The following is a 55,961-nucleotide window of genomic DNA, read 5'->3' as shown; positions in this document are numbered from 1 at the left end:
CTTCCAGATGCTGCTGTACGGCACGAACGACGGGACCACGGACCCGCTGTACGACAAGGGCAGCAAGAAGTGGATCACGGCGGGGCAGGGGTTCGAGGACTCCCTCGCCTTCGTCGAGACCGTGTACAAGGAGAAGCTCGGCCCGGAGGTGTCCGACGCGCTCGACCCCAACTTCGGGACCAAGGTGCGCGGTGAGCTGCTTCCGCAGGGCAAGCTCGGCATCGCGCTCGACGGCTCCTGGCTGCCGCAGGACTGGCTGGAGGGCAGCGGGCACGAGTGGCCCGAGTGGTCGAAGGAGCTGGGGCTCGCGGCCATGCCGACGCAGCACGGCCAGGCGCCCGGCAAGGTGAGCATGTCCGGCGGCTGGACCTGGTCGATCCCGGCCAAGGCGGGCAACCCGGACCTGGCCTTCGAGTTCATCAAGACGATGCAGACCAAGGCCAACGCCCAGAAGTGGTACGTCGCCAACTCCGGCATCGCGGTCCGCGAGGACGTGGCGAACGACCCGGCCTACGTCGACGCCCAGCCCGGCATCGAGTTCTTCACCGACCTCGTCGAGAGCACCCACTACCGGCCCGCCTACCCGGCGTACCCGAAGGTGTCCGTCGCCATCCAGGAGGCGATGGAGGGCGTGACGACCGGTGACAAGTCGGTCGAGGAGGCGGCCCGCGACTACGACGAGGCGCTCAAGGAGGCCACCGACAACCAGGTGGTCGCCAAGTGACCGCTGCCACGCCGCCGCACCCGGGCCCGGAGCTCCGCGAGACGCCGCCGGGCCCGCCCGCCCCGGGGCCGGAACACCGTGCGGGGTCGGCATCGGCTCGCCGTTCGCTGCTGCGCGCCCTGCCCGTCTCCCCCGCCCTCGTCCTGCTGCTGCTCTTCCTCGCCGGCCCGATCGCGTACTGCGTGGTCATCGCCTTCACCGACCTCCAGCTCACCGGGCAGGCCGAGTCGTCCTTCGTCGGCTTCGAGAACTTCCGGCGCGCGTTCCAGGACGAGGCGTTCCTGAACGCCGTGTGGCTGACGCTGGTGTTCACGGTGCTGTCGTCGCTGATCGGGCAGAACACCCTGGGCCTGGCGCTGGCCTCGCTGATGCAGCGGGCCTCGAAGCCGGTCCGTACGCTCACCGGCGGCATCGTTGTCACGGCGTGGGTGCTGCCGGAGGTGGTGGCGGGCTTCCTGCTCTACGCCTTCTTCCGCCGCGAGGGCACCCTCAACGCGATCCTGGACTGGCTCCATCTGCCGTCCCAGAACTGGCTGTTCACGCTGCCGATCCTCGCGGTGTCCTTCGCCAACGTGTGGCGGGGCACGGCGTTCTCGATGCTGGTGTACTCGGCGGCGCTCAACGAGATCCCCAAGGAGGTCACCGAGGCCGCCGAGGTGGACGGGGCGAGCGGCTGGCGCCGGATGTGGCACATCACGCTGCCGATGATCCGGCGTTCCATCGGCACCAACCTCATGCTCAACACCCTGCAGACCCTGTCGGTCTTCGGGCTGATCTGGGTGATGACGCGGGGCGGCCCGAGCGGCAAGAGCCAGACGCTGCCGCTGTTCATGTACGAGCAGGCCTTCCAGAACAGTCTGATCGGGTACGGCACGGCGGTGGCGCTGCTGCTGTTGCTGATCGGCTCGCTGTTCTCGGTCGTGTACCTGCGCCTGCTGCGGACGGAGGTCTGAGATGGCGTCCACCCTCGCGCCCCGGGCGGCCCGGAAGACCCGGACGCCCGCCGCGCCCCGCCGTACCCCCGCCTCCCGCCGCACCCGGCGCCGACTGGCCGCCGACACCGGGCTGCTGGTGGCCGCCGCCGCGTTCGTGCTGCCGCTGGCCTGGGTGGTGCTGTCCGCCCTGGACCCGCGCGCGAGCCTCAGGGTGAAGGTCCCCGACGGGGTGACGCTGGACAACTTCGACGCGATCCTCACCCCGGAGATCACCTTCACCCCGCTGCTCAACAGCCTGGTCCTGTGCGGCGGCGCGACGGCGCTGACGGTGGTGTGCGCGGCGCTCGCGGCGTATCCGCTCTCCCGTTTCCGGTCGCGGCTGAACCGGCCGTTCCTGCTGACGATCCTGTTCGCGACCAGCCTGCCGATCACGGCGATCATGGTGCCGGTCTACGCCCTGTTCGTGCGGGTGAACATGATCGACACCATGCAGGGGACGATCTTCTTCTTCGCCGCCTCCCAGCTCCCGTTCGCCATCTGGCTGATGAAGAACTTCATGGACGGCGTGCCCAAGGAGCTGGAGGAGGCGGCGTGGACGGACGGGGCGTCGTCCTTCCAGTCGCTGCTGCGGATCGTGCTGCCGCTGATGGGGCCGGGTGTGGCGGTGGTGACCGTGTTCTCGTTCGTGATGATGTGGGGGAACTTCTTCGTCCCGTTCATGCTGCTGCTCTCCCCGGACCAGATGCCGGCCTCGGTGAGCATCAACGACTTCTTCGGCAACCGGGGCATGGTGGCGTACGGGCAGCTGGCGGCGTTCTCGATCGTCTACTCGACGCCTGTCATCCTGCTGTACGTGCTGATCTCGCGGCGGCTGGGCGGCGGGTTCGCGCTGGGCGGGGCGGTCAAGGGGTGAGCGGTGCTCCGTCCGGGTGAGCCCGTAGGTTCCTACGATCCGTATCGCTGGCTGAACAGCCCGTAGTCAAGGACCGCCCGGCCCCCTACGGTGTGGCGCGTGCGCCGACCCTCACCTCACCCGAACCAGTCGGGTCCCCCGTTCAACGCCCTCGCCGCCCGCCGGCTCCGGGCCGCCCTCGGTATGGGGCCCGAACACGTCGCCCACGGCATGCGGGTGTCGTACGGACTGCCGTACGTCTCCCCCGACCACGTCATCGCCTGGGAGCGCGGAGCCGCCTCCCCCTCCGCTTCCGAACTCACCGCGCTCGCGGGCGTGCTGTGGTGCTCGCCCGGTGACCTGATCGGCCGGCCGCAGACCCTGCGCGAGCACCGCGTCGCCCGCGGTCTGGCGCCCGAGGACGTGGCCCGTGCCGCCGGTGTCGCGCTCACCGCCTATCTGCGGATGGAGGAGACGGACGGCTGGCGCGGCACCGACCGCCAGTCGGCCGCGCTCGCCCACGTGCTCGACCTCGCGCTGCCGGACCTCGTGGCCGTCACGGGGCGCGAGGAGAAGCTCGCCGAGCTGCTGACCAGCGCCGTCACCACCCGATGGCAGGGGTACGTGCGCCCGGTCGCCAAGGTGGCGCCACTGGACCGGCGGGTTCTGGAGAACGTCCTCCAGGTGCTGCACCAGGACTACCAGGGGCACATGACCGCCACCCTCAGCTGGGGCGGTGGCGGTCCCGACTCCAACGCGGCGGGGCGTGACTTCCTCGACCGGATCGTGGAGCACTTCTGGGCGGCCGTCGAGAAGCACCCGTGAGCCGTGGTGGCACGGTCCGGCGGGGCGTCCGGTGCCTAGAAGACCGACTCGGCCTCGTCCATCCGGTCCTTCGGCACCGTCTTCAGCTCGGTGACCGCCTCCGCCAGCGGGACCATGACGACGTCCGTGCCGCGCAGCGCCGTCATGCGGCCGAACTCGCCCCGGTGGGCGGCCTCCACCGCGTGCCAGCCGAAGCGGGTGGCGAGCACCCGGTCGTACGCGGTGGGCACGCCGCCGCGCTGGACGTGGCCGAGGATGACCGGCTTGGCCTCCTTGCCGAGCCTGCGCTCCAGCTCGTACGCGAGGGCGGTGCCGATGCCCTGGAAGCGCTCGTGGCCGAACTTGTCGATGGCGCCCTTGCCGTAGTCCATGGAGCCCTCGACGGGGTGGGCGCCCTCGGCGACGCAGACCACGGCGAACTTCTTGCCGCGGGAGAACCGCTCCTCGACCATCTTGACCAGGTCGGCGGGGTCGAAGGGGCGCTCGGGCAGGCAGATGCCGTGGGCGCCGGCGGCCATGCCGGACTCCAGGGCGATCCAGCCGGCGTGGCGGCCCATGACCTCGACGACCATCACCCGCTGGTGGGACTCGGCGGTGGTCTTGAGGCGGTCCATCGCCTCGGTCGCGACGCCGACGGCGGTGTCGAAGCCGAAGGTGCGGTCCGTGGAGGAGATGTCGTTGTCGATGGTCTTCGGCACGCCGACCACGGGGAGACCGGCGTCGGAGAGCATCCGGGCGGCCGTCAGGGTGCCCTCGCCGCCGATCGGGATCAGCGCGTCGATGCCGAAGCTCTGGATCATGTCCCGGCGTTCTCGCAGGCCTCGCGGAGCCGGTCGCGCTCGAGGCGGGAGGAGCCGAGGATGGTGCCGCCGCGGGCCAGGATGCCGCTGACCGCGTTGAGGTCGAGGGTGCGGTAGCGGCCGTCGAGCAGACCGGCGTACCCGTCCTCGAAGCCGATGACCTCGTCGCCGTAGTTGTCGACCGCTCGGTGCACGACCGACCGGATCACTGCGTTCAGGCCGGGGCAGTCGCCGCCTGCGGTGAGTACGCCGATACGCATCGTGCTGTGTCTCCTGCTCGCTGTTGACACCGGTGAGCCGATCCAATTGTTCCACGGTCCGGGCACGGGTGGGCACTGACGATTGTTGACGGGCGCCTTATCCATACCCGGAGGTATTGTCAAGAGGGTTCCGCTCACCCCGGTGGGCGATTTTTGTGCACGGGACAGCCGCCACCATGTGCACGGGACAGCCGCCACCAGACGAAACGGAGAGCACGCGTGACGCGCAGCGTGTACGTGACCGGTATCGACCGCGGCGACGGCCGCCAGGTCGTCGAACTGGGGGTCATGGAGCTCCTGACCCGGCAGGTCGACCGGGTCGGCGTCTTCCGTCCCCTGGTCCACGACGGACCCGACCGGCTCTTCGAGCTGCTGCGGGCCCGTTACCGGCTCTCGCAGGACCCCGCGACCGTCTACGGCCTGGACTACCAGGAGGCGTCCGCCCTCCAGGCCGAGCAGGGCACGGACGAGCTGGTGTCCGCGCTGGTCGACCGGTTCCACCTGGCCGCCCGGGACTACGACGTCATGCTCGTCCTCGGCACCGACTTCGCCGACACCCAGTTCCCGGACGAACTGTCCCTGAACGCGCGGCTCGCCAACGAGTTCGGCGCGTCGGTCGTCCCGGTCGTGGGCGGACGGGGTCAGGCCGCCGAGTCCGTGCTCGCCGAGACCGTCAACGCCTTCCGCGCCTACGACGGGCTGGGCTGCGACGTCCTGGCCATGGTGACCAACCGGGTCACCCGCGAGGACCGGGACGAGATCGCCGAGCGGCTCACGGACCGGCTGCCGGTGCCGTGCTGGGTGGTGCCGGACGAGCCCGCGCTGTCCGCGCCGACCGTCTCGCAGATCGCGCACACCCTCGGCGCCCGGGTGGTCCTCGGCGACGACTCGGGGCTCGCCCGGGACGCGCTGGACTTCGTCTTCGGCGGGGCCATGCTGCCCAACCTGCTGAGCGCCCTCACCCCGGGCTGCCTGGTGATCACGCCCGGCGACCGCGCCGACCTGGTGATCGGCACCCTCGCCGCGCACAGCGCCGGCACCCCGCCGATAGCCGGCGTGCTGCTGACCCTGAACGAGGTGCCCGGGGACGGCATCCTCACCCTCGCCGACCGCCTCGCGCCCGGCACCCCGGTGCTCTCGGTGACCGGCAACAGCTTCCCCACCGCCGAGCAGCTGTTCTCCCTGGAGGGCAAGCTCAACGCGGCCACCCCGCGCAAGGCGGAGACCGCCCTCGGCCTCTTCGAGCGCTACGTCGACACCGCCGACCTCAGCAAGCGGGTCTCCGCGCCGAGCAGCGACCGGGTCACGCCGATGATGTTCGAGCACACGCTGCTGGAGCAGGCCCGCTCCGACCTGCGCCGGGTCGTGCTGCCGGAGGGGACCGAGGAGCGGGTGCTGCACGCGGCGGAGGTGCTGCTGCGCCGGGGCGTGTGCGAGCTGACCCTGCTGGGGCCGGTCGAGCAGATCCGCAAGAAGGCCGCCGACCTGGGCATCGACCTGGAGGGCGCCGAGCTGATCGACCCGGCGGTGTCCGAGCTGCGGGACTCCTTCGCCGAGAAGTACGCGGCCCTGCGCGCCCACAAGGGCGTCACGGTGGAGCTGGCGTACGACGTGGTCTCCGACGTGAACTACTTCGGCACGCTGATGGTGCAGGAAGGGTTCGCCGACGGGATGGTGTCGGGGTCGGTGCACTCGACGGCGGCGACGATCCGCCCGGCCTTCGAGATCATCAAGACCAAGCCGGACGCCTCGATCGTGTCGTCCGTGTTCTTCATGTGCCTGGCCGACAAGGTGCTCGTCTACGGCGACTGCGCGGTCAACCCGGATCCGAACGCCGAGCAGCTGGCCGACATCGCCACGCAGTCGGCGTCCACGGCGGCGCGGTTCGGGGTGGATCCGCGGATCGCGATGCTGTCGTACTCGACGGGCACGTCCGGGTCCGGCGCCGACGTCGACAAGGTGCGCGAGGCGACGGAGCTGGTCCGCGCGAACCGTCCCGACCTGCGCGTCGAGGGGCCGATCCAGTACGACGCGGCCGTGGAGCCGTCGGTCGCCGCGACCAAGCTGCCCGGGTCCGAGGTCGCCGGGCAGGCCAGCGTGCTGATCTTCCCGGACCTGAACACCGGCAACAACACCTACAAGGCCGTGCAGCGCTCGGCCGGCGCGATCGCCGTCGGCCCGGTCCTCCAGGGGCTGCGCAAGCCGGTCAACGACCTGTCCCGGGGCGCGCTCGTCCAGGACATCGTCAACACCGTCGCCATCACGGCGATCCAGGCCCAGAACCCGAGCGAGAAGGCGTCCGAACAGTGACCTTGCCCACCCGTGTCCTCGTCCTCAACTCCGGCTCCTCGTCGGTGAAGTACCAGCTCCTGGACATGCGGGACCGCAGCCGGCTGGCGGTGGGGCTGGTCGAGCGCATCGGTGAGCAGACCTCCCGGCTGAAGCACACGTGCGTGACCGGCGGCGACACCCGCGAGCAGAACGGGCCGATCGCCGATCACGAGGCCGCCCTCAAGGCCGTCGCGGAGGAGTTGGCCCGGGACGGTCTGGGCCTGGACTCCCCGGAACTGGCCGCGATCGGGCACCGGGTGGTGCACGGCGGCATGTTCTTCACCGAGCCCACCCTGATCGACGAGGGCGTGCTCACCGAGATCGAGCGGCTGATCCCCGTCGCCCCGCTGCACAACCCGGCCAACCTCACCGGCATCCGCACCGCCCGGGGGCTGCGCCCCGACCTGCCCCAGGTGGCCGTCTTCGACACGGCGTTCCACACGACGATGCCCGAGCCGGCGGCGCGCTACGCGATCGACCCGAAGATCGCCGACCGTCACCGCATCCGCCGCTACGGCTTCCACGGCACCTCGCACGCCTACGTCTCCCGGGAGACCGCGCGGCTGCTGGGCAAGGACCCGTCCGAGGTGAACGTCATCGTGCTGCACCTCGGCAACGGCGCCTCGGCCTCGGCGGTCGAGGGCAGCCGGTGCGTGGACACCTCCATGGGGCTGACGCCTTTGGAAGGACTCGTGATGGGTACGCGGTCCGGAGACCTGGACCCGGCGGTCATCTTCCATTTGGAGCGGGTTGGCGGAATGTCCACCGACGAGATCGACACTCTCCTCAACAAGAGGAGCGGCCTGTTCGGTCTGTGCGGCGACAATGACATGCGGGAGATCCGGCGCCGCGTCGACGAGGGTGACGAAGAGGCGCGGCTCGCCTTCGACATCTACATTCACCGCCTGAAGAAGTACATCGGCGCCTATTACGCGGTCCTCGGCCGGGTGGACGCGGTCGCCTTCACGGCCGGGGTCGGCGAGAATGCGGCACCGGTGCGGGAAGCGGCCGTGGCGGGCCTGGAGGGGCTGGGCCTGGCGGTCGACGCCGGGCTGAACGGCGCTCGCGGCGACGGTCCCCGGCTGATCTCCCCCGAGGACGCGCGGGTGAAGGTGGCCGTGGTGCCGACCGACGAGGAATTGGAGATCGCGACACAAACGTACGCACTGGTCGAAAAGAACAGCCGATAAATTCACTTGTGAGCATGCCCGCGCCCATATGTAGCTTCCGCCAGGCGGAATATTCCGGAGCGAAACAAACCGATAGGATCGCCCCATGCGCCGTTCGAAAATCGTCTGTACTCTCGGCCCCGCGGTCGACTCCCACGAGCAGCTCGTAGCGCTGATCGAAGCCGGCATGAACGTGGCCCGCTTCAACTTCAGCCACGGCACGCACGCCGAGCACCAGGGCCGTTACGACCGGGTCCGGGCCGCCGCCAAGGAGACCGGCCGGGCCATCGGTGTCCTCGCCGACCTGCAGGGCCCGAAGATCCGCCTGGAGACCTTCGCGGAGGGTCCCGTCGAGCTGGTGCGCGGTGACGAGTTCACCATCACCACCGAGGACGTGCCGGGCGACCGGACGATCTGCGGCACGACGTACAAGGGCCTGCCCGGCGACGTCACCAAGGGCGACCAGGTACTCATCAACGACGGCAACGTCGAGCTGAAGGTCACCGAGGTCGAGGGCCCCCGGGTGAGGACGATCGTCATCGAGGGCGGCGTCATCTCCGACCACAAGGGCATCAACCTGCCCGGTGCCGCGGTCAACGTCCCCGCGCTGAGCGAGAAGGACGTCGAGGACCTGCGGTTCGCGCTGCGGATGGGCTGCGACCTGGTCGCCCTGTCCTTCGTGCGGGACGCCAAGGACGTCGCCGACGTGCACCGCGTGATGGACGAGGAGGGCCGCCGGGTCCCCGTCATCGCCAAGGTGGAGAAGCCGCAGGCGGTCGAGAACATGGAGGACGTCGTCGCGGCCTTCGACGCCGTCATGGTCGCCCGTGGCGACCTGGCCGTCGAGTACCCGCTCGAGAAGGTCCCCATGGTGCAGAAGCGCCTGATCGAGCTGTGCCGGCGCAACGCCAAGCCGGTGATCGTCGCGACCCAGATGATGGAGTCGATGATCACCAACTCGCGTCCGACCCGCGCCGAGGCCTCCGACGTGGCCAATGCGATCCTGGACGGCGCCGACGCGGTCATGCTCTCCGCGGAGTCGTCGGTGGGCGCGTACCCGATCGAGACCGTCAAGACCATGTCGAAGATCGTCTCCGCCGCCGAGCAGGAGCTGCTGTCCAAGGGCCTGCAGCCGCTGGTGCCGGGCAAGAAGCCGCGCACGCAGGGCGGTTCGGTGGCCCGCGCCGCCGCCGAGATCGCCGACTTCCTGGGCGGCAAGGGCCTGGTGGCCTTCACCCAGTCCGGTGACACCGCCCGCCGGCTCTCCCGCTACCGCGCGGCCCAGCCGATCCTCGCCTTCACCACCGACGAGTCCACCCGCAACCAGCTGGCGCTCAGCTGGGGCGTGGAGCCGCACGTGGTGCCGTTCGTCAACACCACCGACGAGATGGTCGACCTGGTGGACCAGGAGACGGCCCGCCTCGGCCGGTTCAGCGACGGCGACATCGTCGTGATCACCGCCGGTTCGCCCCCCGGCGTGCCCGGCACCACCAACATGGTCCGGGTGCTGCACCTGGGCGAGACGCGGCGCGGCTGACCCCCGCACCCGCTTCCGTACGGCGCTGAGGGCGCCCCCTGCGACAGGGGGCGCCCTCGGCGGTGTCGCGGCTCCCGAACGGGCCTGTGAGCGGGCTCAGGTCGTGTACTGGTGCAACCCGGGGATGTGGAGCGTGCCGCCGAACTGGCCCGCCTGGACGACCGTCACCTTCGTGAAGTAGATGAGCGGGATGTCCAGCGGCGGCGGGTGCTCCGGGTCGAAGGTGATCGGGATCAGCCCGAGCAGGTTGCCCGAGATGCTCTCGGTGTACATCACCGTGTCGCCGTCGCGGATCGTGGACGTCGATCCCTCGGCCGCCTGCACGTGGTAGGTCTTGCCGGCCTGCTCGTCCTTCACCGTCTGGTGCAGGTCGCCGATGTCGGTGCCGTTGGAAATGACGTACTTGAGCACCTTCTTGGTGGTGCCGTTGGCCGTCTTCACCTCGACGACGCCCTTGTAGGAGGCGCCCTTCAGCAGCAGCGAGCTGGCGTTGAGGTACCAGGGGTCGTCGGGCAGCGGCACCGTGTTGTCGACGCCGCCCTCCGCGTCCGTGGCGACCGGGCAGTCCTCGGGGTCGGTGCCGGCGCTCTCGGAGGCGCTGGGGCTGGGCGAGGCGGTGGCCTCCCCGGCCTCCTCCTCCGCCTGGTCCTTCGCGTCCTTCGCGTCCTCCTCGGTCTTTCCGGCCGCCTCGTCCACCGACTCCTCGGTGTCCTCGGCCGCCTTCGACGCCGCGTCGGCCGGATCCTCGGCCGTGTCCTTCGCGGTGCCGGTGACCTTGTCGGTGGTCTCCTTCGCCGGGTCGGACGCGTCCTCGCCGGCGCTCGCCGACGCCGAGGGGGTCGGCGTGGGGCCCGGGGTCTCCTCGGCCTTGTCGCTGCCGGTGAAGATGCCCTCGATGGCGTCGCCGAGGCCCTCCAGCACGCCGCCGCCGGACTCCGAGGCGGACGGGGACGGTTCGGCGGCGTCCGCGCCGGACGCGTCCCGGCCCTCGGGATCCTGGGAAGCGGAGGGGCTCGGGGCCGGGTCGGCCTGGCCGGCGTTCCCGTCCTCGTCGTCGGAACCTGAATCCGACGAAGAGGACTCGCCCGTACCCTTGCCGTCCTTGCCGTCCTTGCCCGCGCCGTCCGCGGAGTCCGGGGAACCGGACTCCGTCGCACCGCCCTTGTCCTTGTCGTCCCCGTCCTCCGAGCCGGTCGCCGAGGGCGAGGGCGACTCGGACGCGCCCTTCTCGGCGTCCTCCAGGGCCTCCACGCACGCCTTGTACTCGTCGGCGGTGAGGCTGTTGGAGGTCGGCTTCGCCGTGTCGTTGCCGTCGGCGATGGCCAGCGTCGGTGTGAAGCCCATCCCCATGAGGACGGCCGTGGGCATCGCCGCCAGGGCTATCGCCTTCCCGGCCGGCATGTGGAACCTGGTGAACAACGGCTTCTTGGGTGCCGCGTGGCGCGGCCCGGTTCTCACACGGAACGACTCCACGTCAGTCCCGCGGGTCACCTCGTCAGCCGGCACTGTGCCTCCCGTTCGCCCCGTTGGCCGGGCTCGTTCCTGACAGATCGTTCGGCTCTCCCGCCCCGTCGCGCGGCTGCGGCACCGTGGCGTCGGGCGCCGGGGTGCCGGGGGCCTCGGGGACCACGCTCTCGGGCGCGTTGCCCGTTCCCTTGCCCTCCAGGGGCGGTTCGGCCTGCGGCGGTTCGCCCGGCACCCACGACACGGCCATCGCCCCGCCGACCAGTGCGAGCAGGAAGCCGATGAGGAATCCGCCGAGGTTGGACACGGGGATGGACACCAGCGCCAGCAGGATCGCCGCCACGCCCGCGAAGACCCGGACGTGCTTCTGGAACCACAGGCTGACGCCCAGGACGACCAGCAGCACACCGATGATCAGGGACCCGGCACCCGCGGTGGTGGCCATCGCCAGCGTCAGGTGGCCGATCTGGAGGTTCGCGTACGGGAAGTAGGCGATGGGGAGTCCGCCGAGCGCGACGAACAGGCCGGCCCAGAACGGCCGCGCGCCTCGCCAGGCACGGAACTGCAGCCTCCGGCGGGTGAACTGGCCGGTTGCGGCAGGAGTCTCGGCGCTCATGGAAAACAGCTCCCTGGTACGGCTTTGCTGTGGTGGAGATGTGGGCCGCGCGTGGAGGCACGGCCGGAGAGTGGACGGGCGGGGGTGCCACCGGCTCCCCCGCCCGTCATGGGGTGCTTAGTAGCACTCCTTGACACCCTTGGACAGCGACATCTTCAGACCGCTGAGCTTGAAGGTTCCGGCGGTGGTGGCCCACGCCGTCTGCTTCACGTCGGTCAGCGTGGCCGAGTCGGCCTGCTGCGCGAATCCGTAGGGGTTCGCGGTGTCGCCCTTCTTGATGCCTGGACCCTTGTTGGCGTCCTTGGCCGCAACACCGATGTCGATGCCGCGGAAGGTGGCGTCGGCCTCGAGCTCCTCGACGTCGATGTACAGGTTCTGGGCCTCGACCGGCTTGTCGCCGCCGCCCGCCTTGAGCATGAGGCTGACCGAACCGATCAGCGGGATGTCCGGGGTGACCACGGACTGGCACATGCCCTTGATGGTCGCGGACTTGAACGCCGAGACGGCGACGGGGTGAGCCGTCTTCTCGCCCTTCAGCGTGTAGCCCGAGTCAATGGCTCCGTACTGGGAGAAGCCCGTACCGTCGAGCCGGTCCGCCGTCACCTTGAACGACTGGCCGGAGACACTGAACGACGCCGCCAGGGCACCCTGCCCCAGCGCGACGCCTATCGCAGCCGTGGCGGCAACGCTGGGCACCATCACCACAGCGAACCGCTTCCATCTGGTCCCGCCACGCACCTGGGACTCCATATTTCCTCCTTCTCGGACGTACATCTCCTGGCCTCGGCCGGCCCCCGGATCGGCGGCCGGACCTGGCAGGGATGGGAGAAGTGCTACGTCCTCGGGAAGGAGAGCGCCCGCGCTCGGCGGCACGTACCAGACGAGCCCGAATCACCGGCGATCACCCCCGAGCGACAACCACTGGTCGCGCCTGACACGCATCACGCACAACCCTGCTGGACAGGCTTCGCCGGACGGGCGAAGACCCCCCTGCCCAAGGGCCGGCGCCACTGCCGCCGACCCTGCTCGGTGGGGACCCAGGAACCCCCGCGACCCGACTGGCTTTCGGGGTACGGGAATGGACCGAGCGTCGCCGATCGTGGTGCATTCTCGCCGTCGGCACAAGGGGGTTCGTTACTCACTAGTAACGGCCGGATAACCGCGGGACGACACACCGGTCCCGGACGGCGACGCTCGGTGTGTCATGAGGGCGGAACATAGCTGTTGATCGCCGGACAGAATCCGACAGATCGACGCCGTCGACTTACTGGCAGTAACAGCGGCCGCGATTACCAAGATTTGGTAAAGCGCGGCCGCACTGGCTTTCCGTCGGCAGCTCTTTCACTCGGGCACCACCCGGACGAACGGTCGAAGACCGGTCGGTACCGGGCGGCCCGGCCGCGCGCTAGAACAGGGCGCGGGCCAGCGCCCTGCGCGCCGCGGCCACCCGCGGGTCCTCGGCGCCGACGACCTCGAACAGCTCCAGCAGCCGCAGCCGTACGGCGTCCCGGTCGTCCCCGGCCGTGACGCGCACCGTGTCGATGAGGCGTCCGAAGGCGTCCTCCACGTGCCCGCCCACCAGGTCCAGGTCGGCGGCGGCGATCTGGGCCTGCGCGTCACCCGGCTTGTCGGCGGCGTCCTGACGGACCTGCTGCGGGTCGGCGTCCTGCACGCGCTGGAGCAACTCGGCCTGGGCGAGGCCCAGCTTGGCCTCCGTGTTGCCCGGGTCCTCGGCCAGCACGTTCTTGTACGCCTGGACGGCGCCGCCCAGGTCGCCGGCGTCCAGCGCCCGCACGGCGGCCTCGAGCGCCGCGTCGTGCGGGCCGGCCGGGCGCTCGGGGGCGGCGGCCGGTGCCGCGCCCGGCTCCGCCTCGGGGTCGACGGCGAGACCGGTCAGCCCGAACCGCTGCTCGGCGACCTGCACCAACTGGTCCAGGGTCTGGCGGATCTGCGCCTCGCCGGCGGCACCCTGGAAGAGCGGCAGCGCCTGCCCGGCCACGACCGCGAACACGGCCGGGATGCCCTGGACGCCGAACTGCTGCATCAGCATCTGGTTGGCGTCGACATCGATCTTGGCGAGGAGGAAGCGCCCGTTGTACTCGACGGCGAGCCGCTCCAGGACCGGGCTCAACTGCTTGCAGGGCTCGCACCACTCGGCCCAGAAGTCGATGACGACCGGGACCTCGGTGGACCGCTGCAGGACATCGCTCTCGAAGCGGGCCTCGTCGACGTCGATGACGAGGTCGGCCGGGGAGACGGCGCCCGTCCCGCCGTTCCGGGCCGCCTCGGCGCGCGCCTGCTCCGCCTTGGCCTTGGCTTCCTGGGCCTGCTTCACCGCGGCGAGGTCGACGACCCCGCTCATGGACATGTTCCGTGGCTGCATGGGTCTATCCTCCCCCGTACCGCGCCCGTGCGTGAAAAGCGGGGTGAAAGCCCGCCTGGAAGTGTGCTGTTGACAGTCCTGCCGGCGCCGGGTCCCCACCCCACGCCCGTGGTCGTCGCTGGGGCACGGGCGCACCCGTGCTTTCGCTACGCCCCGTAGCGTAATACCAGGAGGGCCCGTCGGAACAGCCCTCCTCGGTGATCTGCCTCACGGACGCCCGTTCGTTACCCGCCGGTTAAGGTCGGGGGATGCAGAGCAGCACCCCCGCCGGCCGTGCCGGGCGCCCGCGCAGCGCCGCGGCGGACACCGCGATCCTGGCCGCGACGCGGGCGGCCCTGGTGGACCTGGGCTGGTCGAAGCTCACCCTGCAGGACGTGGCCACACGCGCCGGGGTTGCCAAGACGACGCTGTACCGCCGGTGGGCGGGCAAGAACGAGCTGGTCGTCGACGCGGTCGCCGAGCTCTTCGACGAGCTCCGGCTGCCCGACCGGGGCTCCCTCGCCGCCGACATCGAGGGCGTGGTGCTCCAGTTCGCGGCGATCCTGGCCCGGCCGGAGGCCAAGAGCGGTCTGATGGCGGTGGTCGCCGAGTCCACGCGCGACGAGGCGCTGCGCGAGCGCATCCGTACGTCGATCGTGGAGCGGCAGAAGCGGTTGGTGCTGGAGGGCAGGGCCCGCGCCCAGGCCAGGGGCGAGCTGCCTCCGGAGCCGGACCCGGTGGAGGCCGCCCGCACGGCGGACCTCATCTTCGACGTGGTGGCGGGCGCGGTGGTCCACCGCACGCTGGTCAGCGCGGAAGCGGCGGACGGTGAGTGGGTGCGGAGCTTCGCCCGGGTACTGCTGTGGGGGCTGGCCTCACTGCCCCACCAGCCAGATCTCCCGCAGGATCATCAGTAGGACGATGAGGACCATGATCCCGGCCTGCCACCACAGCAGTCCGCGGTCCCGCTCGAGGTCACGGTGGGTTTCGGCGGCGAAGCGGCGGGTCAGGTCGCCGTCCGCGGCGTCGGCGGGCGCCTCCTCGTGCGACTCCGGCCCCTCGGCGGGCCCCGGTGCCGGGCCCGGTCGCCCGGTGGCCGGCTCCGCCGGTCCCGCGGTCGTCTCCGTCCCTGGTCCCGCGCCCTGCACCTTCCCGGTCTTGACCGTTCGCCCCCAGCTCTGCTCGGCTCCGCGGACCTGGAGGACGAAGGCGGCCAGGGAACACGCGGCCAGCAGCGACCCGTAACCGACGAGGTGGACGAGCGGGGCCGACAGCCACCTCAGCCTGGTGGTCGCGAGGCACTTGGCGGCCCAGGCGAGCGGCATGCACAGGGCGAGCCAGCAGTACGCGAAGAGCATCAGGGGGTGGGGCGAGTCCCGGGTCAGGCCGAGCCCCATGCGGTCCAGCAAGGGCAGGGCCACGGTCGGGACGGCCGTGACGACGAGGAAGAAGCACGAGACGAGGCCGGGGAAGATCAGGGCCTCGCGCCAGGACCTCCGTGCGGTCACCGGGTCGACGGCGAGGCTGAGCAGGGTCACGTACAGATAGCTGACGAGGTTGACGACCCACAGCGCCTTGAAGGCGAACCACGAGCGGTCGGTGTCCGTGTAGAAGAGGAAGATCAGCGAGGCCGCGCTGAGCAGCATGAGGAAGGGCGTCAGCAGCACCGAGAACCACATCAGCCCGAAGAGCCACGAGCCCAGGCGGTTGTCGCCCGTGCGGCGGCCTCGGAACCACAGACCCCGGTAGCGGTGGGTCACCTGGTAGTTGCCCCGCGCCCAGCGCAGCCGCTGCCGCCACAGTCCGGCGGCGTTGTCCGGCTCTTCGGCGAGGACCAGGGCGTAGCCGTCGAAGACGACACGGTGTCCGGCGAGCTGGCTGTCGAAGGTGGTCACGGTGTCTTCGGCGAGTGTGCTGGTGTCGAACTCACCGCCCAGGGCTTCGAGGTTGGCCCGGCTGTGGAGCTGGGCGCCGCCGGCCAGGCAGGCCACCGCGCCCAGCACGTTCTGGGTGCGGCGCGCGGCGGCCTGGGCGGTGATGTACTCGTAGGCGACGTACCGGGTCAGGTAGTTGCCGCGGTGTCCACTGCCTTCCTGGATGTAGGCGGTCACCGCACCGACCTCCGGTGCGGCCAGGTGGCGGGTCATGCGCCACACGGTGTCCGGGGCGAAGACGACGTCGGCGTCCATGACGAGCACGGCCTGCGCCCAGTCGTCGGACAGCACGTGGCGCAGGCCGTGGTTGAGGGTGTGCGACTTGCCCTGTCCTCCGGTCTCCCGCCGCAGGTGGACCACGGCGCCCGGGTGGGCGGCCGCGAGCCGGGCCAGGACCACCGGCGTGTCGTCGGTGCTCGCGTCGTCGATGACGAAGATCCGTAGCCGCCCCTGCGGGTAGGCGGAGGCCAGCAGCGTCTCGATGGAGGTCTCCAGAACGGCGGCCTCGTTCCGCGCGGGGATCAGTACGGCGGTGCGCGGCAGGCACAACGCGACCCGGGCGTAGATGCCCCGGTAGCGCTGCAGGCCGACCAGGAGGAACTGCGCCACGGCGGTCACCAGCGGCAGCGCGCCGAGGAAGACGAACCCGAACGCGACGGCCTGGGCGGCGGTGATCAGGGTCCTCACCGGTGGCCGTCCTCCCTTTCGTAGCCTTCGCCGCTCTCGCCGCTTCCGTCGCCGAGGACTTCCGCGACGTACGCCCATGCCCCCACCGCCGCCGCGGTGTGCGCGTCGCTTCCGGCGACCATCCGCACGCCCAGGCCGCGCAGGACGCGGACCGTCCCGGGAGAGGGGCAGCGCCACTTCTCGTTGACCTCGACGGCGCTGCCGGTGGCACGGCACGCTTCGGCGATGCGGGTGAGGCGGGCGCGGCCCATGGCCGCCTCGTCCAGGCCGGATTTGGGCAGCACGCTGAACAGGTGCGCCAGGTGGGCGGTGCGGCCGGCGGGTACCGAGTGCAGCGCCGCCGTCGTCGCGGCCGTCAGGGCGTCGAGGGCGGCTTCGGAGGTGAGCCGGCCGTCGGTGAGCATCTCGGCGACCTCCTCCGGGAGGGAGGGACCGTCGGGGAGGGGGAAGCGGTGGTCGGCGATCGCCAGGTGGGTGACGCCGGTGAGGTCGTCGGGGACGTCGAGCCGTCCCGCGGTGTCGAGCATCTTGGTCTCGACGCCGCACACCACCGTCAGCCGGCCGGCCCGGTCCGCGGCTTCGCGTACGGCGGCGGTGTAGGACGGCAGCCAGTCGGTGTCCCGGCGGACGTGGTCCGTGACGTACAGGGCGCGCAGCCCCCTGGCCTCGGCGGCCGACACCACCTCCCGCAGGGAGTCGCGGCCGTCGGAGAAGGACGTGTGGGTGTGGTGGTCCACCGACAGAGCCGCGCCGCCCGGTCCGGGTCCGCCGCCTCCGCCGGTCACGCCCGGCCCGCCACGTCGCCGAGCGCGTCGGGACCCATCACCACGTCCTCCCAGTGCCGCACGGCCGACAGCGGGTGGTGCGCGATGTGGCCCGGTACGTCCGCCCCCAGCAGGCCCGCCACCGCCCAGGCGGGCATCTGGACGCCCGCGGCCACCGTCAGGGACATCCCGCCCGGCGGCCGGGGGTTGACTTCCAGCAGCGCCGGGCGACCCTCCCGGTCCTCGCGGACCTGGACGTTGCAGATGCCGCGCAGCCCCAGGGCGGACGCGACGTCGGCGGCGAACCGGGACAGCCCGGGGCGGTCCAGGATGTGGCCGGCGACGATGATGCCGGAGTCCGTCTTGTCCCGGGCCCGTGGGACCGCGGCTCGCGCCCCGCCGTCCGGTCCCATCAGGACGTCCACCGAGTATTCGGTGCCGGGCAGCAGTTCCTGGAGCAGGTACGAGCCGTCGTGCGGCAGGCCGGTCAGCGCGTCGGGCTCCGCGGCCATGACGATCCCGCGCGACCCGCTGCCCCGGCGGGGCTTGGCGACCGCGGGGAATCCGGCGCCGAAGCGGTCGGCGGCGCCTTCCTCCAGCAGCACCGTGTGGGGGACCGAGACCGTTTCCCGGCACGTCTCGGCCAGCGTCCACTTGTCCAGGCACCGCTCCAGCGCGGCGGCGTCCGACACCAGCGTGCGCACTCCCGCCTCGGCGAACCGGGAGGCGGACCGCGCCAGCGGCACGAGTTCGGTGTCGACGGTCGGCACCAGCACGTCGACGCGCAGTCGCTCGCACAGGTCCAGCAGCGTCCGGGCGAATCCGTCGGCGTCACCGCGGGGGAGCAGCCAGCGGCGTTCGCGGTCGACCAGGTACAGACCGGCCGCGTTCGGGTCGATGTCACCGGCCCACAGGTCGCAGGAGCCGGCGAGCGCCCGCAGGAAGCAGACGCCCGAGGGGCCACCGGCCCCGGTCACCAGGACGCGCGGTGGCCGGCCGAGGGGTCCGGTCAGATCCGGCAGCGGCACGCCGGCGGGGCGTGCGGGGTCAGTGGCCTGTGCGCCGTTCACACCAGGGACCTTTCGAGCTCCGCGCTGTACCGGACGACCTCCAGTGGCTCCACGTAGACGTCACCGGTGAACCGCCCCCAGTACCGGGCCGTGGAGAGGATGAGGTCCTCGTCCAGGTAGGCCCGGGTGTCGGCCTGCGACCTGTGCGCCCTGATGGCGTCGAGCTTGGCCTCGACGTCGGCCTCGCGCAGTCCGATGAACCGGTTGGGACGGAACTCGACGGTGGCCGACGGCGACTGGTAGCAGGCGATCCGCGGTACCCGGCGGGAGGCGACGAGGGTGGCCCGGTGCACCGCCCGGTGGTCCTGGTGGGTGTCGTGCTCGGAGTGGACGAGGACGACGTCGGGTGAGACGTCGGCGACGGTCCTCTCGATCGCCTGCACCGTCTCCGTCTCGTCGGTGATGTGCCCGTCGGGGAAGTCCTCCAGGCGGAAGGAGGCTCCGAGGACCGCGGCCGCGCGCCGTGCCTCCTCCACCCGACGGTCGGGATCGCCGCCGAAGGAACCGTGCGACATGGCGAGCATCGTGATCTCCCATCCGTCCCGGACCCGCCGGTGGATCAGGCCGCCCGCGCCGATCTCCCCGTCGTCCGGGTGGGCGCCGACCACGAGCATCCGGGGCGGTTCGGGGTGTCCGGCCGGGGCGTGCCGCAGACGGTGCGCCTCGTGGGCGTGCCGCACCACGGCTGCCAGTTCCGCGCCGGACGCGGTGCGCGAGACGATCTCGACGGCGCCCCCGCGCAGCGCCGTCAGCGTGCTGGCGCTGGTGAGGGCGTCGGTCGTGAGCACCACCGCGGTACGGGGGAACTCCCGCTGCCAGGTGTTGAGCAGCCCCAGCCGCCGCCGGGCGTCCGGCTCCAGGTCCTCGTGCCAGAGGACGACGTGCCACCGTTCCGGTTCCGAGCGAACGGCCTGGAGAAAGGCCTCCTGGTCACCGCGGTGGGCGACGTCACCGGCTCCGGCCTCCCGCAGGAGCCCCGTGAGCCGGGCGGCGACGGCGGCGTCCCGGTCCGCCACGAGGACGCCCAGCCCGGCGACGTCACCCGCGTCCTGTCCGGCGGTGGCCGGGGGAAGCGGCAGCCCCGCGGCCACGTCCCCCACCCCGGGGAGGCTTTCGTCGGCCCACTCGGCTCTGCCGGACGGGGGCACGTTCGTCTCGTCGTCAGCGGCCACGCGACGAGTCTGGGCCGGGTCACGGGTCGGCGCACGCCCGGCGAGGCATACGTGGGCGGGGGACGCGTCCGAGGTCGGGACGAGGGCCGACGCGCCGGGCCGCCCGGCCTCCGGCTCGCGAGGTCCGCGCCGGGGAAGCGGCCGGTGACCGGCTCCCGGCCGGACGCGTACCGACGTGCCGCCGCACGGCGCATTCCCGGTGGCGGGCCACCGCCCCGGAGACGAAGCTGTTCGGCACTGCCCCGCCGTGCGCCGCTGGAGGCCCAGCCCCCATGGATCATCACCCCCGGGTGTCCGATGCACGTGCCCGCCTGGAACTGGGGGCGATCAGAGAGCTGCTGCGGGCCCAGCGCCGACGCATCCGGTCGTACGCCCAGGACCACCACATCCACCACCCCGCGGCGCCCGACGGGCCCGGCCGGCCGACGGATCCGCCCGCCGCGGGGACCCCGACGGGGCAGGAACTACTCGACGCCTTTCCGGTGCCGGCCCTGTTGCTGGCCCTCGACATCGGTGACGACGGCCAGATCGTCGACACCGTCTGCACGGTCCGGAACGCGGCAGCCGTCGCCTACGTGGACGAGCGGCTCCCCGGAGGCCCGGCCCCACGGTGGTCGGGACCCGTGTCGTTGTACGAGCGGCTGCCCTCGCTGTACCGGACGCCGGTCCCCGAGATGATCAGCCGCGCGCACCATGACCGCGTGGCACAGGGCCCGGAAGCCGTCGAATGGGTGATCGGCGGCCCAGCGGGGCCGGTGCGGCTCATCGCCGAGGTCCGGGTCAGCCCCTGCGGTGACCAGTTGCTGCTCACCTGGGAACCCGGCCACCGCGCCCACATGGCCGCCGCCGCCCAGCGGCTGGTGCGCACGTGCTGGGCGGAGTGGAACCTCGGCGACGACGGCGTCGAGCCCTCCCGGGGGTTCCGCCGCCTGCTCGGGCTGGCGGAGGACGGCCCCCTGCCCACCCTGTCCGACCTGGCCGGCACCGTCACGGCCGACAGCCTGCCCGGTCTCTACCGAATGCTGTACGAGGTCGTCCTGCGCAAGCGGACGGCCAGCTGCTCGGTGCGCCTGCCCGGTACGCTCCACCGGATCACCCGGATGACCGCCGAACCCGTACTGATCGCTCCCGGCGGTCCGGTCTGGGGCGTCCGCGCCGTGCTCACCGACGTCACCGCCGAGCGCCGGCGCCGTGCGGCGGCGGAACGCGCCCAGCGGGAAGTACGCCGCCATCGGGAGCATGTCAAGACGCTCGGGGAGGTCGCGGAGGCCCTGCGCGAGGCGGTGCTCCCGCACTTCCACGACGAGCCGGCCACGTACGGCCTCCAGGCCACCGTCGTGTACCGGCCCGACGCCCGCGAGGCCGGGGTGGGCGGCGACTGGTACAAGGTCCGCAAACTGCCCGACGGCCTCCTCGTCGCGCTGGGGGACGCACGGGGACACGGACTCACCGCGGTCACGCTGATGGCGAAACTGCGCTGGGCCCTGGCGGGACTCGCCTACACGGAGCAACCTGTCGAGCAGCTGACGCACTGGCTCAACGAGACCGCCTGCGCGGACGGCATCGAGTCCACCGCCACCGCCATCGTCGCCGGCTACCACCCCGAGCGGTCGCTGCTGCGCTGGACGTGCGCCGGACATCCCAGCCCGGTGCTGGTCCGCGACGGCCGCGCCACACCCCTGCCACCCCCGGCCGGCGGCCCGGGACTCCCCCTCGGCGTCCTGCCCGGCACGGCCTACACGGCCGCCGTGGCACCCATCCGGGCCGGCGACATCGTCCTCATGTACTCGGACGGCCTCACCGAGCGCCGGGGCAGCGATCCGGACCTGGACACGCTGCGGTTCCTGGAGGCAGCCGCGCTCTCCTTCCGGGCGACGGCCCCGGGCCCCGGCCGTGACGAGCTGCACCGCTACGCCGAACACCTCGTCGCGCGCCTCGACGGCCCGCACCGTTCGGACGACGCCACCCTCCTCGCCCTGCGCCGGACAGGGCCGCACGACGAGCGGGAAAGCCCTGTCACGTCGCGGTCGCGGGGCACCGTCGCCCGGCGCCCGCCCGACCCGGACGGCACCTCCTAGAACCCCGCCGGTTCCGTGTACACCCCCCACTCGTCCCGCAGCACCCCGCAGATCTCGCCCAGCGTGGCCTCCGCGCGCACCGCGTCCAGCATCGGCTCGATCATGTTCCCGCCGGAGCGGGCCGCGGCGAGCATGCCGTCCAGGGCACCGCGCACGGCCGCGTCGTCCCGGGCCGCCTTGCGCTCGCCCAGCACCCGCACCTGCTCGCGCTCCACCTCGTGGCTGACCCGCAGGATCTCCAGGTCCCCGGTGACGGAACCGGTGTGGACGTTGACGCCGACGACCTTCTTCTCGTCCTTCTCCAGGGCCTGCTGGTACCGGAAGGCGGACTCGGCGATCTCGCCGGTGAACCAGCCGTCCTCGATGCCGCGCAGGAGCCCGGAGGTGATCGGCCCGACGGGGTGCTGCCCGTCGGGGTGGGCCCGGAGGCCCCGCTCCTTGATCTGCTCGAAGATCTTCTCCGCGTCGGCCTCGATCCGGTCCGTCAGCTGCTCGACGAACCACGAGCCGCCCAGCGGGTCGGCGACGTTGGCGACGCCGGTCTCCTCCATCAGCACCTGCTGGGTGCGCAGGGCGATCTCGGCGGCCTGCTCGCTGGGCAGCGCGAGGGTCTCGTCCAGCGCGTTGGTGTGCAGGGAGTTCGTCCCGCCGAGCACCGCCGCCAGCGCCTCCACCGCCGTACGCACCACGTTGTTGTACGGCTGCTGGGCGGTCAGCGAGACACCCGCGGTCTGCGTGTGGAAGCGCAGCCACTGCGCCTTGTCGGTCTTCGCGCCGTACACGTCCCGCATCCAGCGGGCCCAGATGCGCCGGGCCGCGCGGAACTTGGCGATCTCCTCGAAGAAGTCGACGTGCGCGTCGAAGAAGAAGGACAGCCCGGGCGCGAAGACGTCCACGTCCAGTCCGCGGCTGAGCCCCAGCTCCACGTATCCGAAGCCGTCCGCCAGCGTGTACGCCAGCTCCTGCGCGGCCGTGGCCCCGGCCTCGCGGATGTGGTAGCCGGAGACCGACAGGGGCTTGTAGGCGGGGATGCCGGCCGCGCAGTACTCCATCAGGTCGCCGATGAGGCGCAGGTGCGGCTCGGGCTGGAAGAGCCACTCCTTCTGCGCGATGTACTCCTTGAAGATGTCGGTCTGGAGCGTGCCGTTGAGCACGGACGCGTCGACGCCCTGCCGCTCGGCGGCGACCAGGTACATGCAGAACACGGGCACGGCGGGCCCGCTGATCGTCATGGAGGTCGTGACGTCGCCGAGCGGGATGTCCTTGAACAGCACCTCCATGTCGGCGGCCGAGTCGATGGCCACGCCGCAGTGCCCGACCTCGCCCAGGGAGCGCGGGTCGTCGGAGTCGCGGCCCATCAGCGTCGGCATGTCGAAGGCGACCGAGAGCCCGCCCCCGCCGTTGCGGAGGATCATCTTGTAGCGCTCGTTGGTCTGCTCGGCGTTGCCGAAGCCCGCGAACTGCCGGATGGTCCAGGTCCGACCCCGGTACCCGGTCGGATGCAGGCCACGGGTGAAGGGGTACTCCCCCGGCCAGCCGATCCGCTCGAAGCCCTCGTAGGCGTCACCGGGCCGGGGCCCGTACACCGGCTCCACGGGGTCGCCGGAGAGCGTCGTGAAGTCCGCGTCGCGCTTGCGCGCCGCGTCGTACCGGGCCTGCCAGCGACGGCGGCCTTCCTCTATGGCGTGAGCGTCCATACCCTCGAATTTACTAGGACGTCCAAGTAAATGTCGATGGGGAACCGCCGTACGGGTGTCCGTACGGCGGTGGAAGGCCCGGAACGGGCCGGCTACGCCTTGGCCGCGGCGGGCGCCTCGGTCGCGGCGACCTTGGCGTCGAGCTCCTGGCTGACCTTGCGTTCCACGAAGAACGCGGCGGTCGGGATGGTGCCGGCCAGCAGCACCCACAGCTGCTTGCTGACCTTCCACTTCGCCTTGGCGCCCAGGTCGAAGGCGAAGACCAGGTAGATCACGTACAGCCAGCCGTGCGCGATGCTGACGACGCGGGTGAAGTCGGCCGCGCCGTCCATGTCCAGCAGGTACTTGGCGATCATGCCGAGGCAGAGCAGGATCAGCAGCACACCGGTGACGTACGCCATGACCCGGTAGCGGGTCAGCACGCTCTTTTTCATGGGAACGAGCGTAACCGTCCGTTTCGCGCGATCTTCGGGCGGGCCCGGCGACTCGCTCAGGATTCCTCGAAGTCGCCGGCGGCCACTCGCAGCGGCCTGAGCATCGCGAAGATCTCCCCGCACTCCTCGGCGTCGTACGCGCCCAGGCCGAAGTCCATCGCCATGAGGTCACGGGTGGCCGACTCGACCACCTCGCGGCCCTTGTCGGTGATGGTGGCGAGCGTGCCGCGGCCGTCGTTGGGGTTGGGGCGCTTGTCGACCAGGCCGGACTTCACCAGCCGGTCGACGGTGTTCGTCACGGAGGTGGGGTGCACCATGAGGCGCTCGCCGATCTTGGACATCGGCAGCTCGCCCGACTTGGAGAAGGTCAGCAGCACCAGCGCCTCGTAGCGTGCGAAGGTCAGCCCGTACGGCTTGACCACCGCGTCCACCTCGGCCAGCAGGATCTGGTGCGCCCGCATGATCGAGGTGATCGCGGCCATGGACGGCACGCCGCCCCAGCGCTGCTTCCACAGTTCGTCGGCACGGGCGATGGGGTCGAAGGAGAGACTGAGGGGCTTCGGCACGGCATCAGACCCTACCGGCCGGTCATATCCCGGTCAGCCCCGTCTCGTCTTTCGATACCGGCGCCCGCGCCGGACGGCTACTCGGCGAGGTGCCGCTCCACCGTCTCCACCTTCGAGGTGAGACCGTCCGTCACGCCCGGCCGGATGTCCGCCTTGAGGACCAGGGAGACGCGCGGCGCCCGGGCCTCGACGGCGGCGACGGCCCGCCGGACGACGTCCATGACCTCGTCCCACTCGCCCTCGACGGAGGTGAACATCGCGTCGGTGCGGTTGGGCAGGCCCGACTCGCGGACCACCCGGACGGCGTCGGCGACGTACTCCCCCACGTCCTCGCCGACGCCGAGCGGCGTCACGGAGAAGGCGACGATCATGCGTTGACGATCCCTTCCTGGCGGGCGCGGGAGGCGATGACCGCGCTCTCGGCCTCACGCTTGAGCTTGCGCTCGGCGAAGAAGCCGCCGGTCGGCAGGACCGACATGACGAAGTAGAAGGCGGCGGTGCCGAAGGACCACTTGGCCCGGTTCCAGGCGTCCGCCCAGAAGATCACGTACAGCACGAAGAGGACGCCGTGCACCATGCCCATCACGGGCACCGCGTTGAAGTCGGTGGTCCGCTTCAGCACGGAGCACACCAGGAGCAGCAGGAACGAGATCGCCTCGGGGCCGGAGACCAGGCGGAGGCGGCGGAGGGCGGAGGCGGTCTTGAGGTCCACGGGTCACCTTCGGTGGGAGGGAATCGATCGGTACTCGGGCACGCTCGGCGAGCCGGCCGTTTGTGAACGAACGCACAAGCGCGCGTCCATTGTGGCAAACCCCCGACGCGCCCGGGCCAGGGGGTCGGAGACCTGTCGGCGGGCCCGCCCGGCGGGCTACCGTCACATTTGTGGCGATGTTCCGACTTCAAGGAAGCAAGGTACTCGCCGTCGACATGACCGGGGACGCCGTGAAGGCGAAGAACGGCTCGATGGTCGCGTACGACGGGGAGATGGCCTTCAAGAAGCTGAGCGGCGGCGGTGAGGGCATCCGGGGCATGGTGACCCGGCGGATCACCGGCGAGCAGATGACGGTGATGGAGGTGAGGGGGCAGGGGACCTGCTGGTTCGCGGACCGGGCCTCGGAGATCAACCTCGTCGGCCTCCAGGGCGACAGGCTGTACGTCGAGTCGAGCAACTTCCTGGCGGCGAACGCCGGACTGCGGACCGGCACCAGCTTCACGGGGGCGCGCGGCGCCTCGCAGGGCAACGGGCTGTTCACCACGACCGTGGAGGGGCACGGGCAGGTGGCGATCATGTCGGACGGGCCGGCGGTGGTGCTGCGGGTCAGCGCGCAGTACCCGCTGACGGTCGACCCGGGGGCGTACGTCGCGCACCAGGGGAACCTGCGGCAGTCCTTCCAGTCGGGTGTGACCTTCCGCACGCTGTTCGGGGAGGGCGGCGGGGAGGCCTTCCAGATCCGCTTCGAGGGCGACGGGCTGGTGTACGTGCAGCCGAGCGAGCGGAACACGATCGCGGGGGATGTGTGAGATGGCCTTCCGGGAGATCAATTCCAAGATGGTCCAGGCGACCGTGGCCCCCGGGCAGCGGCTGTTCAGTCAGCGCGGGGCGATGCTCGCCTACCAGGGGGACGTGTCCTTCACCCCGAACATGCGCGGCGGTCAGGGCGGTGTGGCGTCGATGATCGGGCGCCGGATGGCGAACGAGGACACCCCGCTGATGACCGTCGAGGGCAGCGGCACCGTGCTCTTCGGGCACGGCGGCCACCACGTCCAGGTGATCGGCCTCTCCGGCGACACGCTGTACGTGGAGGCGGACCGGCTCCTCGCCTTCGAGGGCACCCTGGAGCAGAGCACGGTGTTCCTGGGCGCGCAGGGCGGGGCCATGGGCATGGTGCGCGGTCAGGTGAGCGGGCAGGGGTTGTTCACGACGACGCTGAGGGGCCACGGCTCGGTGGCGGTGATGGCCCACGGGGGCGTCTTCGAGATCCCGATCACCCCGCAGCGGCCGGTGCGCGTCGACCCGCAGGCCTATGTCGCCCACTACGGCGACGTCCGCAACAAGCTGTCCACCGCGCTGGGCTGGCGGGACATGGTCGGGCGCGGCTCCGGCGAGGCGTTCCAGCTGGAGCTGAGCGGCAGCGGCACCGTGTTCGTCCAGGCGTCGGAGGAGAAGCTGTGAGCACCGTGCACCACGACCCGGCGTCCCTGCCGGCGGACGACAACGTCAATCCGTACACCTTCTGCGTGGAGCTCAAGGGGAGCCAGTGGTTCCTGCAGAAGGGGAAGATGATCGCCTACTACGGGACGATCGAGTTCAACGGGATCGGGCACGGGCGGCTGGACCGCCTGATGCGCACTTCGTTCCATTCGCCTCTGCACGCGAGCGACTGGGTCGTCGCCGAGGGCTCGGGCAAGATGCTCCTCGCCGACCGGGCATTCGATGTCAATTCGTACGACCTGGAAGACGGCAACCTGACCATTCGCTCGGGCAACTTGCTTGCTTTTCAGCCAAGTCTCGCTCTCAAGCAGTCGATCGTGCCGGGTTTTCTGACACTGATCGGAACCGGAAAGTTCGTGGCCGCGTCGAACGGGCCGGTGGTGTTCATGGAGCCCCCGATCCGGGTCGACCCGCAGGCCCTGGTCGGCTGGGCCGACTGCCCGTCACCGTGCCATCACTACGACCACGGGTACATGACCGGCCTGCTGGGCGGTCTACGTGCGATGACGGGCCTGGGCGGGGCCTCCGGGGAGGAGCACCAGTTCGAGTTCGCGGGAGCGGGGACGGTACTGCTGCAGTCGAGCGAGACGCTGATGCCGGAGCAGGCCACGGGGGTCGCGCCGCAGCAGGCGGGGGTGCCCGGAGGCGGTACTCCCGGGGCCCCGGGAGGCCGGTCCGGGGCACCGGGGCTTCCCGGACAGCTGGGGGACCTCCAGCGCCGCTTCGGGCTGTGAGCGGTAATCTGCGGAGTGTGACGTCGAACGCGTGCGCACCGTCACCGTCACGGACCACCCCTCACTAGTTCGCCTTTCAACATTTTAGGTAGACTTCATACATGGAGACCGAGACGGCCACCCGCTGGCTGACCGATACGGAGCAGTGTGCTTGGCGCACCCACCTGGAGGTCAACAGGCTGTTGACGCACCAGCTCGAGAAGGACCTGCAGCCGTTCGGCCTGACGATCAACGACTACGAGATCCTGGTGAATCTCTCCGAGTCGGAGGGCGACCGCATGCGGATGAGCGACCTGGCCACCGCCACGATGCAGTCCAAGAGCCGCCTCTCCCACCAGATCACCCGCATGGAGAACGCGGACCTGGTCCGACGGGAGAACTGCGAGTCCGACCGCCGCGGGCTCTACGCCGTCCTCACCGAGCACGGCCTGGAGACGATGCGGAAGGTCGCGCCGCACCACGTGGCGTCCGTCCGTCGGCACTTCATCGACCTGCTGGCCCCGGAGGCCCTGACGGAGCTCGACAAGGCGCTCAGGCCGATCGCGGAGCACCTGCGGGGACAGCGCGGACGTCCCTGATCACGTCCGCCTGATCTCCTCCGTGGAAGCGGTGGAACCGGTCGAGGACCAGGCACCCGGCAGGCGGAGCTCGAACAGGGCGCCGCCTGCCGGCGCGTCGTGGACCGTGAGCGTGCCGCCGTGCCGTACGGCGACGTCGCGGGCGATGGCCAGGCCCAGCCCCGCCCCGCCGTCGTCGCGGCTGCGGGCGGCGTCCAGCCGTACGAAGCGCTCGAAGATCCGCTCCCGGTCGGCCGCCGGCACGCCCTCCCCGTCGTCGGCCACCGCGACCACGGCCGCCTCCCCGTCCCGCCGCACGGACACCTCGACCGCCGAGCGGGCGTGCCGCCGGCCGTTGTCGAGCAGGTTGGCCAGCACCCGCCCCAGCTGCCCGCGCGACCCGGCGACCGTCACGTCGTCCTCGGCCCGCACCCGCACCCCGTCCCGGCCCCCGGCCTCCTCCCGCGCCAGCTCCCCGAGGTCGACGCGCGCGTCGGCGGGCCGCTCCCCCGCGTCCAGCCTGGCCAGCAGCAACAGGTCGGCGGCGAGCCGCTGCAGCCGTACGGTGTCCTCCACGGCGCCGTCCAGGTCGAGCAGTTCCGGATGGGCGGCGGCCACCTCGAGCTGGGTGCGCAGCGAGGCGATCGGGCTGCGCAGCTCGTGCGAGGCGTCGGCGACGAAACGCCGCTGCCGCTCCACCGAGGTCTCCAGGGCGGCCAGCGTCTCGTTGGTGGTCGAGGCGAGCCGGGCCACCTCGTCGTGCGTGCCCGGCACCGGGACGCGGCGCGCGAGGTCCTCGCTGGCGGTGATCGCGGCCATCTCCCGGCGGATGCCCTCCACCGGGCGCAGCGCCCGCCCGGTGACCAGCCAGGTCACCCACGCGACGACCACGAGCAGCAGCGGGAAGCCGGTCAGCATGACGGTCAGCGCGGTGTTCACGGCGCCGTGCTCGGCGGACAGCGGGGCGCCCGCCCAGACGGTGAGCCGCCCCTGCCGGTCGGTCTCGACGGGCACGGCGGCGAAGCGGTAGTCCTCCGTGTCGCCGTCGATCGTCGCCGAACCGTCGCTGACGGTGATCCGCCCGCCGATCTCACCGGCTTCGAGCGACTCGCCGGAGTCGTCGTCATCGTCCGGGTCGCCGTCGTCGGCGTCGTCGCCGGCGGGGGCAGGCCGCGGCTTCACCGCGTCGACGCCGGTGCCGCTGATCCGTTCCAGGTCCTCGCTGGCGGCGACGAGCCTGCCCTCCTCGTCGACGATCTGCAACGGGCGGTCGTCGACGTCCAGGGACAGTTCGCCGTACGGCGTGCCGATGGCCAGTTCGGTGGCGACCTCGCGCGCGGAGCGTTCCGCCTGGGTGCCGGCCTCGCCGAGCAGGTTGGAGCGCAGGGACAGCAGGACGGCGGTGCCGGCCGCGACCAGGGCGACGGCGACCACGAGGGTGGCGCCGAGCGTGGCGCGGGCCCGGACCGACCCCAGGAGACGGCTCATCGCTCGACCTCCAGCCGGTAGCCGGCCCCGCGCACGGTCCGGATGAGCGCGGCGCGCAGCTTGCGCCGCAGGGCGCTGACGTAGACCTCGACGATATTGGGGTCGCCGTCGTAGGCGAAGTCCCAGACGTGCTCCAGGATCTCGGCCTTGGACACGACCTGCCCGGCCCGCACCACGAGCTGTTCCAGGACGGCGAACTCCTTCGCCGTGAGCGTCACTTCGCGCTCGCCGAGGAAGACCCGGCGGGCGGCGGTGTCGACCTTCAGGTCCCCGTGGACGTGCACGGGCGAGGCTCCGGCGCCCTGCGCCCGCCGCCGCAGCAGGGCCTTCACGCGGGCGACGAGGACGACGTACGAGAAGGGCTTGGTGAGGTAGTCGTCCGCGCCCGTGTCCAGGCCCTCCGCCTCGTCGTACTCGCCGTCCTTGGCGGTGAGCATCAGGATCGGCACGTCGTGACCGGCGGCGCGCAGGGCCGCGCAGACCCGGTAGCCGTTGAGGCCGGGCAGCATGATGTCGAGGATGACGAGGTCGTACACGCCCTCGCCGGCCCGGTGCAGGCCCTCCCGGCCGTCGTGGACGACATCCACGGCGTAGCCCTCGGCGGTGAGGCCCTTGGCGAGCGACACGGCGAGGCGCTTCTCGTCCTCCACGATCAACAGGCGCATGGCCCAAGGGTCGCAAAACGAAGCTGAAGAACCCTTCAGGCGGCTTCAGCCTGGCCTCAGCGTCGGCCGGTGACAGTGAGGACGTCGACATCACGCCGACGCGAACGTCTCTGTACGACTCGGGAGGAATCCGCATGAAGCGCAACATCGTGATCGCCGCCGTCACCGCCGCCGCACTGATCGGAGGCGGTACGGCGACGGCCCTGGCGACCACGGGGGACGACGACCCGGGTACGACGCGCCAGTCGGACGTCCGGGACCGGGACGACGACGCGCGGGGCGCCGCCGACGACCGGGCGGACGACGACGCGGACGACCGGGACGGCTCCCGCGACCACGACCGCGACGACCGGGACGACGACCGCGACGACGACGCCCGCGCGTCCTCCGCGAAGGTGACGGCGGCCGAGGCCGTCGCCGCCGCCCTGAAGGAGGCCCCGGGCACCGCCGTCTCCGCCGAACTGGACGAGGAGGACGGCGACGACGACGGCGACGACCGCGAGCGCGCGGTCTGGGAGGTCGACGTCCTCGCCGGCGACGGCACCTGGCACAGCGTGCGGATCGACCCGGGCACCGGCAAGGTGCTCGGCTCCGAGACGGACGACGAGGACGACACCGACGAGGTGCGGGCCGCGCTGAAGGGCACGTCCGTGGACGCCGCCGAGGCCGCGAAGGCCGCCGCCGGCCGCGGGACCGTGACCTCCGTGGAGCTGGACGAGGACGGCTACTACGGGGACGGCGAGGCCGCGTGGGAGGTGGAGACCACGTCCTCCGGAAAGGGCGAGCAGGACTGGCGCGTCGACCCGCGGACCGGCAAGGTCACGGCCGACCGTTCGCACCACTCGGACTCCGACGACGCCGACGACTCCGGCTCGGACGACGACTGACGTTCCCCGGCCGCCCGGCGGCCCCTCGGCGGCGGCGCCCCGGCACCAGCGCCGCCGCCACGGCGACCGCGCCGGACACCGCGAAGCACGCCGGCAGGGGCAGCCGCTCCACCAGCAGTCCCACGGCGGCGGCACCGCCGGACATCCCGGCGTTCACCGCGGTGTTGCACCAGGTGCCCGCGCGGACCCGGAAACCGGGGGCCGCACTCTCGTCGGCGACCAGATAGGCGGTGGTCAGCGCCGGGGCCACGAACAGGCCCGCGCACATGACGGCCGGGATCAGCGTGCCGAGGCCGGGCGCGAGACCCGCGACGGCGAGACAGAGGCCGAGACCCGCCGCGAAGAACGGGAGCCGGGCGCGGGTGGGCGAACTCCAGGTGACGGCGCCGTTGACAAGACCGCCGACCGCGCTGCCCACCGACAGCGCCGCGAGCACCCAGGCGACGGCGCCGTCACCGAGGCCGCGCTCGCCCGCGTAGGCGACGACGAGGAGGTCGACGGCGCTCACCGAGACGCCGACGCACGCGGCGACGACGACGGGTTGCAGCAGGGCCCGGCCCTGACCGGTGCCGCCCCGTCCGGGTACGGGGCCCTCGCTCTTCTCCGACCCCGTCGGCCGCAGGAGTGCCGCCGCCGGTGAGGAGGCGAAGGCGAGGGTGCCCGTCACCACCAGGAACGCGCTGAGCACGACGCCGGCCGCCGGCGGCGCGACGGTCACGACGGCGCCGACCAGGAGCGGGCCGGAGACGAAGAGCAGTTCCTCGGCGACGCCGTCGAGGCTGTAGGCCCGCTGCAACAGCTTCCGGTCGGGGAGCATTTCGGCCCACACCGCGCGCATCGTGGAGCCGAGCGGCGGTGTGCAGGCCCCCGCGAGCGCGGCGGCCCCGGCGAGCACGGCCGCGGGGACCCCGGGGTGCCGGCAGAGTTCCGCCAGCGCGCAGAGCAGGCCGCCGTACAGCAGGGCCATGGGGATCAGCGCCCGGCGCAGGCCGTGCCGGTCGACGAGTGCCGCGCGGTACGGGGAGACGAGGACGCCGGTGGCACCGAAGACGGCCATGACCGTGCCGGCCACGGCGTACGACCCGGTGGACCGGGTCAGGGAGAGCATCAGGGCGAGGGAGACCGTGCCGTACGACAGCCGGCCGAAGAGGGCGGCCGCGAAGGTGCGGCGGGCATGGGGGACACGGAGCACGGCGGCGTACGAGGGCCGCGGAGTGGGCGTGGACACGCGAAGGGTTCCTCAGGAGGGAGGCAACGAGGGGACGCCGAAGCGCGCGACGGCCGGATGCGGCGGTCGCGTGCGGGGCGGGTCCTAGGCCAAGAGGAGGAACACGCGCGTCAATGTAGTGGCGCGGCCCTGTGGCCGCATTCCCTTTTCCGTCCCGGTCTCGTCGGCGCCCCCTCGTGCCACGGACCGGCGAACAGCGGACACGAGCCGGCGCACTGCCCTCGCCGACCGCCCCGAGGGGGCCGGTTCGACGCCGGCGGCTGTCCGCGCCCCGGGGTTCGACCGGCGCCGGCCGGGCGCCGGTCGAGCCGTCGCCGTCACCCCCGCCGTCGCCGCCGCCCGTCGCCCGTCGCCCGTCGCCCGTCGCCCGGACGAGGGTCCGCGTCAGCCGTTCGTCAGCCCCGCCACCAGTTCGTCCGCCGCGCGGTACGGGTCCAGCTCGCCCGTGACGATGCGCTCCGCGAGGGCGCCGAGGCGGCGGTCGCCGTGGAGATCGCCGATGCGTTCGCGCAGGGTGGTGACGGCGATGGTCTCGACCTCGCGGGCGGCGCGGGCGCGGCGGCGTTCGGCCAGTACTCCGCGCTCCTCCATCCACGCGCGGTGCTTCTCCAGCGCCTCGACGACCTCGTCGACGCCCTCGGCGCGCGCGGCGACCGTCTTGACGATGGGCGGGCGCCAGTCGCCCGGGCCGCGGGCCTCGCCGAGGCCCAGCATGTGGTTCAGCTCGCGGGCGGTGGCGTCCGCGCCGTCGCGGTCGGCCTTGTTGACGACGTAGACGTCGCCGATCTCCAGGATCCCGGCCTTGGCGGCCTGGATGCCGTCGCCCATGCCCGGGGCGAGGAGGACGACGGAGGTGTCGGCCTGGGAGGCGATCTCCACCTCCGACTGGCCGACGCCGACCGTCTCGACCAGGATCACGTCGCAGCCGGCCGCGTCGAGGACGCGGATCGCCTGCGGGGCCGCCCAGGCGAGGCCGCCGAGGTGGCCGCGGGTCGCCATCGAGCGGATGTAGACGCCGGGGTCGGAGGCGTGCTCCGACATCCGGACGCGGTCGCCGAGCAGGGCGCCGCCGGAGAAGGGGGAGGAGGGGTCGACGGCCAGGACGCCGACCCGCTTGCCCTGCTTGCGGTACGCCGTCACCAGCGCCGAGGTGGAGGTGGACTTGCCGACGCCCGGCGAGCCGGTCAGGCCGACCACGTACGCGCTCCCCGTGAGCGGCGCGAGGGCCGCCATGACCTCCCTGAGCTGCGGGGACGCCCCCTCCACCAGCGAGATCAGCCGGGCCACGGCCCGGGGCCGGCCTTCCCGGGCCTGGGCCACCAGTGAGGAGACGTCCTGCATCACAGCTCCGTTCAGTGAGAAGTCGCCACCGGGGTCCGTACCCGGTGACCGAGGTCAGGCCCTGGGCACCCGCACGATCAGCGCGTCGCCCTGGCCGCCACCGCCGCACAGCGCCGCCGCGCCGACCCCGCCGCCGCGCCGCTTCAGCTCCAGCGCCAGGTGCAGCACGAGGCGGGCGCCGGACATGCCGATGGGGTGCCCCAGGGCGATGGCCCCGCCGTTGACGTTCACCTTTTCGGTGGAGACGCCGAGGTCCTTCATTGACTGCACGGCGACGGCGGCGAAGGCCTCGTTGATCTCGATCAGGTCGAGGTCCGACACCTCCAGCCCTTCCTTCTTCAGCGCGTGCTGGATGGCGTTCGACGGCTGCGACTGCAAAGAGTTGTCCGGGCCGGCCACGTTGCCGTGGGCGCCGATCTCCGCGATCCACTCCAGGCCCAGCTCCTCGGCCTTGGCCCTGCTCATCACGACCACGGCCGCGGCGCCGTCGGAGATCTGCGAGGAGGAGCCCGCGGTGATCGTGCCGTCCTTGGAGAACGCCGGGCGCAGCTTGCCCAGCGACTCGGCGGTGGTGTCGCCGCGGATGCCCTCGTCCTTGCTGAACACCACCGGCTCGCCCTTGCGCTGCGGGATCTCCACCGGGGTGATCTCGGCCTCGAAGATCCCGTTCTTCTGGGCGGCGGCCGCGCGCTGGTGGGAGAGCGCGGCGACCTCGTCCTGGGCGTCGCGCTCGATGCCGAGGCGGGTGTTGTGCTTCTCGGTGGACTCGCCCATGGCGATGCCCTCGAAGGAGTCGGTCAGACCGTCGTGCGCCATGGCGTCGAGCATCTGGACCGCGCCGTACTTGTAACCCTCGCGGGTCTTCGGCAGCAGGTGCGGGGCGTTGGTCATGGACTCCTGGCCGCCGGCGACGATCACGTCGAATTCGCCGGCGCGAATGAGCTGGTCGGCGAGCGCGATCGCGTCCAGGCCCGAGAGGCAGACCTTGTTGATCGTCAGCGCCGGGACGTTCATGGGGATGCCGGCCTTCACGGCGGCCTGGCGGGCCGGGATCTGCCCGGCGCCGGCCTGGAGGACCTGCCCCATGATCACGTACTGGACCTGGTCGCCGCCGATCCCGGCGCGGTCGAGGGCGGCCTTGATCGCGAAGCCGCCGAGGTCGGCGCCGGAGAAGGACTTGAGCGAGCCGAGGAGCCGGCCCATCGGGGTGCGGGCACCCGCGACGATGACGGAGGTCGTGCCGTTCTTTCCAGAGGTTCCAGAGGTTTCAGCGGTTCCAGAAGACATGAGCTGCGATCCCCTTTTCCGGCCCGCACAGGCCGAGGAGTGAACGAGGGTTTACTCGAATGTACTGAGCGGTATGCCGCCCGTCACCCGGCGGTCGGTGTGATCGCGCGCACGTTGCGTAACCACCTCCGGAGCGCTGCACTGAATCCATGCTGACGCGAATCGACCACATCGGAATCGCCTGTCACGACCTCGACACGACCGTCGAGTTCTACCGTGCCACCTACGGCTTCGAGGTGTTCCACACCGAGGTCAACGAGGAGCAGGGCGTGCGCGAGGCCATGCTCAAGATCAACGATACGTCGGACGGCGGGGCTTCGTACCTGCAGCTCCTGGAGCCGACCCGGGAGGACTCCGCGGTCGGCAAGTGGCTCGCCAAGAACGGCGAGGGCGTCCACCACATCGCCTTCGGTACGGCGGACGTGGACGCGGACGCGGCGGACATCCGGGGCAAGGGCGTACGCGTTCTGTACGACGAGCCCCGGCGCGGTTCCATGGGGTCGCGGATCACCTTCCTGCACCCCAAGGACTGCCATGGCGTACTGACAGAACTCGTCACTTCGGCGGCCGTTGAGTCACCTGAGCACTGACCGTCGTACATATGGGCCGGTAGGGTTGGGTGCGGTCGCCGCTCAGTCCGGGGTGACCCGGTCCTGCCGTCTGCGGTGGCGGGACCGCCGGGGTCCGTGTTTCGGGGGGCGAACGCCGGGGCAGAAGCGCGTGCTCCGCCGTTGATCTGACACCATTCCCCCGGGGGCCCCGTCCGGTCGACGGACGGAGCTCGTTCGGAGTTATTTGCGACCAGGGGACGGATGGGACCGCGCAGTGCGGGGCTACGAGAGCCAGGAGCGAGAGCCGGCGGCTGACGTCGACCACCTCTCTCGGTTCGAGGCCGAGATGAAGCGGCTGAAGACCGAGCGGGAAAAGGCGATCCAGCACGCCGAGGACCTCGGCTACCAGGTCGAGGTGCTGCGCGCCAAGCTGCACGAGGCGCGGCGCACCATCATGTCCCGGCCCGCCTTCGACGGCGGCGACATCGGGTACCAGGCCGAGCAGTTGCTGCGCAACGCGCAGACGCAGGCCGACCAGCTGCGCGCGGACGCCGAGCGGGAGCTGAGCCAGGCCCGCGCGCAGACGCAGCGCATCCTCCAGGAGCACGCCGAGCAGGCGGCCCGGCTCCAGGCGGAGCTGCACCAGGAGGCGGTGACCCGGCGCCAGCAGCTCGACCAGGAGCTGGCCGAGCGCCGGCAGACCGTCGAGTCGCACGTCAACGAGAACGTGGCGTGGGCGGAGCAGCTGCGCGCCCGCACCGAGCAGCAGGCCCGCCGGCTGCTCGACGAGTCCCGCGCGGAGGCCGAGCAGTCCCTGGCCGCGGCCCGCGCGGAGGCCGAGCGGCTGACCACCGAGGCCCGGCAGCGGCTGCGCAGCGACGCCGAGAACGCCCGCGCCGAGGCCGAGCAGATCCTGCGCCGGGCCCGCGCCGACGCGGAGCGGCTGCTGAACGCCGCCTCCACGCAGGCCCAGGAGGCCACCGACCACGCCGAGCAGCTGCGCACCTCCACGGCCACCGAGTCCGAGGAGGCCAGGCGCCGGGCCCAGGAGCTGAGCCGGACCGCCGAGCAGCGGATGGCCGAGGCCGAGGAGGCGCTGCGCAAGGCGCAGACCGAGGCCGAGAAGGTCGTCACCGAGGCCAAGGAGGCCGCGGCCAAGGCCCTCGCGAGCGCCGAGCAGACCAACGAGCAGCGCACCCGCACCGCCAAGGAGCAGGTCGCCCGGCTGGTCAGCGAAGCCACGAAGGACGCCGAGTCGACGAAGTCCGAGGCCGAGCAGCTGGTCGCGGACGCCCGCGCCGAGGCCGAGAAGATCGTCGCCGAGGCCGCCGAGAAGGCCCGCACGATCACCGCCGAGGAGTCGGCGACCCAGCTGTCCAAGGCGGCCAAGACCGCCGAGGACGTGCTGAACAAGGCGGCCGAGGACGCCAAGCGCACCACAAAGGCCGCCGCCGAGGAGGCCGAACGCATCCGCTCCGAGGCCGAGGCCGAGGCGGACCGGTTGCGCGGTGAGGCGCACGACATCGCCGAGCAGCTCAAGGGCGCGGCGAAGGACGACACCAAGGAGTACCGCGCCAAGACGGTCGAGCTCCAGGAGGAGGCGCGCCGGCTGCGCGGCGAGGCCGAGCAGCTGCGGGCCGACGCGGTCGAAGAGGGCGAGAAGATCCGCGCGGAGGCCCGCAAGGAGGCCGTGGCGCAGATCGAGGAGGCGGCGAAGACCGCCGAGGAGCTGCTCGCCAAGGCGAAGGCCGACGCGGACGAGCTGCGGCAGACCGCCGCGGCGGACGGCGAGAAGGTCCGTGCCGAGGCGATCGAGCGGGCGACGACCCTGCGCCGGCAGGCCGAGGAGACCCTGGAGCGCACCCGCGCGGAGGCCGAGCGGCACCGCGCGGAGGCCGCCGAGCGGGCCGAGGAGCTCCAGGCGGAGGCCGAGCGGGCCGCCCGCGAGCTGCGCGAGGAGACCGAGCGCGCCGTCGAGGTCCGCCGGGAGGAGGCCGCCGCGGAGCTGACCCGGCTCCAGGAGGAGGCCGAGGAACGCCGCACGGCCGCCGAGCAGGCGCTGACCGAGGCCCGCGAGGAGGGCGAGCGGATCCGCCGCGAGGCCGCGGAGGAGAGCGAACGGCTGCGCACCGAGGCCGCCGAGCGCATCCGTACGCTCCAGCAGCAGGCCGAGACGGAGGCCGAGCGGCTGCGCACCGAGGCCGCCGCGGACGCCTCCGCCTCCCGCGCCGAGGGCGAGGCCGTCGCGGTACGCCTGCGTTCCGAGGCGTCGAACGAGGCGGAGCGGCTGAAGTCGGAGGCGCAGGAGAGCGCCGACCGGGTGCGGGCGGAGGCGCAGAGCGCCGCCGAACGCATCGCCGCCGAGGCCTCCGAGACGCTGGCCGCCGCCCAGGAGGAGGCCGCCCGGCGCCGCCGCGAGGCGGAGGAGCTGCTCCGGGACGCCCGGCAGGAGGCCGACCAGGAGCGCGAGCGGGCCCGCGAGCAGAGCGAGGAGCTGCTTGCCTCGGCGCGCAAGCGCGTGGACGAGGCGCAGGCCGAGGCGACCCGGCTGGTCGAGGAGGCCGACCGGCGCGCCACCGAGATGGTGTCGGCCGCCGAGCAGCACGCGACGCAGGTACGGGAGTCCGTCGCCGGGCTGCACGAGCAGGCCCAGGAGGAGATCACCGGGCTGCGCAGCGCCGCCGAGCACGCGGCCGAACGCACCCGGCGCGAGGCCGAGGAGGAGGCGGACCGGGTCCGCGCCGACGCCTACGCCGAGCGGGAGCGGGCGAGCGAGGACGCCGGACGCCTCAGGCGCGAGGCGCAGGAGGAGACGGAGGCCGCCAAGGCGCTGGCCGAGCGGACGGTCTCCGAGGCCATCACGGAGGCCGAGCGCATCCGCGCGGACGTCTCCGAGCACGCCCAGCGGGTGCGCACGGAGGCGTCCGACGCCATCGCCGAGGCCGAGCAGTCGGCGGCCCGTACCCGGGCCGACGCCCGCGAGGACGCCAACCGCATCCGGTCCGACGCGGCGACGCAGGCGGACACCCTGATCACCGAGGCGCGTTCCGAGGCGGAGCGGCTGACCACCGAGACGGCCGCGGAGACGGACCGCATCCGCACGGAGACCCTCGCGGAGACCGACCGCATCCGCACGGAGACGGTGGCGGAGGCGGAGCGCGTCCGCACCGAGGCGGCGAACGAGGCGGAGCGCCTGCGGTCGGAGTCGGAGGCGGAGGCCGACCGGGTCCGGGCCGAGGCGAGCGCCCAGGCCGAGCAGCTGCTCTCGGACGCCACCGGCGAGGCGGAGCGGCTGCGTGCCGAGGCCGCCGAGACGGTCGGCTCCGCCCAGCAGCACGCCGAGCGCGTCCGCACCGAGGCGGAGCGGGTCCGGGCCGAGGCGGCGGCGGAGGCCGAGCGGGTCACCGCGGCCGCCCGCGAGGAGGCCGAGCGCACCCTCGACGAGGCCCGCAAGGACGCCAACAAGCGGCGTTCGGAGGCGGCCGAGCAGGTCGACACGCTCATCACCGAGACCACGGCCGAGGCCGACAAGCTGCTCACCGAGGCCCAGCAGCAGGCCCAGAAGGCCACCGCGGACGCCGAGTCGCAGGCCGACACGATGGTCGGCGCGGCCCGCGCGGAGGCCGAGCGGATCGTCCAGGAGGCGACGGTCGAGGGCAACACCCGGGTGGAGAAGGCCCGTACGGACGCGGACGAGCTGCTGGTCGGCGCGCGCCGGGACGCGACCGCCATAAGGGAGCGCGCGGAGGAGCTGCGCCAACGGCTCACCACCGAGATCGAGGAACTGCACGAACGCGCCCGCCGCGAGGCCGCCGAGACGATGAAGTCGGCCGGCGACCGCTGCGACGCGCTCGTCAAGGCCGCCGAGGAACAGCTCGCCAAGGCCGAGGCGAAGGCCAAGGAACTGGTGTCGGAGGCCAACTCCGAGGCCGGCAAGGTGCGCATCGCCGCCGTCAAGAAGGCCGAGGGCCTGCTCAAGGAGGCCGAGCAGAAGAAGGCCACGCTGGTCCGGGAGGCCGAGGAGCTCAAGGCCGAGGCCGTCCGCGAGGCGCGGAACACGGTCGAGGAGGGCAAGCGCGAGCTGGAGGTCCTGGTGCGGCGCCGTGAGGACATCAACGCCGAGATCTCCCGGGTGCAGGACGTGCTGGAGGCGCTGGAGTCCTTCGAGGCGCCCGCGGGCGGCGGCAAGGACAACGGGGTCAAGGCCTCGGCCACGGTGGGTGCCCCACGTTCGGGTGGCAAGTCGTCAGACGGCTAGCGTCCGGGGCGGATTCGGTGTCTGCTGGAACCTTTGGGGTCCGCCGGGACAAACCCTTGACCAGAACTTTGGCAAGCCGTCCGCGTGTCAGCCACCCGAAAGAGGTGTCATTCTCCGTATCAAACGTGCATCCGCTCGATGACACACCGCATCGGCGCCTAGGATTCCCTCTATCACCTCACCCGGTCTCTTTCGACAGGAACCCCATGAGCGACACTTCCCCCTACGGCTTCGAGCTTGTGCGGCGTGGGTACGACCGCGCTCAGGTGGACGAACGTATCTCCAAGCTCGTCTCCGACCGTGACAGCGCTCTCGCCCGCATCACCGCTCTGGAAAAGCGCATCGAGGAGCTCCACCTCGAGACCCAGAACGCCCAGGCCCAGGTGAACGACGCCGAGCCGTCGTACGCCGGTCTCGGTGCCCGGGTCGAGAAGATCCTGCGCCTCGCCGAGGAAGAGGCGAAGGACCTGCGCGAGGAGGCCCGGCGCGCGGCCGAGCAGCACCGCGAGCTCGCCGAGTCGGCGGCCCAGCAGGTGCGCAACGACGCGGAGTCGTACGCCGCGGAGCGCAAGGCCAAGGCCGAGGACGAGGGCGTCCGGATCGTCGAGCAGGCCAAGGGCGACGCCGCCCAGCTGCGCTCCGAGGCGCAGAAGGACGCGCAGTCCAAGCGCGAGGAGGCGGACGCCCTCTTCGAGGAGACCCGCGCGAAGGCCGCGCAGGCCGCCGCCGACTTCGAGACGAACCTCGCCAAGCGCCGCGAGCAGTCCGAGCGCGACCTGGCCTCCCGTCAGGCCAAGGCCGAGAAGCGGCTCGCGGAGATCGAGCACCGCGCGGAGCAGCTGCGCCTGGAGGCGGAGAAGCTGCGCACGGACGCCGAGCGCCGCGCCCGCCAGACCGTCGAGACGGCTCAGCGCCAGGCCGAGGACATCGTGGCCGACGCCAACGCCAAGGCCGACCGCATCCGTTCGGAATCGGAGCGCGAGCTCGCCGCCCTCACCAACCGCCGCGACTCCATCAACGCGCAGCTGACCAACGTGCGCGAGATGCTGGCGACCCTCACGGGCGCCGCGGTGGCCGCCGCCGGCACGCCGGCCGACGAGGAGCCGGTCTCCCGCGGGGTGCCGGCCCAGCAGTCCCGCTGACGCGGGGCGTACGCCGGCCGAACAAGCACGGAACACGGACGAAGCCTTCTGTCACCGGGGTGGCAGAGGGCTTCGTCCCGTTCTAGCGTGGGCGCATGATCGAGCTCGAGGGGCTGACCAAGCGGTACGGCGAGAAGGTGGCGGTCAACAATCTCTCCTTCACCGTCAGACCGGGCATCATCACGGGCTTCCTCGGCCCCAACGGCGCGGGCAAGTCGACCACCATGCGCATGGTGCTGGGCCTGGACCGGCCGACGGCCGGGGACGTCCGGATCGACGGCAAGCACTACGACCAGCTGAAGGACCCGCTGACGTACATCGGCGCGCTGCTGGAGGCCAAGGCCTGGCACGGCGGGCGCAGCGCCTACAACCACCTGCTGTGCCTCGCGCAGAGCAACGGCATCCCGTCACGGCGGGTGCGTGAGGTCCTGGACACGGTCGGGCTCACGGCGGTGGCCAAGAAGAAGACGAAGGGGTTCTCCCTCGGCATGGGCCAGCGCCTCGGCATCGCCGCGGCGCTGCTGGGCGACCCGCGGATCCTGATGTTCGACGAACCGGTCAACGGGCTGGATCCCGAGGGCATCCACTGGATCCGCAACCTGATGAAGACACTGGCCTCCCAGGGCCGTACGGTCTTCGTCTCCTCCCACCTGATGAGCGAGATGGCGCTGACGGCGGACCACCTGGTGGTCATCGGCCAGGGCAGGCTGCTGGCGGACACCTCGATGGCCGACTTCATCGCGGAGAACTCGCGCAGCTACGTCCGCATCCGCACCCCGCAGCGCGAGCGGCTGCTCGACCTGCTGCACGGCGAGGGCATCACGGTCGTGGAGACGGGCGCCGAGGTGCTGGAGGTGGACGGCGACAAGGCGGAGGCCGTCGGTGAACTGGCGGCGCGGCACCAGGTGGTGCTGCACGAGCTGAGCCCGCAGCGGGCGTCGCTGGAGGAGGCGTTCATGCAGCTGACGGCGGAGTCGGTGGAGTACCACGCGCACGACGGACAGCCGGCCGGTCCGGTGCCGCCGCAGCAACAGCAGCAGTGGGGCAGCGAGTGGAGGAAGGGATGAGCATGGCGGCGACACAGGTCGTCCGGTCCGAGTGGACCAAGATCCGGTCGGTCGCGTCCACGGTGTGGACGCTGGGCCTCGCCGTGGTCGTCACGATCGCCCTCGGCATGCTGATCTCGGCGCTGTCGAAGAGCGAGTTCGACAACATGGGCCGGGAGGACCAGCTCACCTTCGACCCGACCTTCATCAGCTTCGCCGGGACGAGCCTCGGCCAGCTGGCGATGATCGTGTTCGGCGTGCTGGTGGTGGCGAACGAGTACAGCACCGGCATGATCCGCACCTCGCTGGCCGCCGTGCCGAAGCGTGGCACCTTCCTGTTCAGCAAGATCGCGGTGGCCACCGCACTGGCACTGGTCGTCAGCATGATCACCAGCTTCGCCACCTTCTTCCTCGGTCAGGCGATGCTCGGCGACCTCAAGGCGTCGATCGGCGACCCGGGGGTGCTGCGCGCGGTCATCGGCGGAGGGCTCTACATGACGCTCATCGCGATGTTCTCGATGGGCGTCGCGGCGATGCTGCGCTCGCCGATGCTGTCCCTGGGCATCCTGATGCCGTTCTTCTTCCTGATCTCCAACATCCTGGGCAACGTCCCGGCCACCGAGAAGGTCGGCCGGTTCCTGCCCGACCAGGCCGGCAGCAAGATCATGCAGGTGGTCGCGCCGCTCGACGACGACGTGCCGTACGGGCCGTGGGGCGGACTCGGGATCATGGCATTGTGGGTGATCGCGGCCCTCGTCGGCGGGTACGTGGTGCTGAAGAGGCGGGACGCCTAGGGTCTGTCCCCCGGATTTCGCGGGGCGTCGGATTTTGCCCGGGCTTGAACGGAACCGTCAGCGCCTCGATATCCTCCTAACCCTTACGGGGGCGTGCGCCCTGCTGTCCTGAACCTTCCGATGGGTGCGGAGCATGATCGAGGCTGTCGGCCTGACCAAGCGCTACGGCGACAAGACCGCAGTGCACAATCTGTCCTTCCAGGTGCGGCCAGGCGCCGTCACCGGCTTCCTCGGGCCCAACGGCTCGGGCAAGTCGACGACGATGCGCATGATCCTGGGCCTGGACAACCCCACCGCGGGACGTGTCACGATCGGCGGCCACCCGTACCGCAAGCTGCCGAACGCCCCCCGTCAGGTGGGCGCGCTGCTCGACGCCAAGGCGGTGCACGGCGGCCGGTCCGCCCGCAACCACCTGCTGAGCCTGGCCCAGCTCTCGGGCATCCCGGCCCGGCGCGTGGACGAGGTGCTCGGCGTGGTCGGCCTCCAGGACGTGGCCAAGCGGCGCTCCAAGGGCTTCTCGCTCGGCATGGGCCAGCGGCTCGGCATCGCCGCGGCCCTGCTCGGCGACCCCCAGGTGCTGCTCTTCGACGAACCGGTCAACGGCCTCGACCCCGAGGGCATCCACTGGGTGCGCAACCTGATGAAGGCGCTCGCGGCGGAGGGCCGTACGGTCTTCGTCTCCTCGCACCTGATGAGCGAGATGGCGCTCACCGCCGACCACCTGATCGTCATCGGCCGGGGCCAGCTGCTGGCCGACATGAGCGTGACGGACTTCATCTCGGCCAACTCCGCCGACTTCGCCCGCGTGCGCACGCCGGACACGGAGCCGCAGCTGCGCGAGAAGCTGACCGCCGCGCTGACCGAGGCGGGCGGGCACGTCATGTCCGAGCAGGACGGTGCGCTGCGGGTGACCGGGCTGGCGCTCCCCCGGATCAGCGACATCGCGCACGACACCGACGTACGCCTGTGGGAGCTGTCGCCGCACCAGGCCTCGCTGGAGGAGGCGTACATGCGGATGACGCAGGGCGCCGTCGACTACCGGTCGACCGACGACCAGAAGGCCGGGCTCCAGCAGCCGCTGCCGCCCGGCGCGCAGCCGCCGATGCCGGTGCCCGGGCAGGGCCAGCCCGGCTGGTACGCCCCGCCGCCGCCCCAGCAGGGCGGTCAGCCCTTCGCCGTGCCGCAGGGCGCGCCGGGTCAGGCCCCGGCCGGACCGTACGGTGCCCCGGCGGCGCCCGGCGCGCTGCCGGGCGGACAGCCCGCCAACCCGTACGCGGCGCAGCAGCCGCCGCAGGCACAGCCGGTCCAGCAGCCCTCCCAGCCCCCGCAGGCGCCCGCTCCGGCCGCCGTGCCGCCCGCCGCCTCCGCCCCCGCGCCCGTCACCGACCCGACCAAGTCCGAGGACGCCCGATGAGCACGCCCCAGCCCCCGATGCCCCAGGCCGCACCCGACTGGCAGGCGGCGCCCGGTTCGCCCTACCCCACGTACACGTCGCCGATCCCGGTGGTGCGCACGCACCTCGGGCACGCGATCGCCTCCGAGTGGACGAAGATCAAGTCGGTGCGCTCGACGATGTGGACGCTGGGCGTGTTCGTCCTCCTGGTCCTCGGCCTGGGCCTGCTCACCGGCGCGGTGGTGGCCAGTTCGGACACCGACGTGGACGGCGAGAGCCCGCTCGCCCTCGGCTTCTTCGGCCTGCTGCTCGGCAGCATCTGCCTGATCACCCTCGGTGTGCTGACCACCGCCTCGGAGTACGGCACCGGCATGGTGCGCACCACGATGACGGCGTGCCCGAGCCGCGGCCGGGTCCTCGCGGCCAAGGCGATCGTGTTCTTCCTCGTGGCGTTCGTGGTGACGCTGGTGTCCGCCACGCTCGTCGGCCTGCTGCACGTGACCATGCTGGAGAGCAACGGGGCCGGCGAGCCCACCGGAAGCGAGTGGCTGAAAGGCACCGTCGGCGTCTCGCTCTACGTGGCACTGCTCGGCATGCTGTCGCTGGCCATCGGCTCGATCATCCGCCACTCGGCGGGCGCCATCACCATCATGATCGGGGCCCTGCTCGCCCCGCTGGTGATCGCGCTGTTCATGTTCTCGGAGTCCCTGAAGGACGTGCAGCAGGCGCTGTTCGAGTACTCGATCCCGAACCAGATGAGCATCTTCTACGCCAACTCGCTCAGCGACTCCGGCCCGTCCGGCTGGGACCCGCTGTGGATCATGCTCGGTGTGACGGCGGTCGCGTTCGCCGGTGCCTTCGCCCTGCTGGAGAGGCGGGACGTGTAGCCGGCCTTCAGAACCTCGGCGCGTTACGGGACCGCTGCACCCGCGTGGTGCGGCGGTCCTTGGCGTTCCAGCAGGACTTGTGCCAGTGGCGGCGCTCGTCGACGCCCGAGTGCGCCGGCCAGGCCACCACGTGCGGGACGCCGTCCGGGATCAGCTGGTCGCAGCCCGGGCAGCGGTACGACTTCCCCTGTGCGCTCGCGCCCGCCACGTGCCGTACGCTCCAGTCCTCGCCCCGCCAGCTCTCCGACGACTGCCAGCCGCCGTAGCGCCCGGATCCGTCGTCCTCGGCGCTGCGGCCGGACGAACCGGCTCCCTTGGGTCGGTTGCGACGCGGGGACACAGGACACCTCACGGAGCTATACAGGGGGTACGGGCGGCGTCCAGCCTACGCGGGGCGGGCCGGGGTACGCGTACGGCACCAACCATCACAACTGCCCCCGTACGGACCCCCGCGAGGGCCGTCGGCGTCCACCGCGGCGGCCGATTCTGCAGACAATCCGCAAATCCCTTCGCCCGACCGTGTCCTCGGCACGTGTCAGACGGTTATGCCCTGCGGGGGAGCTCCGTGTCGGAGCCGAGGAAGCAGGAAGAGCAATGCGCGTTGGAAGTTTCGTGTTGGGCGCCCAGTTCCCGGGCCAGGGTCACGGGGAGGCGCTGCACCGCGCGGTCCGCTCGGCCGAGGTCGCCGAGGAGGCGGGGCTCGACGCGGTCTGGCTGGCCGAACACCACTTCGTCCCGTACGGCACGTGCCCGTCGGCGGTGACCCTGGCCGCGCTGCTGCTGGGCCGCACCCGCCGCATCCGGGTCGGCACCGCGGTCAGCGTGCTGCCCACCGCCCACCCCGTCGCCCTCGGCGAGCAGGCCGCGCTGCTGCACGTCACGTCCGGCGGCCGGTTCTCGCTGGGCGTCGGCCGGGGCGGCCCGTGGGTCGACCTGGAGGTGTTCGGCGCGGGCCTCGAGGCGTACGAGAAGCAGTTCCCGGAGTCACTCGATCTGCTGGTGCGCTGGCTGCGCGAACCGGCCGTCGGCGCCTGCGGGGACCGCTTCCGGTTCCGCGAGGTGCCCGTGGTCCCACGCCCCTCGGAGTCCCTGACGGAGGAGCCGGGTCCGGAGGTCGTCGTCGCCTGCACGTCCCCGTCGAGCGTGCGCACGGCGGCCGAGCGGGGGCTGCCGATGCTGCTCGGGATGCACGTCGGCGACGAGGAGAAGGCCGAGATGATCGCCCTGTGGCGGCAGCACGCCCGGGCCGCCGGGCGGCCGTCGGACGAGATCCATGGCGCCGCCCACGTGTCGGCCGGCGTCTGCCAGATCGCCGACCGGCGCACGGACGCGGCCGAGACCCTGCTCAAGGCCATGCCGGGCTGGCTGCGTCAGGGGCTGGGCGCCCACGTCACGGTGGACGGCCGCGCCCGGCCGATGCGCGACCCGTACGCCTACACCGAACTCCTCTGCGGACTGCACCCGGTGGGCACGCCCCGACTGTGCGCCGACCGGCTCGCGGCGACCGGCGAGCGCACCGGCATCAGCCGCTTCGCCCTGCTCGTCGAGGGGTCGGGGGACCTCGCCGCGACCGAGGAGAACGTACGGCGGCTCGGGGCCGAGGTGCTCCCCCAGCTCGGCTGAGGAAGCCGGCGGCGAGCCTGCCGCTCCGGTACGAACTGCACCTCCCGCGTACGGAGCGGCAAGCGAACGGTCGTCGTCAGCAGTCGCGGAACTCGGGCGACTGGTTCAGCACCTGGCTGCGTACCGAGGTGAAACGGGTCAGCGTCTCGTCGACGGAGGAGTCCAACGGGAACACCGCCACCCGGTGGCAGTTCTGGAAGGCCAGCCGCACACCGAAGTGCCGCTGCAGCGCACCGCGTATGGCGTCACTCGCCAGCGCACGCAGCAGCTGGCCGCGCGCCTGCTCGTCCGGCGGGGGCGTCTGGTTGTCGGCGAACGCACCGCCGTCGACCTTCAGCTGTGCCACCAGGGAGCTGACCATCTCCCATGCGTAAGGCAGGGAAGTCCGGACGCAGTCGACGAAGGCTGCTTCGTCGACCTCGCCTCGCTCGGCCTGTTCGAGTAGGGCCGGTGAGACGTCGAGCGACATGGGTTCTCCTCTCGCACCCCCGACTGGCAGGGGTTGCCGGACAGTTAGGGGAGTGCGCGATTCCGAACACGCTGCGTACACACCTCGCGACCTCCCGTTCAATACCGTAAGCAACCGATCGTGACCGCACCAGGAGAATGCCTAGATGGGCACCAACCGGTAGGCACACAATCGGCCAGTGAGCAAGACGGTGCCAATGGGGCAAGTGGGACGGAGCGCGCGGTCACCCCGGCACGGGCGAATCGCGTCGGACGGGGCGCGTCGAGTAGCGTTGCCGACCATGCGTCTCGTCATTGCCCGCTGCTCGGTCGACTACGCCGGGCGGCTCACCGCCCATCTCCCCTCGGCTCCCCGCCTGATCCTGGTCAAGGCGGACGGCAGCGTCTCGATCCACGCCGACGACCGGGCCTACAAGCCCCTCAACTGGATGTCGCCGCCCTGCACGCTCAAGGAGGGAACGGGCGACGAGGAAGGCGTCTGGACCGTCGTCAACAAGGCGGGCGAGAAGCTCATCATCACGATGGAGGAGATCCTCCACGACTCCTCGCACGAGCTGGGCGTCGACCCGGGCCTGATCAAGGACGGCGTGGAAGCGCACCTCCAGGAGCTGCTCGCCGACCGCATCGAGACGCTCGGCGAGGGCTACACCCTCATCCGCCGCGAGTACATGACCGCCATCGGCCCCGTCGACATCCTGTGCCGGGACGCCGAGGGCGGCACCGTCGCGGTCGAGATCAAGCGGCGCGGCGAGATCGACGGTGTGGAGCAACTCACGCGCTACCTCGAGCTGTTGAACCGCGATCCCCACCTCGCCCCGGTGCGCGGTGTCTTCGCCGCCCAGGAGATCAAGCCGCAGGCCCGCGTGCTCGCCACGGACCGCGGGATCGGCTGCCAGGTGCTGGACTACGACGCCCTGCGGGGCATCGAGGACGACAAGCTGCGGCTGTTCTGAGCGGGCGCCGCGTACGACATGCGGGAGGGCCGGGTCCATGGAGCGGACCCGGCCCTTCTGCGTGACCTCAGATGATCAGGCCCTCCGCCGAGCCCGTGCCGCCCGGCGTCCCCGTGCCGGTGCTCGCGGTGCTGCTCTGCGTGGCGGTGGAGGGGCTGCCGGCGGGGGAGCTGTCGGTGGTGGGCGGCGTGCCCGGACCGCTGGCGCTGTTGGACGTCTCCGGCGTCGAAGGCGCCGGCGGATCAGTGTCGGTGGGCGTGCCGGGGCTGCTTGGCTCCTCGGTCGGCGTGGTGGGGTCGGGGTCCGGCTCCGTGTCGGTGGGCTTCGGCGTGGTCGGCTCCGGGTCCGGGTCGTTGCTCATGGGCGGCTTGGACGACGAGGACGGGGCGTCCGGCTCGTCCGAGTCGCCCGGGTCCGGCGAGGTCGGGTCGTCGGGCTCGCCCGAGGTGCTCGAGTCGTCCGAGGGCCGTGCCGACTCGCTCGGGGTCGGGTCGTCCGACGTGCCGGGGGTGCCGTCCGGGCCCGGGTCGGTGGGGCGGTCGGTGTCCCCCGGGCCGGCGCCGTCGTCCGACGGCCGGTCGGCGCCGAGGCTGCCGTCGTCGACGCCCTGGCTGGCCGACGGGTTGACGCCGACCTCGTTGGAGGGATTGCCGGCGTCGTTCTCGGAGGTGGCGCCGAGCGTCACCACCGTGCCGAGCACGGCGACGAGCAGTGCGCCGGCTCCGGCGGCCACGAGGTTGCGCCGCGCGAAGCCCTTGATCCCGCCGCCGACCGTCCGGGACCGCTCCTCGGCGGGTTCCCGGCTGGTGACCAGGGTCGGGGACTGCGGGGAGGGCTTCAGCGGCGGGAAGGGCGCGGGGACGCCCGCGGACGGTGACACCGACTCCTCGTTGCGGGCGTCGGGCACCTCCTCCCCCGCGGTCGGGCCGAGGCCGAGGCCCACACCGACGGCGCCGAGTCCGGCAGCGGCCCCCGGGGCGCCGAACGCCCCCGCGCCGAGGCCCGGCCCGGGGGTGTCCCCGGAGCGGTCGGCGACCAGGGCCAGGGCACGGCGGCCGGCGACGGCTCCCCGCTTGTCGGACAGGGCGCCGCGCAGCCCGATGGAGGCCTCCAGTTCGGCGCGGGCCCGGTCGAGCTGTCCCTCGCACAGCGCGAGGACGCCGAGTTCGTGGTGGAAGTAGGCCTGCTCGGCGACGTCACCGGCGAGCCGGGACGCCTCGGTGCCGGAGCGCAGCGCCCGCTCCCAGGCGCTCCAGTGCAGCCCGGCGGCGAACGCGGGCGCCGCGGTGCGGGCCAGCTGGACGGCGGGGCTCTCCTCGCCGTCCGCGGGCGGGGTGGTCGTCGGCACCAGCACGGCGAGGGCGGCCAGTACGGCGTCGGCCTCGGCGCAGACCCGGTCCGGGGTGACCGAGGGGTGCCCGGCCCACCAGGCGTAGTGCTGGGCGGCGGCCAGCGCCCGCTCCCGCGCGCCGTCGGCGTACCCGGCGCTCTCCAGCTGGGTGAGCACCCCGGCGGCGAGCCGGTAGCGGGAGCCGACCGGCGAGACCAGTCCGCAGTCGGCCAGCTCGCCGAGGGCGGCGTCCGCGTGGGTGTCGCCGACCAGTGCGGGCAGGTGCGCCTGGTGCGGCACCTCGCCGCCGAGCGCGACGGCGAACTCCAGGGCGGCGCGGGCCGAGGCGCTGAGCCGGGAGGCGAGCAGCGGGGCGGGCGCCGCGGCCTCCCCGAGGGACGGCAGGGGTACGTCGTCGCTCTCGGCGGCGTCGTAGGGCGTGTCGTCGGCCGGGTCGGCGTCGTCGGGGCGGGCGTCGGTGAAGACGCCGAACTCGTCGACGGCGTCGGCGCCGGCCCGCTGCCGGTCGCGCCGGCGCAGCAGGGCACCGGCCTGGACGAAGCGCAGCGGCAGTCCCTCGGACTCGAACCAGAGGTCGCCGGCCCAGTTGGCCTCGTCCTCGGTGAGGGTCCGGCCGGCGGCGCGCTCCAGCAGTTCCACGCCGTCCGCGCGGTCCAGGCCGGTGAGGAAGACCTCCTCGACGGCCGAGTCGGTGGAGGGGGCGGGCACGTCCGGGGTGGCGCCGACGATCCAGGCGCACTCGGGGGTGGCGTCCAGCAGCTCGTCCAGGGCGGAGCCGCCGAACTCGACGTCGTCCAGGACGACGACCGCGCCGACCTCCCGGAGCCGGTCGAGCAGTTCCTCGCGGTCCGGGCGGTGCAGGGGGGCGCGGTGGACGGCGTAGAAGAGGTCGTGGAGGAGGTCGTCGGCCGTGCGGTGGAAGCCGCTCAGGCGGATGACGCCGTCGGGCGCGAGGCCCGCGCAGTCCTCGGCGACGACATCGAGGAGGCTGCTGCGGCCGGAGCCCGCCGGGCCGGTGAGGCGGACGGAACGGCCACGGGCGAGCAGCCGCACCAGGCGCTCGCGTTCGTCGTCGCGGGCCAGCAGCCCGAGTACGGTGCGGGTCGGGCCCGGCGGGACGGGAGGCCGGGCGTTGCGGCTCACCTCGGCGCGTTCGGCGGCGGTGAGCTTCTCGGGCCGGGCGGGCCGCTCGGCGGGCGGGCAGACCTCGATCTCGCTGCCGTCGACGGGGTTGACGGTGAGCAGGAAGTCGCCGGAGACGAGCTGCACCGTACGGGCGAGCGCGGGCGCGTGCTGTCCGAAGTCGGGTGTCAGGGAGTCCCTGGGCGGGCGCGGTCGCGGCGTGTCACCGTCGTGGCCGTGCTCCTCGGGTCCCCGGTTGTTCGGGTCCATAGGTTCAAGCCCCCCAAAAGCGTCGTGTGCCGGTCCCCCGGTCGGGACCACCCTCCCGGCCTTGCCGCACACCGCGCTGTCGCTTCTGGTCCGGGCCCGCCGGTGGGTCGCGAAAGGGGCGGGCAGCCAGACCTTAAACCTTCGCTCAGTATCTCCGACAGTCCGGGGTCCCGACCCGTCCGAGACGTCACGGTCTCGTGAGGATTGCGTGTGCCGGGCGGTTCGCCGAGCGGTGTCCGGGTCTCCCCGGCCCACCGGGCCACACGGGTCCGCGGCGTCACACCCGGGGCAGGGTCTCCACGCCGATGCCGCCCTCGATGGCGAGGATCCGGTGCAGCCGGGTCGCGACCAGCAGGCGCTGCATCTGCGGCGGTACACCGCGCAGCACCAGCCGTCGGCCGCAGCGGCCGGCCCGCCGGTGGGCTCCCATGATCACACCGAGTCCGGTGGCGTCCCAGGAGTCCAGTTCGGACAGGTCCAGCACCAGGTCGCCGACGCCGTCGTCGACGGCCGAGTGCAGGACCGTACGGGCGTCCGCCGCGCTGCGGACGTCGAGGCGGCCCCCGACGACCAGCTCGACGTGGTCGCCCCTGATGTGCATATGCGCTCCCCGGCGTGCGTCTTCTTCGTCGTCTCGTCTGCGTTGCGCTCTCCGCGACGCGGCTGTGCGTCGCGGCCGTACGTCGTGATCTCTCGGCGATATCAGGTGTTGCAACCTCTGACTGGCCGAAACGATCGGAGGTTGCCGCCTGTAAGCGAACCGATACCGAATTCACCCCGCCGTGTGATGTTTCCGGGGCTGATGCGACCTCAGTGCTTGTAGAAGCCCTGCCCGCTCTTGCGGCCGATGTCACCGGCGTCCACCATCCGGCGCATCAGCTCCGGCGGGGCGAACTTCTCGTCCTGGGACTCGGTGTAGATGTTGCAGGTGGCGTGCAGCAGGATGTCGACGCCCGTGAGGTCGGCGGTGGCCAGCGGTCCCATGGCGTGGCCGAAGCCCAGCTTGCAGGCGAGGTCGATGTCCTCGGCGGTGGCGACCCCCGACTCGTACAGCTTCGCGGCCTCGACGACGAGGGCGGAGATGAGCCGGGTGGTGACGAAACCGGCGACGTCGCGGTTGACGACGATGCAGGTCTTGCCGGTGGACTCGGCGAACTCCCGGGCGGTGGCGAGCGTTTCGTCGCTCGTCTTGTAGCCGCGCACCAGCTCGCACAGCTGCATCATCGGGACCGGCGAGAAGAAGTGGGTGCCGACGACCCGCTCGGGGCGCTCGGTCACGGCCGCGATCTTGGTGATCGGGATGGCGGAGGTGTTGGAGGCGAGGATCGCCCCATCCTTCACCAGCTTGTCGAGCGCACGGAAGATCTCGTGCTTGACCTCGAGCTTCTCGAAGACGGCCTCGACGACGACGTCCGCGTCGGCGGCGGCGTCCAGGTCGGTGGTCGCCGTGATGCGCGCGAGGGCGGCGTCGGCGTCCTCGGCGGCGAGCTTGCCCTTGGCGACGAACTTGTCGTACGAGGCCTTGATGCCGTCGGTGCCGCGCCGCAGCGCCTCGTCGGTGACGTCGCGCAGGACGACGTCCCAGCCCGCCTGGGCGGAGACCTGGGCGATGCCCGATCCCATGAGACCGGCTCCGATGACGGCGAGCTTCCGTGCCACTGTGCGTCTCCCCTGATGCGCGCTGATTCTCGTCTCTCGGCCGGAGATTAGCGGGCGCGGGGCGCTGTGTGACCGGTTAGTAACGCGCGTCACGTCTCAGATGACGGACATCACACCGAGGTGTGTCATTCGGGTGTCAGGGCGCGCCCCGTACGGCGTAGTTGAGGACTCTCCCGCTCAGCAGTTCCTCCATCTCGTCCAGCAGCACGAGCACGTCGCGGGAGACCTCGGAGGGCTTGCCGCCGGCGACCATGCGCTGGCCGATGGCGGCCATGACGGTGCCGTGCAGCCAGTTGATCTGACCGGCCATCAGGGCGGGGGTCATGTCGTCGTCCGCGCTGCCGGTCTCCTCGCGCAGGGTCCGCTCCAGGTCGAGGAGGACCTCCTGGCCGATCGCCCACATCCGCGAGCGCAGGGCGGGCGAGTCCTGGATGACCTTCATGAACTCCGCGTAGCCGTCCATCAGGCCGATGCGGGGGGAGACCGTCTCGACCTCCTCGCGCAGTTCGCGCAGGACGGCGCGGGCGGCCGGCTCCCCGTCGCGCCGCCCGCGCACCCAGCGGGAGAGCCGGTCGATCACGCCCTTGGAGCGGTCGAGGAAGAGGTCCTCCTTGGCCGGGAAGTAGTTGTAGACGGTGTTGACGGAGACGTTCGCGGCGTCCGCGACCTCCGCCACCGTGACGGCCTCGAAGCCGCGCTCCAGGAACAGTCCCGTGGCGACATCGGAGATGTACTGCCGGGTCTGCCGCTTCTTCCGTTCCCTGAGTCCCTCGGCCATGTCCGCATCCTAGCTTCGCTGGGGCTGCTGAAAACTTGGGGTCGTTGCAAAATTTCAGTGACTCTGTTTTTCTGGCACGCATGGCAATCATCAGTACGGCCGGCCTGTCCCGCACCTTCGCGACGAAGCACGGCCCGGTCGAGGCGGTGCGCGGCATCGACCTCACCGTCCGCGAGGGCGAGATCCTGGGCTTCCTGGGCCCGAACGGCGCCGGCAAGACCACCACCCTCCGGATGCTCACGACCCTGCTCGCCCCCACCGGCGGCGCGGCCACCGTCGCCGGTCACGACCTGGCGACCGACCCGGCCGGAGTGCGCGCCGCCTGCGGGTACGTCGCCCAGTCCGGCGGCGTGGACACGCAGATCACGGTGCGGGAGGAACTGGTCACGCAGGGCCGCCTGTACCGCCTGTCCAAGGCGCGGGCCGCCGAGCGTGCCGGGGAGCTGGCCCGCGACCTGGACCTCACCGAGCTGCTCGACCGCAAGTGCGGTGCCCTCTCCGGCGGGCAGCGGCGCCGGCTGGACATCGCGATGGCGCTCACGCACCGCCCCAGGGTGCTGTTCCTGGACGAGCCGACGACCGGCCTGGACCCGGGCAGCCGCGCCGACCTGTGGGACCTGGTGCGCCGGCTGCGCGACGAGCACGGCACCACCGTCTTCCTCACCACGCACTACCTCGACGAGGCCGACGCCCTCTCCGACCGCCTGGTCGTCGTGGACCGGGGAGTGGTCGCGGCCGAGGGCACCCCGGGCGCCCTGAAGCTGGAGTACGGCGGCGCGCTCGACGCCTCCCTCCAGGACACCTTCCTCGCCATCACCGGCCGCAGTGCCGCCCCTGCCGACGCCGCTCCCGTCGCCGTCTAGACCTCCGAGGACCCTCGATGCTGCTCCACGACACCGGCCTCATCTACGGCCGCTACCTGCGCCAGTCGCTGCGCTCGCGTTTCGCGCTGCTCTTCGGCGTGCTGATGCCGCTGCTGTACCTGCTCTTCTTCGGCCCGCTGCTGACCGACCTGCCGCTCGGCGGCCGGGGCAGCTCCTGGCAGGTGCTCGTCCCCGGCCTGCTGCTGCAACTCGGCCTGTTCGGAGCCTCGTTCGCCGGGTTCTCGATCATCATCGAGAACAGCCAGGGAGTGGTCGAGCGCATGCGGGTCACGCCCGTCAGCCGCCTGGCGCTGCTGCTGGGCAGGGTGCTGCGGGACGCCACGGTCTTCGCCTTCCAGGCGGTGCTGCTGGTCCTCGCCGCGCTCGTGATGGGCCTGCGCGCACCCCTGCCCGGCGTACTGATCGGCTTCGCGTTCGTCGCCCTGCTCACGGTGTCCCTGGCGTCGCTGTCGTACGCGCTGGCGATGAAGGTCCGCACTCCGCAGGAGTTCGGCCCGACGATCAACGCCCTCACCATGCCGTCGATGCTGCTGTCCGGCCTGATGCTCCCGATGACCCTGGGCCCGGCCTGGCTGGACGTGCTCTCGCACCTGATGCCGTTCCGCTACCTGGTCGACGCGGTGCGGGACGCCTACATCGGCAGCTACGCGACGGCGCACATGCTCCACGGCACCCTGGTCGCCGTCGCCTTCACCGCACTGGCCGTGACGGTGGGCACACGCGTGTTCCGTACCGCCGGGGCGTAACTACGCTGGCCCCATGGTCAACCTGACGCGCATCTACACCCGGACCGGCGACCGGGGCACCACCGCCCTCGGCGACATGAGCCGGGTCCCCAAGACCGACCTGAGGATCTCCGCGTACGCCGACGCCAACGAGGCGAACGCGGTGATCGGCACGGCGATCGCCCTCGGCAACCTGCACGAGGAGGTCGTCAAGGTCCTCGTCCGCGTCCAGAACGACCTGTTCGACGTGGGCGCGGACCTGTCGACGCCGGTCGTGGAGAACCCGGAGTTCCCGCCGCTGCGGGTCGAGCAGTTCTACGTCGACAAACTGGAGGCGGACTGCGACCGCTTCCTGGCCGAGGTGGAGAAGCTGCGCTCCTTCATCCTGCCCGGCGGCACGCCCGGCGCGGCCCTGCTGCACCAGGCGTGCACGGTGGTCCGCCGGGCCGAGCGCTCGACGTGGGCGGCGCTGGAGGCCCACGGCGAGACGATGAACCCGCTCACCGCGACCTACCTGAACCGCCTCTCCGACCTGCTCTTCATCCTGGCCCGGGTGGCCAACAAGGAGGTCGGGGACGTGCTGTGGGTGCCGGGCGGGGAGCGCTGAGCGCTCCCCGGGAAGTGCCACGGCGGCCACCCGTCGGCTACCGCGTCGTCGTGGCTCGTTCGGCGTCCTCGCGGGCCTGGTTCACCGACGTGCCCGCCGGGGCCTTCTTCGGCCAGATCAGGTACCCGAGCGCCACCAGCCCGTGGATGACGAGGACCCGGATCGCCACCCACTGGAAGGCACGCAGCGACGACACGTCGCCCTCGTCGCCGACGTACCAGACCGCGCCCTGGAGCAGCGCGCACGCCACGGCCGCGCCCAGCAGGGTGCGCAGCCACAGCCGGCCCTCGTGGGCGGCCCGGGCCCTGCCGTAGCGCGGGGGCTTGACCGGCGGCGGGCCGCCGCCCAGGCGGTGGGCGGCGTGACCGTCGAGCCAGCGGATCGTGTAGTGGCCGTAGGCGACCGTGTAGCCGATGTACAGCGCGGCCAGTCCGTGCTCCCAGCCCGGCTCGGCGCCGTTCTTGAGGTCGATGGCCGTCACGGTGAACAGCACCAGTTCCAGCACGGGCTCGCACAGCAGCAGGAACACGCTGGTACGACGCCACTTCAGCAGATAGCGGGCGGCCAGCCCGAGGGCCAGCAGGACCCAGAAGCCGACCTCGCAGGCGATGATCAACGCGACGATCACGACGCACTCCCTTCGTTCACCCTTCCAGGCTGCCGTCGCGATCCGTGCCGTTCGTCGTCGCCGGTGACGAACCTCCGGTACATCGAAAGATGCAGCCCGGGACCGT

The 55,961-nt window shown here is 72.0% G+C and carries 51 protein-coding genes and 1 pseudogene (1 of these 52 cut by a window edge); 26 read left to right on the top strand and 26 right to left on the bottom strand.

What is annotated here, in order from left to right; translation table 11 throughout:
- The 4 genes from ACLIN4_RS24645 to ACLIN4_RS24630 all read left to right on the top strand — a co-directional run.
- A protein-coding gene (locus ACLIN4_RS24645; protein ID WP_289908705.1) for an extracellular solute-binding protein crosses the window boundary here: on the top strand, positions 1-724 show its 3' portion. It extends 656 nt beyond the left edge of the window; only the last 724 of its 1,380 coding nucleotides appear in the window; the start codon falls outside the window, past its left edge; the stop codon is at positions 722-724.
- Positions 721-1,677, top strand: a complete 957-nt coding sequence (locus tag ACLIN4_RS24640; RefSeq protein WP_107477237.1) for a carbohydrate ABC transporter permease — start codon at positions 721-723, stop codon at positions 1,675-1,677. The genes ACLIN4_RS24645 and ACLIN4_RS24640 overlap by 4 nt, the downstream gene beginning before the upstream one ends.
- A 1-nt stretch (position 1,678) precedes the next feature.
- Positions 1,679-2,572 carry a carbohydrate ABC transporter permease gene (locus ACLIN4_RS24635; protein WP_289908706.1) on the top strand — a complete coding sequence of 298 codons (894 nt, stop codon included), beginning with the start codon at positions 1,679-1,681 and terminating at the stop codon, positions 2,570-2,572.
- A 90-nt stretch (positions 2,573-2,662) separates the two neighbouring features.
- A complete protein-coding gene (locus ACLIN4_RS24630; protein WP_100047820.1) occupies positions 2,663-3,376 on the top strand; it encodes a helix-turn-helix domain-containing protein in 714 nt (237 codons plus the stop codon).
- Between the two features lie 35 nt (positions 3,377-3,411).
- Here the strand turns inward: ACLIN4_RS24630 and ACLIN4_RS24625 are convergent.
- Positions 3,412-4,436, bottom strand: a pseudogene (locus ACLIN4_RS24625) (ATP-dependent 6-phosphofructokinase).
- A gap of 219 nt (positions 4,437-4,655) precedes the next feature.
- On the opposite strand from ACLIN4_RS24625, the gene pta reads away from it, so the two are divergent.
- The 3 genes from pta to pyk all read left to right on the top strand — a co-directional run bounded on the left by pta (position 4,656) and on the right by pyk (position 9,473).
- Complete coding sequence (gene pta, locus ACLIN4_RS24620; RefSeq protein ID WP_100047821.1) at positions 4,656-6,746, top strand: phosphate acetyltransferase; 2,091 nt, start codon at positions 4,656-4,658, stop codon at positions 6,744-6,746.
- Positions 6,743-7,957, top strand: a complete 1,215-nt coding sequence (locus ACLIN4_RS24615; protein ID WP_411576232.1) for an acetate kinase — start codon at positions 6,743-6,745, stop codon at positions 7,955-7,957. The genes pta and ACLIN4_RS24615 overlap by 4 nt, the downstream gene beginning before the upstream one ends.
- Positions 7,958-8,042: 85 nt before the next feature.
- Positions 8,043-9,473, top strand: a complete 1,431-nt coding sequence (gene pyk / locus ACLIN4_RS24610; RefSeq protein ID WP_107477234.1) for a pyruvate kinase — start codon at positions 8,043-8,045, stop codon at positions 9,471-9,473.
- Between the two features lie 96 nt (positions 9,474-9,569).
- On the opposite strand, the gene ACLIN4_RS24605 is transcribed toward pyk, so the two are convergent.
- The 4 genes from ACLIN4_RS24605 to ACLIN4_RS24590 all read right to left on the bottom strand — a co-directional run bounded on the left by ACLIN4_RS24605 (position 9,570) and on the right by ACLIN4_RS24590 (position 13,936).
- The gene (locus tag ACLIN4_RS24605; RefSeq protein WP_411576231.1) at positions 9,570-10,979 is read right to left on the bottom strand and encodes a hypothetical protein; all 1,410 of its coding nucleotides are present in this window, start codon (positions 10,977-10,979) and stop codon (positions 9,570-9,572) included.
- A complete protein-coding gene (locus ACLIN4_RS24600; RefSeq protein ID WP_100047825.1) occupies positions 10,969-11,553 on the bottom strand; it encodes a DUF6114 domain-containing protein in 585 nt (194 codons plus the stop codon). Before ACLIN4_RS24600 ends, ACLIN4_RS24605 begins: the two co-directional genes overlap by 11 nt.
- Positions 11,554-11,670: 117 nt before the next feature.
- Positions 11,671-12,303, bottom strand: a complete 633-nt coding sequence (locus ACLIN4_RS24595) for a DUF6230 family protein (protein ID WP_100047826.1) — start codon at positions 12,301-12,303, stop codon at positions 11,671-11,673.
- A 655-nt stretch (positions 12,304-12,958) separates the two neighbouring features.
- The gene (locus ACLIN4_RS24590) at positions 12,959-13,936 is read right to left on the bottom strand and encodes a tetratricopeptide repeat protein (RefSeq protein WP_179350643.1); all 978 of its coding nucleotides are present in this window, start codon (positions 13,934-13,936) and stop codon (positions 12,959-12,961) included.
- Positions 13,937-14,184: 248 nt separating this feature from the next.
- Between ACLIN4_RS24590 and ACLIN4_RS24585 the strand changes: the two genes are divergently transcribed.
- Positions 14,185-14,832 carry a TetR/AcrR family transcriptional regulator gene (locus tag ACLIN4_RS24585; RefSeq protein WP_107477233.1) on the top strand — a complete coding sequence of 216 codons (648 nt, stop codon included), beginning with the start codon at positions 14,185-14,187 and terminating at the stop codon, positions 14,830-14,832.
- Here ACLIN4_RS24585 and ACLIN4_RS24580 read toward each other — a convergent pair.
- Genes ACLIN4_RS24580 through ACLIN4_RS24565 form a run of 4 tightly spaced genes read right to left on the bottom strand, consistent with a single transcriptional unit; the run spans position 14,791 to position 19,542 of the window.
- Entirely contained in the window at positions 14,791-16,536 is a 1,746-nt protein-coding gene (locus tag ACLIN4_RS24580; RefSeq protein WP_381939218.1) for a glycosyltransferase, read from the bottom strand. The genes ACLIN4_RS24585 and ACLIN4_RS24580 overlap by 42 nt on opposite strands.
- Positions 16,533-17,321, bottom strand: a complete 789-nt coding sequence (locus ACLIN4_RS24575; protein WP_411576230.1) for a PHP domain-containing protein — start codon at positions 17,319-17,321, stop codon at positions 16,533-16,535. Before ACLIN4_RS24575 ends, ACLIN4_RS24580 begins: the two co-directional genes overlap by 4 nt.
- Positions 17,318-18,370, bottom strand: coding sequence for an ATP-grasp domain-containing protein (locus ACLIN4_RS24570; protein WP_107477231.1), 1,053 nt, complete (start codon positions 18,368-18,370; stop codon positions 17,318-17,320). Before ACLIN4_RS24570 ends, ACLIN4_RS24575 begins: the two co-directional genes overlap by 4 nt.
- Positions 18,367-19,542 carry a PIG-L deacetylase family protein gene (locus ACLIN4_RS24565; RefSeq protein WP_290014542.1) on the bottom strand — a complete coding sequence of 392 codons (1,176 nt, stop codon included), beginning with the start codon at positions 19,540-19,542 and terminating at the stop codon, positions 18,367-18,369. Before ACLIN4_RS24565 ends, ACLIN4_RS24570 begins: the two co-directional genes overlap by 4 nt.
- A gap of 290 nt (positions 19,543-19,832) precedes the next feature.
- Between ACLIN4_RS24565 and ACLIN4_RS24560 the strand changes: the two genes are divergently transcribed.
- The gene (locus tag ACLIN4_RS24560; RefSeq protein WP_257101512.1) at positions 19,833-21,620 is read left to right on the top strand and encodes a PP2C family protein-serine/threonine phosphatase; all 1,788 of its coding nucleotides are present in this window, start codon (positions 19,833-19,835) and stop codon (positions 21,618-21,620) included.
- On the opposite strand, the gene ACLIN4_RS24555 is transcribed toward ACLIN4_RS24560, so the two are convergent.
- The 5 genes from ACLIN4_RS24555 to ACLIN4_RS24535 all read right to left on the bottom strand — a co-directional run bounded on the left by ACLIN4_RS24555 (position 21,617) and on the right by ACLIN4_RS24535 (position 25,029).
- Entirely contained in the window at positions 21,617-23,317 is a 1,701-nt protein-coding gene (locus tag ACLIN4_RS24555; protein ID WP_269957739.1) for an acyl-CoA mutase large subunit family protein, read from the bottom strand. The two genes, ACLIN4_RS24560 and ACLIN4_RS24555, sit on opposite strands and share 4 nt — an antisense overlap.
- 92 nt (positions 23,318-23,409) lie before the next feature.
- Complete coding sequence (locus ACLIN4_RS24550; protein WP_043379786.1) at positions 23,410-23,751, bottom strand: DUF3817 domain-containing protein; 342 nt, start codon at positions 23,749-23,751, stop codon at positions 23,410-23,412.
- A gap of 56 nt (positions 23,752-23,807) precedes the next feature.
- Positions 23,808-24,317 carry a MarR family winged helix-turn-helix transcriptional regulator gene (locus ACLIN4_RS24545; RefSeq protein ID WP_043379788.1) on the bottom strand — a complete coding sequence of 170 codons (510 nt, stop codon included), beginning with the start codon at positions 24,315-24,317 and terminating at the stop codon, positions 23,808-23,810.
- Between the two features lie 77 nt (positions 24,318-24,394).
- Positions 24,395-24,688, bottom strand: a complete 294-nt coding sequence (locus ACLIN4_RS24540) for an MTH1187 family thiamine-binding protein (protein WP_043383196.1) — start codon at positions 24,686-24,688, stop codon at positions 24,395-24,397.
- The gene (locus ACLIN4_RS24535; RefSeq protein WP_100047455.1) at positions 24,685-25,029 is read right to left on the bottom strand and encodes a DUF3817 domain-containing protein; all 345 of its coding nucleotides are present in this window, start codon (positions 25,027-25,029) and stop codon (positions 24,685-24,687) included. The genes ACLIN4_RS24540 and ACLIN4_RS24535 overlap by 4 nt, the downstream gene beginning before the upstream one ends.
- 176 nt (positions 25,030-25,205) lie before the next feature.
- Between ACLIN4_RS24535 and ACLIN4_RS24530 the strand changes: the two genes are divergently transcribed.
- The 4 genes from ACLIN4_RS24530 to ACLIN4_RS24515 all read left to right on the top strand — a co-directional run bounded on the left by ACLIN4_RS24530 (position 25,206) and on the right by ACLIN4_RS24515 (position 27,841).
- Positions 25,206-25,838: an AIM24 family protein gene (locus tag ACLIN4_RS24530; protein ID WP_381939210.1), complete on the top strand. Its 633-nt coding sequence runs from the start codon at positions 25,206-25,208 to the stop codon at positions 25,836-25,838.
- A 1-nt stretch (position 25,839) separates the two neighbouring features.
- Positions 25,840-26,490, top strand: coding sequence for an AIM24 family protein (locus tag ACLIN4_RS24525; protein ID WP_411576781.1), 651 nt, complete (start codon positions 25,840-25,842; stop codon positions 26,488-26,490).
- Entirely contained in the window at positions 26,487-27,263 is a 777-nt protein-coding gene (locus tag ACLIN4_RS24520; protein ID WP_289908712.1) for an AIM24 family protein, read from the top strand. The genes ACLIN4_RS24525 and ACLIN4_RS24520 overlap by 4 nt, the downstream gene beginning before the upstream one ends.
- 101 nt (positions 27,264-27,364) lie before the next feature.
- On the top strand, positions 27,365-27,841 hold the full coding sequence (locus tag ACLIN4_RS24515; protein ID WP_100048255.1) for a MarR family winged helix-turn-helix transcriptional regulator: 477 nt from the start codon (positions 27,365-27,367) through the stop codon (positions 27,839-27,841).
- On the opposite strand, the gene ACLIN4_RS24510 is transcribed toward ACLIN4_RS24515, so the two are convergent.
- Together ACLIN4_RS24510 and ACLIN4_RS24505 are read right to left on the bottom strand one after the other, a co-directional pair.
- Entirely contained in the window at positions 27,842-29,308 is a 1,467-nt protein-coding gene (locus tag ACLIN4_RS24510) for an ATP-binding protein (protein ID WP_289908713.1), read from the bottom strand. It abuts the gene before it with no gap.
- On the bottom strand, positions 29,305-29,973 hold the full coding sequence (locus tag ACLIN4_RS24505) for a response regulator transcription factor (RefSeq protein WP_100048256.1): 669 nt from the start codon (positions 29,971-29,973) through the stop codon (positions 29,305-29,307). The genes ACLIN4_RS24510 and ACLIN4_RS24505 overlap by 4 nt, the downstream gene beginning before the upstream one ends.
- Positions 29,974-30,107: 134 nt before the next feature.
- Between ACLIN4_RS24505 and ACLIN4_RS24500 the strand changes: the two genes are divergently transcribed.
- Positions 30,108-30,860, top strand: a complete 753-nt coding sequence (locus ACLIN4_RS24500; RefSeq protein WP_290014546.1) for a PepSY domain-containing protein — start codon at positions 30,108-30,110, stop codon at positions 30,858-30,860.
- Here ACLIN4_RS24500 and ACLIN4_RS24495 read toward each other — a convergent pair.
- The 3 genes from ACLIN4_RS24495 to ACLIN4_RS24485 form a co-directional block, all read right to left on the bottom strand.
- Positions 30,793-32,088, bottom strand: coding sequence for an MFS transporter (locus tag ACLIN4_RS24495; protein ID WP_411576229.1), 1,296 nt, complete (start codon positions 32,086-32,088; stop codon positions 30,793-30,795). The two genes, ACLIN4_RS24500 and ACLIN4_RS24495, sit on opposite strands and share 68 nt — an antisense overlap.
- A 384-nt stretch (positions 32,089-32,472) precedes the next feature.
- A complete protein-coding gene (gene meaB / locus ACLIN4_RS24490; RefSeq protein ID WP_381914102.1) occupies positions 32,473-33,429 on the bottom strand; it encodes a methylmalonyl Co-A mutase-associated GTPase MeaB in 957 nt (318 codons plus the stop codon).
- Positions 33,430-33,483: 54 nt separating this feature from the next.
- Positions 33,484-34,716, bottom strand: coding sequence for an acetyl-CoA C-acetyltransferase (locus ACLIN4_RS24485; protein ID WP_107480477.1), 1,233 nt, complete (start codon positions 34,714-34,716; stop codon positions 33,484-33,486).
- Between the two features lie 149 nt (positions 34,717-34,865).
- On the opposite strand from ACLIN4_RS24485, the gene mce reads away from it, so the two are divergent.
- From mce to ACLIN4_RS24450, 7 genes are all read left to right on the top strand, one after another.
- On the top strand, positions 34,866-35,306 hold the full coding sequence (mce, locus tag ACLIN4_RS24480; RefSeq protein WP_100048260.1) for a methylmalonyl-CoA epimerase: 441 nt from the start codon (positions 34,866-34,868) through the stop codon (positions 35,304-35,306).
- A 235-nt stretch (positions 35,307-35,541) separates the two neighbouring features.
- The gene (gene scy / locus ACLIN4_RS24475; RefSeq protein ID WP_381939200.1) at positions 35,542-39,525 is read left to right on the top strand and encodes a polarized growth protein Scy; all 3,984 of its coding nucleotides are present in this window, start codon (positions 35,542-35,544) and stop codon (positions 39,523-39,525) included.
- A 206-nt stretch (positions 39,526-39,731) separates the two neighbouring features.
- Positions 39,732-40,667: a cellulose-binding protein gene (locus ACLIN4_RS24470; RefSeq protein WP_100048262.1), complete on the top strand. Its 936-nt coding sequence runs from the start codon at positions 39,732-39,734 to the stop codon at positions 40,665-40,667.
- A 95-nt stretch (positions 40,668-40,762) separates the two neighbouring features.
- A complete protein-coding gene (locus ACLIN4_RS24465; RefSeq protein WP_290014548.1) occupies positions 40,763-41,734 on the top strand; it encodes an ABC transporter ATP-binding protein in 972 nt (323 codons plus the stop codon).
- Positions 41,731-42,507, top strand: coding sequence for an ABC transporter permease (locus ACLIN4_RS24460; RefSeq protein WP_100048264.1), 777 nt, complete (start codon positions 41,731-41,733; stop codon positions 42,505-42,507). Before ACLIN4_RS24465 ends, ACLIN4_RS24460 begins: the two co-directional genes overlap by 4 nt.
- 133 nt (positions 42,508-42,640) lie before the next feature.
- Entirely contained in the window at positions 42,641-43,921 is a 1,281-nt protein-coding gene (locus ACLIN4_RS24455; RefSeq protein ID WP_289908719.1) for an ABC transporter ATP-binding protein, read from the top strand.
- Positions 43,918-44,787 (top strand): ABC transporter permease subunit, encoded by an 870-nt coding sequence (locus ACLIN4_RS24450; RefSeq protein WP_289908720.1) that lies wholly within the window; start codon positions 43,918-43,920, stop codon positions 44,785-44,787. Before ACLIN4_RS24455 ends, ACLIN4_RS24450 begins: the two co-directional genes overlap by 4 nt.
- A 7-nt stretch (positions 44,788-44,794) precedes the next feature.
- Here ACLIN4_RS24450 and ACLIN4_RS24445 read toward each other — a convergent pair whose 3' ends face one another.
- The gene (locus tag ACLIN4_RS24445) at positions 44,795-45,127 is read right to left on the bottom strand and encodes a hypothetical protein (RefSeq protein WP_043379819.1); all 333 of its coding nucleotides are present in this window, start codon (positions 45,125-45,127) and stop codon (positions 44,795-44,797) included.
- Between the two features lie 254 nt (positions 45,128-45,381).
- Between ACLIN4_RS24445 and ACLIN4_RS24440 the strand changes: the two genes are divergently transcribed.
- Positions 45,382-46,410, top strand: coding sequence for an LLM class flavin-dependent oxidoreductase (locus tag ACLIN4_RS24440; protein WP_290014639.1), 1,029 nt, complete (start codon positions 45,382-45,384; stop codon positions 46,408-46,410).
- 76 nt (positions 46,411-46,486) lie between these two features.
- Here ACLIN4_RS24440 and ACLIN4_RS24435 read toward each other — a convergent pair whose 3' ends face one another.
- Positions 46,487-46,879, bottom strand: a complete 393-nt coding sequence (locus ACLIN4_RS24435; protein ID WP_019326839.1) for an SCO5389 family protein — start codon at positions 46,877-46,879, stop codon at positions 46,487-46,489.
- Between the two features lie 280 nt (positions 46,880-47,159).
- Between ACLIN4_RS24435 and nucS the strand changes: the two genes are divergently transcribed.
- Complete coding sequence (gene nucS, locus ACLIN4_RS24430) at positions 47,160-47,831, top strand: endonuclease NucS (RefSeq protein ID WP_100048267.1); 672 nt, start codon at positions 47,160-47,162, stop codon at positions 47,829-47,831.
- Between the two features lie 67 nt (positions 47,832-47,898).
- On the opposite strand, the gene ACLIN4_RS24425 is transcribed toward nucS, so the two are convergent.
- The 4 genes from ACLIN4_RS24425 to ACLIN4_RS24410 form a co-directional block, all read right to left on the bottom strand.
- Positions 47,899-50,574 (bottom strand): ATP-binding protein, encoded by a 2,676-nt coding sequence (locus ACLIN4_RS24425; protein ID WP_411576228.1) that lies wholly within the window; start codon positions 50,572-50,574, stop codon positions 47,899-47,901.
- A gap of 277 nt (positions 50,575-50,851) precedes the next feature.
- A complete protein-coding gene (locus tag ACLIN4_RS24420) occupies positions 50,852-51,175 on the bottom strand; it encodes an STAS domain-containing protein (RefSeq protein WP_003973611.1) in 324 nt (107 codons plus the stop codon).
- Positions 51,176-51,384: 209 nt separating this feature from the next.
- Complete coding sequence (locus tag ACLIN4_RS24415) at positions 51,385-52,233, bottom strand: 3-hydroxyacyl-CoA dehydrogenase family protein (RefSeq protein ID WP_411576227.1); 849 nt, start codon at positions 52,231-52,233, stop codon at positions 51,385-51,387.
- Positions 52,234-52,369: 136 nt separating this feature from the next.
- Positions 52,370-53,011, bottom strand: a complete 642-nt coding sequence (locus ACLIN4_RS24410) for a TetR/AcrR family transcriptional regulator (protein ID WP_411576226.1) — start codon at positions 53,009-53,011, stop codon at positions 52,370-52,372.
- Positions 53,012-53,091: 80 nt separating this feature from the next.
- On the opposite strand from ACLIN4_RS24410, the gene ACLIN4_RS24405 reads away from it, so the two are divergent.
- From ACLIN4_RS24405 to ACLIN4_RS24395, 3 genes are read left to right on the top strand one after another with little or no spacing between them, the layout of a single operon-like run.
- The gene (locus ACLIN4_RS24405; RefSeq protein WP_289908724.1) at positions 53,092-53,874 is read left to right on the top strand and encodes an ABC transporter ATP-binding protein; all 783 of its coding nucleotides are present in this window, start codon (positions 53,092-53,094) and stop codon (positions 53,872-53,874) included.
- A gap of 17 nt (positions 53,875-53,891) precedes the next feature.
- Positions 53,892-54,641: an ABC transporter permease gene (locus tag ACLIN4_RS24400; RefSeq protein ID WP_290014637.1), complete on the top strand. Its 750-nt coding sequence runs from the start codon at positions 53,892-53,894 to the stop codon at positions 54,639-54,641.
- A gap of 13 nt (positions 54,642-54,654) precedes the next feature.
- Positions 54,655-55,227, top strand: coding sequence for a cob(I)yrinic acid a,c-diamide adenosyltransferase (locus ACLIN4_RS24395; protein WP_107476530.1), 573 nt, complete (start codon positions 54,655-54,657; stop codon positions 55,225-55,227).
- Positions 55,228-55,264: 37 nt separating this feature from the next.
- Here the strand turns inward: ACLIN4_RS24395 and ACLIN4_RS24390 are convergent, their stop codons facing one another.
- The gene (locus ACLIN4_RS24390) at positions 55,265-55,855 is read right to left on the bottom strand and encodes a hypothetical protein (protein WP_290014634.1); all 591 of its coding nucleotides are present in this window, start codon (positions 55,853-55,855) and stop codon (positions 55,265-55,267) included.
- Positions 55,856-55,961: the final 106 nt, after the last annotated feature.

The sequence above is a fragment of the Streptomyces mutabilis genome (genome assembly GCF_046628145.1).
In the GTDB taxonomy this organism is placed as follows: Bacteria; Actinomycetota; Actinomycetes; order Streptomycetales; family Streptomycetaceae; genus Streptomyces; species Streptomyces mutabilis.
Note: the sequence above shows the minus strand (reverse complement) of the source record. Positions and strands in the feature narration are given on the sequence as shown.

What these genes read in the sequence shown, in the direction of transcription:
- ACLIN4_RS24595 (WP_100047826.1), bottom strand. Translation starts at nt 12,303, where the DNA reads ATGGAGTCCCAGGTGCGTGGCGGGACCAGATGGAAGCGGTTCGCTGTG.
- ACLIN4_RS24470 (WP_100048262.1), top strand. Translation starts at nt 39,732, where the DNA reads ATGAGCGACACTTCCCCCTACGGCTTCGAGCTTGTGCGGCGTGGGTAC.
- ACLIN4_RS24410 (WP_411576226.1), bottom strand. Translation starts at nt 53,011, where the DNA reads ATGGCCGAGGGACTCAGGGAACGGAAGAAGCGGCAGACCCGGCAGTAC.
- ACLIN4_RS24450 (WP_289908720.1), top strand. Translation starts at nt 43,918, where the DNA reads ATGAGCACGCCCCAGCCCCCGATGCCCCAGGCCGCACCCGACTGGCAG.
- ACLIN4_RS24425 (WP_411576228.1), bottom strand. Translation starts at nt 50,574, where the DNA reads ATGGACCCGAACAACCGGGGACCCGAGGAGCACGGCCACGACGGTGAC.
- ACLIN4_RS24455 (WP_289908719.1), top strand. Translation starts at nt 42,641, where the DNA reads ATGATCGAGGCTGTCGGCCTGACCAAGCGCTACGGCGACAAGACCGCA.
- ACLIN4_RS24550 (WP_043379786.1), bottom strand. Translation starts at nt 23,751, where the DNA reads ATGAAAAAGAGCGTGCTGACCCGCTACCGGGTCATGGCGTACGTCACC.
- ACLIN4_RS24540 (WP_043383196.1), bottom strand. Translation starts at nt 24,688, where the DNA reads ATGATCGTCGCCTTCTCCGTGACGCCGCTCGGCGTCGGCGAGGACGTG.
- ACLIN4_RS24515 (WP_100048255.1), top strand. Translation starts at nt 27,365, where the DNA reads ATGGAGACCGAGACGGCCACCCGCTGGCTGACCGATACGGAGCAGTGT.
- mce (WP_100048260.1), top strand. Translation starts at nt 34,866, where the DNA reads ATGCTGACGCGAATCGACCACATCGGAATCGCCTGTCACGACCTCGAC.
- ACLIN4_RS24395 (WP_107476530.1), top strand. Translation starts at nt 54,655, where the DNA reads ATGGTCAACCTGACGCGCATCTACACCCGGACCGGCGACCGGGGCACC.
- ACLIN4_RS24420 (WP_003973611.1), bottom strand. Translation starts at nt 51,175, where the DNA reads ATGCACATCAGGGGCGACCACGTCGAGCTGGTCGTCGGGGGCCGCCTC.
- pyk (WP_107477234.1), top strand. Translation starts at nt 8,043, where the DNA reads ATGCGCCGTTCGAAAATCGTCTGTACTCTCGGCCCCGCGGTCGACTCC.
- meaB (WP_381914102.1), bottom strand. Translation starts at nt 33,429, where the DNA reads ATGCAGGACGTCTCCTCACTGGTGGCCCAGGCCCGGGAAGGCCGGCCC.
- ACLIN4_RS24590 (WP_179350643.1), bottom strand. Translation starts at nt 13,936, where the DNA reads ATGCAGCCACGGAACATGTCCATGAGCGGGGTCGTCGACCTCGCCGCG.
- ACLIN4_RS24505 (WP_100048256.1), bottom strand. Translation starts at nt 29,973, where the DNA reads ATGCGCCTGTTGATCGTGGAGGACGAGAAGCGCCTCGCCGTGTCGCTC.
- ACLIN4_RS24460 (WP_100048264.1), top strand. Translation starts at nt 41,731, where the DNA reads ATGAGCATGGCGGCGACACAGGTCGTCCGGTCCGAGTGGACCAAGATC.
- ACLIN4_RS24585 (WP_107477233.1), top strand. Translation starts at nt 14,185, where the DNA reads ATGCAGAGCAGCACCCCCGCCGGCCGTGCCGGGCGCCCGCGCAGCGCC.
- ACLIN4_RS24435 (WP_019326839.1), bottom strand. Translation starts at nt 46,879, where the DNA reads ATGTCGCTCGACGTCTCACCGGCCCTACTCGAACAGGCCGAGCGAGGC.
- ACLIN4_RS24600 (WP_100047825.1), bottom strand. Translation starts at nt 11,553, where the DNA reads ATGAGCGCCGAGACTCCTGCCGCAACCGGCCAGTTCACCCGCCGGAGG.
- ACLIN4_RS24400 (WP_290014637.1), top strand. Translation starts at nt 53,892, where the DNA reads ATGCTGCTCCACGACACCGGCCTCATCTACGGCCGCTACCTGCGCCAG.
- ACLIN4_RS24510 (WP_289908713.1), bottom strand. Translation starts at nt 29,308, where the DNA reads ATGAGCCGTCTCCTGGGGTCGGTCCGGGCCCGCGCCACGCTCGGCGCC.
- ACLIN4_RS24485 (WP_107480477.1), bottom strand. Translation starts at nt 34,716, where the DNA reads ATGTCTTCTGGAACCGCTGAAACCTCTGGAACCTCTGGAAAGAACGGC.
- ACLIN4_RS24465 (WP_290014548.1), top strand. Translation starts at nt 40,763, where the DNA reads ATGATCGAGCTCGAGGGGCTGACCAAGCGGTACGGCGAGAAGGTGGCG.
- ACLIN4_RS24525 (WP_411576781.1), top strand. Translation starts at nt 25,840, where the DNA reads ATGGCCTTCCGGGAGATCAATTCCAAGATGGTCCAGGCGACCGTGGCC.
- ACLIN4_RS24635 (WP_289908706.1), top strand. Translation starts at nt 1,679, where the DNA reads ATGGCGTCCACCCTCGCGCCCCGGGCGGCCCGGAAGACCCGGACGCCC.
- nucS (WP_100048267.1), top strand. Translation starts at nt 47,160, where the DNA reads ATGCGTCTCGTCATTGCCCGCTGCTCGGTCGACTACGCCGGGCGGCTC.
- ACLIN4_RS24530 (WP_381939210.1), top strand. Translation starts at nt 25,206, where the DNA reads ATGTTCCGACTTCAAGGAAGCAAGGTACTCGCCGTCGACATGACCGGG.
- ACLIN4_RS24555 (WP_269957739.1), bottom strand. Translation starts at nt 23,317, where the DNA reads ATGGACGCTCACGCCATAGAGGAAGGCCGCCGTCGCTGGCAGGCCCGG.
- ACLIN4_RS24500 (WP_290014546.1), top strand. Translation starts at nt 30,108, where the DNA reads ATGAAGCGCAACATCGTGATCGCCGCCGTCACCGCCGCCGCACTGATC.
- ACLIN4_RS24440 (WP_290014639.1), top strand. Translation starts at nt 45,382, where the DNA reads ATGCGCGTTGGAAGTTTCGTGTTGGGCGCCCAGTTCCCGGGCCAGGGT.
- ACLIN4_RS24405 (WP_289908724.1), top strand. Translation starts at nt 53,092, where the DNA reads ATGGCAATCATCAGTACGGCCGGCCTGTCCCGCACCTTCGCGACGAAG.